At 72.9% G+C, this 44,983-nt stretch carries 41 protein-coding genes and 1 pseudogene; 20 read left to right on the forward strand and 22 right to left on the reverse strand.

Going from position 1 to position 44,983, the window contains the following annotated elements:
* Positions 1 to 105, forward strand: a 105-nt coding sequence (locus ABT034_RS31850; RefSeq protein WP_351220595.1) for an acyl-CoA dehydrogenase family protein, incomplete at its 5' end; no start/stop codon positions are given.
* Between the two features lie 56 nt (positions 106 to 161).
* Here ABT034_RS31850 and ABT034_RS31855 read toward each other — a convergent pair.
* Positions 162 to 629, reverse strand: coding sequence for a VOC family protein (locus ABT034_RS31855; RefSeq protein WP_351220558.1), 468 nt, complete (start codon positions 627 to 629; stop codon positions 162 to 164).
* Between the two features lie 135 nt (positions 630 to 764).
* Between ABT034_RS31855 and ABT034_RS31860 the strand changes: the two genes are divergently transcribed.
* Positions 765 to 2,138, forward strand: coding sequence for a cytochrome P450 (locus ABT034_RS31860; protein WP_351220559.1), 1,374 nt, complete (start codon positions 765 to 767; stop codon positions 2,136 to 2,138).
* 67 nt (positions 2,139 to 2,205) lie between these two features.
* Here the strand turns inward: ABT034_RS31860 and ABT034_RS31865 are convergent, their stop codons facing one another.
* Together ABT034_RS31865 and ABT034_RS31870 are read right to left on the reverse strand one after the other, a co-directional pair.
* Entirely contained in the window at positions 2,206 to 2,982 is a 777-nt protein-coding gene (locus ABT034_RS31865; protein ID WP_351220560.1) for a putative protein N(5)-glutamine methyltransferase, read from the reverse strand.
* The gene (locus tag ABT034_RS31870) at positions 2,975 to 3,457 is read right to left on the reverse strand and encodes a glutathione peroxidase (protein WP_351220561.1); all 483 of its coding nucleotides are present in this window, start codon (positions 3,455 to 3,457) and stop codon (positions 2,975 to 2,977) included. Before ABT034_RS31870 ends, ABT034_RS31865 begins: the two co-directional genes overlap by 8 nt.
* A gap of 275 nt (positions 3,458 to 3,732) precedes the next feature.
* Here ABT034_RS31870 and ABT034_RS31875 point away from each other — a divergent pair, with 275 nt between their 5' ends.
* Positions 3,733 to 4,803 carry an RNA ligase (ATP) gene (locus ABT034_RS31875; protein WP_351220562.1) on the forward strand — a complete coding sequence of 357 codons (1,071 nt, stop codon included), beginning with the start codon at positions 3,733 to 3,735 and terminating at the stop codon, positions 4,801 to 4,803.
* Positions 4,804 to 4,813: 10 nt separating this feature from the next.
* Here the strand turns inward: ABT034_RS31875 and ABT034_RS31880 are convergent, their stop codons facing one another.
* Positions 4,814 to 5,677: an acyl-CoA thioesterase gene (locus tag ABT034_RS31880; RefSeq protein ID WP_351220563.1), complete on the reverse strand. Its 864-nt coding sequence runs from the start codon at positions 5,675 to 5,677 to the stop codon at positions 4,814 to 4,816.
* Positions 5,678 to 5,700: 23 nt separating this feature from the next.
* Positions 5,701 to 8,214, reverse strand: coding sequence for a DEAD/DEAH box helicase (locus tag ABT034_RS31885; RefSeq protein ID WP_351220564.1), 2,514 nt, complete (start codon positions 8,212 to 8,214; stop codon positions 5,701 to 5,703).
* 131 nt (positions 8,215 to 8,345) lie between these two features.
* On the opposite strand from ABT034_RS31885, the gene ABT034_RS31890 reads away from it, so the two are divergent.
* Positions 8,346 to 9,137 (forward strand): metal-dependent hydrolase, encoded by a 792-nt coding sequence (locus ABT034_RS31890; RefSeq protein ID WP_351220565.1) that lies wholly within the window; start codon positions 8,346 to 8,348, stop codon positions 9,135 to 9,137.
* Between the two features lie 48 nt (positions 9,138 to 9,185).
* Here the strand turns inward: ABT034_RS31890 and ABT034_RS31895 are convergent, their stop codons facing one another.
* Entirely contained in the window at positions 9,186 to 9,929 is a 744-nt protein-coding gene (locus ABT034_RS31895) for a TetR/AcrR family transcriptional regulator (protein WP_351220566.1), read from the reverse strand.
* A gap of 112 nt (positions 9,930 to 10,041) precedes the next feature.
* Here ABT034_RS31895 and ABT034_RS31900 point away from each other — a divergent pair, with 112 nt between their 5' ends.
* Positions 10,042 to 10,749 carry an NAD(P)-dependent oxidoreductase gene (locus ABT034_RS31900; protein WP_351220567.1) on the forward strand — a complete coding sequence of 236 codons (708 nt, stop codon included), beginning with the start codon at positions 10,042 to 10,044 and terminating at the stop codon, positions 10,747 to 10,749.
* Positions 10,750 to 10,819: 70 nt separating this feature from the next.
* On the opposite strand, the gene ABT034_RS31905 is transcribed toward ABT034_RS31900, so the two are convergent.
* Positions 10,820 to 12,601, reverse strand: coding sequence for an ABC transporter ATP-binding protein (locus tag ABT034_RS31905; protein WP_351220568.1), 1,782 nt, complete (start codon positions 12,599 to 12,601; stop codon positions 10,820 to 10,822).
* Positions 12,598 to 14,415 (reverse strand): ABC transporter ATP-binding protein, encoded by a 1,818-nt coding sequence (locus ABT034_RS31910; RefSeq protein ID WP_351220569.1) that lies wholly within the window; start codon positions 14,413 to 14,415, stop codon positions 12,598 to 12,600. The genes ABT034_RS31905 and ABT034_RS31910 overlap by 4 nt, the downstream gene beginning before the upstream one ends.
* A 242-nt stretch (positions 14,416 to 14,657) precedes the next feature.
* Between ABT034_RS31910 and ABT034_RS31915 the strand changes: the two genes are divergently transcribed.
* Entirely contained in the window at positions 14,658 to 16,265 is a 1,608-nt protein-coding gene (locus ABT034_RS31915) for a peptide-N4-asparagine amidase (protein WP_351220570.1), read from the forward strand.
* A 46-nt stretch (positions 16,266 to 16,311) separates the two neighbouring features.
* Here the strand turns inward: ABT034_RS31915 and ABT034_RS31920 are convergent, their stop codons facing one another.
* The 3 genes from ABT034_RS31920 to ABT034_RS31930 form a co-directional block, all read right to left on the reverse strand.
* Entirely contained in the window at positions 16,312 to 17,706 is a 1,395-nt protein-coding gene (locus ABT034_RS31920; protein ID WP_351220571.1) for a Gfo/Idh/MocA family protein, read from the reverse strand.
* A gap of 120 nt (positions 17,707 to 17,826) precedes the next feature.
* Entirely contained in the window at positions 17,827 to 20,751 is a 2,925-nt protein-coding gene (locus ABT034_RS31925) for an FAD-binding and (Fe-S)-binding domain-containing protein (protein WP_351220572.1), read from the reverse strand.
* Between the two features lie 33 nt (positions 20,752 to 20,784).
* Positions 20,785 to 21,279: a MarR family winged helix-turn-helix transcriptional regulator gene (locus ABT034_RS31930; RefSeq protein ID WP_502973100.1), complete on the reverse strand. Its 495-nt coding sequence runs from the start codon at positions 21,277 to 21,279 to the stop codon at positions 20,785 to 20,787.
* A 109-nt stretch (positions 21,280 to 21,388) separates the two neighbouring features.
* Between ABT034_RS31930 and ABT034_RS31935 the strand changes: the two genes are divergently transcribed.
* Together ABT034_RS31935 and mltG are read left to right on the forward strand one after the other, a co-directional pair.
* On the forward strand, positions 21,389 to 23,266 hold the full coding sequence (locus ABT034_RS31935; RefSeq protein WP_351220573.1) for an ABC transporter ATP-binding protein: 1,878 nt from the start codon (positions 21,389 to 21,391) through the stop codon (positions 23,264 to 23,266).
* Between the two features lie 306 nt (positions 23,267 to 23,572).
* A complete protein-coding gene (mltG, locus tag ABT034_RS31940; protein ID WP_351220574.1) occupies positions 23,573 to 24,430 on the forward strand; it encodes an endolytic transglycosylase MltG in 858 nt (285 codons plus the stop codon).
* A gap of 15 nt (positions 24,431 to 24,445) precedes the next feature.
* Here the strand turns inward: mltG and ABT034_RS31945 are convergent, their stop codons facing one another.
* Positions 24,446 to 25,594 carry an NAD(P)-binding domain-containing protein gene (locus ABT034_RS31945; RefSeq protein WP_351220597.1) on the reverse strand — a complete coding sequence of 383 codons (1,149 nt, stop codon included), beginning with the start codon at positions 25,592 to 25,594 and terminating at the stop codon, positions 24,446 to 24,448.
* A 215-nt stretch (positions 25,595 to 25,809) separates the two neighbouring features.
* On the opposite strand from ABT034_RS31945, the gene ABT034_RS31950 reads away from it, so the two are divergent.
* From ABT034_RS31950 to ABT034_RS31965, 4 genes are read left to right on the forward strand one after another with little or no spacing between them, the layout of a single operon-like run.
* Positions 25,810 to 26,670, forward strand: a complete 861-nt coding sequence (locus ABT034_RS31950) for an ABC transporter ATP-binding protein (protein WP_351220575.1) — start codon at positions 25,810 to 25,812, stop codon at positions 26,668 to 26,670.
* Positions 26,667 to 27,644 carry an ABC transporter substrate-binding protein gene (locus tag ABT034_RS31955; protein ID WP_351220576.1) on the forward strand — a complete coding sequence of 326 codons (978 nt, stop codon included), beginning with the start codon at positions 26,667 to 26,669 and terminating at the stop codon, positions 27,642 to 27,644. The genes ABT034_RS31950 and ABT034_RS31955 overlap by 4 nt, the downstream gene beginning before the upstream one ends.
* A gap of 4 nt (positions 27,645 to 27,648) precedes the next feature.
* Entirely contained in the window at positions 27,649 to 29,724 is a 2,076-nt protein-coding gene (locus tag ABT034_RS31960) for an iron ABC transporter permease (RefSeq protein WP_351220577.1), read from the forward strand.
* Between the two features lie 31 nt (positions 29,725 to 29,755).
* The gene (locus ABT034_RS31965) at positions 29,756 to 31,903 is read left to right on the forward strand and encodes a prolyl oligopeptidase family serine peptidase (RefSeq protein ID WP_351220598.1); all 2,148 of its coding nucleotides are present in this window, start codon (positions 29,756 to 29,758) and stop codon (positions 31,901 to 31,903) included.
* Here the strand turns inward: ABT034_RS31965 and ABT034_RS31970 are convergent.
* Complete coding sequence (locus ABT034_RS31970) at positions 31,851 to 32,834, reverse strand: LuxR family transcriptional regulator (protein WP_351220578.1); 984 nt, start codon at positions 32,832 to 32,834, stop codon at positions 31,851 to 31,853. The genes ABT034_RS31965 and ABT034_RS31970 overlap by 53 nt on opposite strands.
* 157 nt (positions 32,835 to 32,991) lie before the next feature.
* Here ABT034_RS31970 and ABT034_RS31975 point away from each other — a divergent pair, with 157 nt between their 5' ends.
* Positions 32,992 to 34,407, forward strand: coding sequence for an aminopeptidase P family protein (locus ABT034_RS31975; protein WP_351220579.1), 1,416 nt, complete (start codon positions 32,992 to 32,994; stop codon positions 34,405 to 34,407).
* Between the two features lie 49 nt (positions 34,408 to 34,456).
* Here ABT034_RS31975 and ABT034_RS31980 read toward each other — a convergent pair whose 3' ends face one another.
* Together ABT034_RS31980 and ABT034_RS31985 are read right to left on the reverse strand one after the other, a co-directional pair.
* Positions 34,457 to 35,341, reverse strand: a complete 885-nt coding sequence (locus ABT034_RS31980; RefSeq protein ID WP_351220580.1) for a PaaX family transcriptional regulator C-terminal domain-containing protein — start codon at positions 35,339 to 35,341, stop codon at positions 34,457 to 34,459.
* Positions 35,338 to 35,979 carry a GNAT family N-acetyltransferase gene (locus ABT034_RS31985; RefSeq protein ID WP_351220581.1) on the reverse strand — a complete coding sequence of 214 codons (642 nt, stop codon included), beginning with the start codon at positions 35,977 to 35,979 and terminating at the stop codon, positions 35,338 to 35,340. The genes ABT034_RS31980 and ABT034_RS31985 overlap by 4 nt, the downstream gene beginning before the upstream one ends.
* Positions 35,980 to 36,099: 120 nt before the next feature.
* Between ABT034_RS31985 and ABT034_RS31990 the strand changes: the two genes are divergently transcribed.
* The 3 genes from ABT034_RS31990 to ABT034_RS32000 all read left to right on the forward strand — a co-directional run bounded on the left by ABT034_RS31990 (position 36,100) and on the right by ABT034_RS32000 (position 38,540).
* Entirely contained in the window at positions 36,100 to 37,338 is a 1,239-nt protein-coding gene (locus ABT034_RS31990) for a DUF418 domain-containing protein (protein ID WP_351220582.1), read from the forward strand.
* 94 nt (positions 37,339 to 37,432) lie between these two features.
* The gene (locus tag ABT034_RS31995) at positions 37,433 to 37,858 is read left to right on the forward strand and encodes a nuclear transport factor 2 family protein (protein WP_351220583.1); all 426 of its coding nucleotides are present in this window, start codon (positions 37,433 to 37,435) and stop codon (positions 37,856 to 37,858) included.
* A 190-nt stretch (positions 37,859 to 38,048) separates the two neighbouring features.
* The gene (locus tag ABT034_RS32000) at positions 38,049 to 38,540 is read left to right on the forward strand and encodes an STAS domain-containing protein (RefSeq protein WP_351220584.1); all 492 of its coding nucleotides are present in this window, start codon (positions 38,049 to 38,051) and stop codon (positions 38,538 to 38,540) included.
* On the opposite strand, the pseudogene ABT034_RS32005 reads toward ABT034_RS32000, so the two are convergent.
* A pseudogene (locus ABT034_RS32005) lies at positions 38,480 to 38,701 on the reverse strand (response regulator transcription factor); the annotation flags it as partial. The gene ABT034_RS32000 and the pseudogene ABT034_RS32005 sit on opposite strands and share 61 nt — an antisense overlap.
* Before the next feature lie 208 nt (positions 38,702 to 38,909).
* On the opposite strand from ABT034_RS32005, the gene ABT034_RS32010 reads away from it, so the two are divergent.
* On the forward strand, positions 38,910 to 39,293 hold the full coding sequence (locus ABT034_RS32010; RefSeq protein ID WP_351220585.1) for a VOC family protein: 384 nt from the start codon (positions 38,910 to 38,912) through the stop codon (positions 39,291 to 39,293).
* A gap of 43 nt (positions 39,294 to 39,336) precedes the next feature.
* Here ABT034_RS32010 and ABT034_RS32015 read toward each other — a convergent pair whose 3' ends face one another.
* On the reverse strand, positions 39,337 to 39,810 hold the full coding sequence (locus tag ABT034_RS32015; protein WP_351220586.1) for an anthrone oxygenase family protein: 474 nt from the start codon (positions 39,808 to 39,810) through the stop codon (positions 39,337 to 39,339).
* Positions 39,807 to 40,256 carry a nuclear transport factor 2 family protein gene (locus ABT034_RS32020; protein WP_351220587.1) on the reverse strand — a complete coding sequence of 150 codons (450 nt, stop codon included), beginning with the start codon at positions 40,254 to 40,256 and terminating at the stop codon, positions 39,807 to 39,809. Before ABT034_RS32020 ends, ABT034_RS32015 begins: the two co-directional genes overlap by 4 nt.
* 89 nt (positions 40,257 to 40,345) lie before the next feature.
* On the opposite strand from ABT034_RS32020, the gene ABT034_RS32025 reads away from it, so the two are divergent.
* Positions 40,346 to 40,996 carry a TetR/AcrR family transcriptional regulator gene (locus ABT034_RS32025; RefSeq protein WP_351220588.1) on the forward strand — a complete coding sequence of 217 codons (651 nt, stop codon included), beginning with the start codon at positions 40,346 to 40,348 and terminating at the stop codon, positions 40,994 to 40,996.
* A gap of 31 nt (positions 40,997 to 41,027) precedes the next feature.
* Here ABT034_RS32025 and ABT034_RS32030 read toward each other — a convergent pair whose 3' ends face one another.
* The gene (locus ABT034_RS32030) at positions 41,028 to 41,396 is read right to left on the reverse strand and encodes a winged helix-turn-helix transcriptional regulator (protein ID WP_351220589.1); all 369 of its coding nucleotides are present in this window, start codon (positions 41,394 to 41,396) and stop codon (positions 41,028 to 41,030) included.
* A 118-nt stretch (positions 41,397 to 41,514) separates the two neighbouring features.
* On the opposite strand from ABT034_RS32030, the gene ABT034_RS32035 reads away from it, so the two are divergent.
* Positions 41,515 to 42,180, forward strand: a complete 666-nt coding sequence (locus ABT034_RS32035) for an NADPH-dependent F420 reductase (RefSeq protein WP_351220590.1) — start codon at positions 41,515 to 41,517, stop codon at positions 42,178 to 42,180.
* Between the two features lie 118 nt (positions 42,181 to 42,298).
* On the opposite strand, the gene ABT034_RS32040 is transcribed toward ABT034_RS32035, so the two are convergent.
* On the reverse strand, positions 42,299 to 42,685 hold the full coding sequence (locus ABT034_RS32040; RefSeq protein WP_351220591.1) for a hypothetical protein: 387 nt from the start codon (positions 42,683 to 42,685) through the stop codon (positions 42,299 to 42,301).
* Positions 42,682 to 43,266 carry a TetR/AcrR family transcriptional regulator gene (locus tag ABT034_RS32045; RefSeq protein WP_351220592.1) on the reverse strand — a complete coding sequence of 195 codons (585 nt, stop codon included), beginning with the start codon at positions 43,264 to 43,266 and terminating at the stop codon, positions 42,682 to 42,684. Before ABT034_RS32045 ends, ABT034_RS32040 begins: the two co-directional genes overlap by 4 nt.
* Before the next feature lie 106 nt (positions 43,267 to 43,372).
* On the opposite strand from ABT034_RS32045, the gene ABT034_RS32050 reads away from it, so the two are divergent.
* Positions 43,373 to 43,975, forward strand: a complete 603-nt coding sequence (locus ABT034_RS32050) for an isochorismatase family protein (RefSeq protein ID WP_351220593.1) — start codon at positions 43,373 to 43,375, stop codon at positions 43,973 to 43,975.
* Positions 43,976 to 44,006: 31 nt separating this feature from the next.
* Here ABT034_RS32050 and ABT034_RS32055 read toward each other — a convergent pair whose 3' ends face one another.
* Positions 44,007 to 44,783 carry an NADPH-dependent F420 reductase gene (locus tag ABT034_RS32055; protein WP_351220594.1) on the reverse strand — a complete coding sequence of 259 codons (777 nt, stop codon included), beginning with the start codon at positions 44,781 to 44,783 and terminating at the stop codon, positions 44,007 to 44,009.
* Between the last annotated feature and the right edge of the window lie 200 nt (positions 44,784 to 44,983).

The following is a 44,983-nucleotide window of genomic DNA, read 5'->3' on the forward strand; positions in this document are numbered from 1 at the left end:
AGTCTTCTGTCAGCAGTTGCATACCGCGACGCCGCGATCTACACCATCTTCGAGGGCACCAGCGAGATCCAGCGCATGGTGATCAGCCGCGCGCTTGCGAAGTAGGAGGAGCGGGCAGGTCCCGGGCCGGTGCGCGCCCCGGGGCCTGCCCGCAGCCGCGCTCACACCAGACAGAACTCGTTGCCCTCCGGGTCCTGGAGGACCACCGCGTAGTAGTCCATGCCGTTCGGCTCGTCCATGGCATACAGGATCGTCGCGCCGAGCGCCGTCAGCCGGGACACCTCGCCGTCCACCCGCTCCCGGCGCAGAGCGAGCGGGACGTCGCGGCCGCCGCCGACCTTGAGGTCCAGATGGACCCGGTTCTTGACGGTCTTGGGCTCCGGGACCTGCTGGAACCAGACCCGGGGCCCGACGCCCTTGGGATCCACGATGGACTCCGGCAGCTCGCCGGCGTCCTCGCCCAACTCCTCCTCGGGGACGCCGATCGCCGCCCAGTACGCACGCCAGGTGGCGTGCCCGGCCGGCGGCGGATCCGGGACGTACCGCAGGGCCTCCAGCCAGAAGGGCACCAGCCGCTGGGGGTCGGCGCAGTCGATCGTCAGTTGCAGGGTCAACTCGGGTCGCTCCATGGGACGAGCCTCCCAGACGCCACTGACAACCGACCGGATCCGGACGGGTGTTCGCCACCTGCCCACCGCTACTACCCGCGGGTCACTTCCTGGGGGACAATCGCCCCGCAGGTGACGATCGAGGGGGAACCGCCCATGGCCACCACCACCGGTACCGCAGCGCCCGAACTCGCGGGACTGCCACTGCTCGGCTCCATGCTCGACCTCAAGAAGGACTCCCTGGGCACCTTCCTGCGCGCCCGGCACGAGCACGGCGACGTCGTACGGATCGCCGCGGGACCGCCCGGACTGCGCGCCGTCGTCTACGGCGTCTTCTCCGCCGAGGGCGCCCAGCAGGTCCTCGCCGGGGAATCGGCCAACTTCCGCAAGGACAACCGGTTCTACCAGGAGCTGCGCGAGTCCTTCGGCAACGGACTCCTCACGAGCCAGGACGAGGACTACCTGCGTCAGCGCCGGCTCGTCCAGCCCCTCTTCACCCGCCGCCGTGTCGACTCCTACGCCTCGGCCGTCGCCGCCGAGGTCACCACCCTCGTCGGCGAGTGGCAGGACGGCGGCGACGGAACCGTCGACGTCCTCCAGGAGATGACCCGCCTCGCCATGCGTGCCGTGGCCCGCATCCTCTTCGGTACGGACGTCGACACCGCCGTCGAGATCGTCGAGCGCAGCTTCCCCGAACTGGGCGCCTACGTGCTGCGCCGCGGCTTCTCCCCGGTCAACATCCCCCGCGACTGGCCCACCCCGGGCAACCGCAAGGCCGCCGCCGTCCACCGGGCGCTGTACGAGGTGTGCGACCGCATCATCGCCGAACGCCGCGGCTCCGGCGCGGCTCCCGGCGACGGGCAGGACCTGCTCAGCCTCCTCGTCGAGGCCGAGAGCGCCGAGGACGGCAGCTTCGACGCGACCGAGCTGCGCGAGCAGGTCCTCGTGTTCCTGCTCGCCGGCCACGAGACGACCGCCAGCTCCCTCGGCTTCGCCCTCCACCTCCTCGCCCTCCACCCGGAGGCGCAGAAGCGCGCCCACGAGGAGGTCGACCGGGTCCTCGACGGCCGTGTACCCGGCGCCGCCGACCTCGACGCGCTGCCGTACGTCACCCAGGTCCTCAAGGAGGCCATGCGGCTCTTCCCGGCCGCCGCGGTCATCGGCCGCCGCGCCGTCGCCGCCACCGAGATCGGCGGCGTCACCATCCCCGCGGGCGCGGACGTCATCGTCGCCCCCTGGGTCACCCACCGGCACCCGGAGTACTGGGAAGACGCGGAGCGCTTCGACCCGGACCGCTTCACGCCCGAGGCGGAGGCGGCCCGCCCCCGGTACGCGTGGTTCCCCTTCGGCGGCGGTCCGCGCGCGTGCATCGGCCAGCACTTCTCGATGCTGGAGTCGGTGATCGCCCTCGCGATGATCCTCCAGCGGTACGGCTTCGAGGCCGTCGACACCGAGGTGCCCGTCCTCCCCGCGATCACCCTCCAGGCGATGGGCCCGGCCCGCTGCCGCCTCACACCCAGGACGGCCTGAGGCGGCGGGGTGGCGACCTAGGGCCTGTCTGACAATTCCCGCCGGGTCCGGCCCGCCCGGACAGGCCCTAGCGGCGGGTCGCGACGACGACCGTCGCCCACCACTCCTCGGAGGTGATCACCTCGGGGGCCAGCAGGCCGCCCGAGACCTCCGCGACGGCGGCCACCGCCCCCTCGGCCTGCCGTTCGCTCGTCTCCACAAGAAGGCGGCCGCCGGGCGCCAGCCACTCCGGCGCCTCGGCGGCGACCCGGCGCAGCACGTCGAGACCGTCCGGGCCGCCGTCGAGCGTGACGAGCGGCTCGTGGTCCCGCGCCTCCGGGGGCAGCAGCCCGATCTCCTCGGTCGGTACGTACGGCACGTTGGCGACCAGGATCTCGACCCGGCCCCGCAGCTCCGCCGGCAGCGGCGCGAACAGATCACCCGCGTACACCCGGCCGCCGCGCGGCTCGACGTTCCGCCGGGCGCAGCACACCGCCGCCGGCTCGATGTCCGCCGCGTGCACCTCCGCGCCCGGCACCCGGTCGAGCAGCACCGCGCCCGCGGCGCCCGAGCCGCAGCACAGGTCGACGCAGACGGCTCCCGGCCGCGCCAGCCCCACCGCGTGTCCGACGAGGAACTCCGTACGCCGCCGGGGCACGAAGACCCCGCCGTCGACCTCGATCCGCAGCCCGTCGAACTCGGCCCAGCCCACGATGTGTTCCAGTGGCAGACCCGCGGCCCGCCGCTCGACCATCAGGTCGAGCTCGTCGGGTCCTGCCGCCGCCGAGAGCAGCATCTCCGCCTCCTCCTCGGCGAAGACGCACCCCGCGGCCCGCAGCCGTTCGACGACGCGTGTGTCAGACAAGCTGGGCCTCGATCGCGGCCACGACCTCGGGGGCGTCCGGCTCGGTGCGCGGACGGAAACGGGTGACCCGGCCGTCGCGGCCGATCAGGAACTTCTCGAAGTTCCACTGGACGTCACCGGCCTCGCCCTCGGCGTCGGCGACCTTCACCAGCTCCGTGTAGAGCGGGTGGCGGCCGTCGCCGTTGACGTCGGTCTTCGCCAGGAGCGGGAAGGACACGCCGTACGTCGCCGAACAGAAGGTCTGGATCTCCTCGGCGCTGCCCGGCTCCTGGCCCGCGAACTGGTTGCAGGGCACCCCGAGCACGGTGAAGCCGCGCTCCCCGTACTCCTTCTGCAGCCGCTCAAGACCCGCGTACTGCGGGGTCAGCCCGCACTTGGAGGCCACGTTCACCACCAGGACCGCGCGGTCCCGGTAGTCGGCGAGGGAGACCGGGTCACCGGTCAGGGACGTCAGCGGTATGTCGTACAGGCTCATGGACTGCTCCTCATCGGAATAGGGTCCGATCTCAACATGGGAGACGAACCACTGGCAATCGAGATCGATTCCGCGCCGGAGAAAGGGCCCCGGACATCCGCACCCGCCGCCACCAGGTGGAACAGGACACCCTGCCGGGCATCGACCGGGCCCTGTGGGGCCGTCGAGCCGGAACCCGGCGACGCTACCGGTCCGAAAACCACTGGCCCAGCCGTTTCCCCGGACAGCAGGGTGGGCGCCGATGAGACCGAGATCCGAGCACCCGGAGCCCTGAGATGTCCACCCTGCGCGTCACCGCCGAAGTCCTCACCGTCCATCCCCACCCCAACGCCGACGCCCTGGAACTGGCCCAGGTCGGGCTCTATCGGGCCGTCGTCGCCAAGGGCGCCTACCGGACCGGTGAGGTCGCCGTCTACATCCCGGAGCAGGCGGTGCTGCCCGCGGGGCTCGTCGACGAGCTCGGGCTGACCGGGCGGCTCGCCGGGAAGCAGTCGGACCGGGTGAAGGCGGTGCGGCTGCGTGGCGAGCTGTCGCAGGGGATCGTGTGCCGGCCCGGTGCGCTCGCGGGCGTCGACCTGACGCGGGCCGCGAGCGAGGGGACCGACTTCGCGGAGACGCTCGGCATCGTCAAGTGGGCGCCGCCGATCCCGCCGACGATGAGCGGTGACGTCGAGGTCGCGCCCGACCTGCTGCCCTGGGTCGACATCGAGAACCTCCAGCGCTACCCCGGCATGTTCGAGCCGGGCGAGCCCGTCGTCCTGACGGAGAAGCTGCACGGAACGGCCTGCCTGTTGACGTACCACGCCGAGGAGGGGCGCGTGCAGGTCTCCTCGAAGGGCTTCGGGGCGAAGGGGCTCGCCCTCCAGGAGGACCCGCGCAACCTGTACTGGCGCGCTGTCCACGGCCACGGTCTGCCCGCCGTCGCCGAGCGGCTGGCGAAACGTATCGGCGCCCGCCGCGTCGGCTTCTTCGGCGAGGTGTACGGCTCCGGGGTGCAGGACCTCGCGTACGGCGCCGACGCCCGGTCCGAGACCGTCGGGTACGCGCTCTTCGACGTGTCGGCCGAGATCGACGGCCGGGTGCGGTGGCTGGACCCCGCAGACGTCCTGGAGGCCGGCGAGGTCCCGCTCGTACCGCGGCTGTACTCCGGCCCGTACGACCTGGACACCGTCCTCGCGCACGCCACCGGCCGCGAGACCGTCTCCGGGCGGGAGGCGCACCTGCGGGAGGGCGTCGTCATCCGGCCCGCGACCGAGCGGTACAGCTCGGTCACCGGCGGCCGGGCCATCGCGAAGGCGGTCAGCCCGGCCTACCTGACCCGTAAGGGCGGCACCGAGTACGAGTGACCGGGACGGCCTACAGCGCGCGGAACAGGCCCTCCTGCACCACCGACACCAGGAGCCGGCCCTCGCGGTCGTAGATCCTGCCCCGCGCCAGGCCCCGGCCGCCCGTCGCGATCGGGGACTCCTGGTCGTAGAGGAACCACTCGTCCGCGCGGAACGGGCGGTGGAACCACATCGCGTGGTCGAGCGAGGCCATGTCGAAGCCCCGCGGGCCCCAGAGCGGCTCGATCGGGATCCGGACCGCGTCCAGGAGCGTCATGTCCGAGGCGTACGTCAGGGCGCAGGTGTGGACCAGCGGGTCGTCGCCCAGTGGACCGACGGCCCGCATCCACACCGCGGAGCGCGGGTCGGCGTCCTTGACCTCGTCCATGGTCCAGCGCAGCCGGTCCACGTACCGGATGTCGAAGGGCTGCCGGCGGGCCATCCGCTCCAGGGCCTCCGGCAGCGCGCCGAGGTGTTCGCGGATCTCGTCCGCGAGGTTCGGCAGGCTCTCCGGGTCGGTCAGATGCCGCGGCGGCAGCTGGTGCTCGAAGGCGCCCTCCTCCGGCTTGTGGAAGGAGGCCGTCAGGTTGAAGATCGTCCGCCCCTCCTGCACGGCCGTCACCCGGCGGGTCGTGAACGAACGCCCGTCCCGCACCCGCTCCACCTGGTAGACGATCGGCACCCCGGGCCGGCCCGGCCGCAGGAAGTAGGCGTGCAGCGAGTGCACCGGCCGGTCGCCCTCCGTGGTGCGTCCTGCCGCCACCAGGGCCTGCCCGGCGACCTGCCCGCCGAAGACCCGTTGCAGCGACTCCTGCGGGCTGCGCCCGCGGAAGATGTTGACCTCGATCTGCTCCAGGTCGAGCAGGTCCACGAGCCTCTCGGCGGGATTCGTCACGGCTGAGCTCCTTCGGGGGGTGTCTACAGCTGTCCGACGGACGTCACGCGGACCACCGCGCGGCCCTCCTCGTCGGAGGCCGCGAGATCCACCTCCGCGCTGACGCCCCAGTCATGGTCTCCGTTCGGGTCGGCGAAGGTCTGCCGGACGCGCCACAGGCCGTGCGCCGCGTCCTCCTCGATGGCGAGCAGCTTCGGACCGCGCGCGTCCGGACCCGTACCGAGGTCGTCGTACTCGTCCCAGTACGCGTCCATCGCGTCGCCCCACGCGTCCGCGTCCCAGCCGGACTCGGCGTCCAGCTCGCCCAGCGCGGACACGTTGTCGAGAGCGGCCAGCTCCACCCGGCGGAACATCGCGTTCCGCACCAGGACCCGGAAGGCGCGGGCGTTGGCCGTGACCGGCTTGACCTGGTCGGCCTTCTCCTGAGCCTCCTCGGCCGTCTGGACCTCCGGGTTCGCGAGCTGCTCCCACTCGTCGAGCAGCGAGGAGTCCACCTGGCGCACCATCTCGCCCAGCCAGGCGATCAGGTCCTCCAGGTCCTCCGTCTTCAGGTCGTCCGGGATGGTGTGGTCGAGCGCCTTGTACGCGCTCGCCAGGTACCGGAGCACGATGCCCTCGGTCCGCGCCAGCTCGTACCAGGAGGTGAACTCGGTGAAGGTCATGGCCCGTTCGTACATGTCACGGATGACCGACTTCGGCGACACCGGGTGGTCGCCGACCCACGGGTGCGACTTCCGGTAGACGTCGTACGCGTGCCAGAGCAGCTCGCCCAGGGGCTTCGGGTACGAGATCTCCTGGAGCCGCTCCATCCGCTCCTCGTACTCGACGCCGTCCCGCTTCATCTGGCCGACCGCCTCGCCGCGCGCCTTGTTCTGCATGGCGGCGAGGATCTGGCGCGGGTCGTCGAGCGTCGACTCGACGACGGAGACCATGTCCAGGGCGTACGAGGGGGACTCGGGGTCCAGCAGGTCGAAGGCGGCGAGCGCGAACGTCGACAGCGGCTGGTTGAGCGCGAAGTCCTGCTGGAGGTCGACCGTGAGCCGGATCGTGCGGCCTTCGGCGTCCGGGGTGTCCAGCTGCTCCACCACGCCGCCGTCGAGCAGCGAGCGGTAGATCGCGATGGCCCTGCGGATGTGCCGCAACTGCGCCTTGCGCGGCTCGTGGTTGTCCTCCAGGAGCCCCCGCATCGCCTCGAAGGCGTTGCCCGGCCGGGCGATCACCGACAGCAGCATGATGTTGGTGACCTTGAAGCGGGAGGTCAGCGGCTCCGGCTCGGCGTCGATCAGCTTGTCGAACGTCGCGTCGCTCCAGGCGACGAAGCCCTCCGGGGCCTTCTTGCGGACCACCTTGCGGCGCTTCTTCGGGTCGTCGCCGGCCTTCGCGAGCGCCTTCTCGTTCTCGATGACGTGCTCGGGGGCCTGCGCCACCACGTAACCGGCCGTGTCGAAGCCGGCCCGGCCGGCCCGGCCCGCGATCTGGTGGAACTCACGGGCGCGCAGGGTGCGCACCCGGGTGCCGTCGTACTTCGTCAGGGCCGTGAAGAGCACCGTACGGATCGGCACGTTCACGCCGACGCCGAGGGTGTCCGTCCCGCAGATCACCTTCAGGAGGCCCGCCTGGGCGAGCTTCTCGACGAGCCGACGGTACTTCGGCAGCATGCCCGCGTGGTGCACGCCGATGCCGTGGCGGACGTAACGCGAGAGGTTCTGGCCGAACTTGGTGGTGAAGCGGAAGTTGCCGATCAGCTCGGCGATCTTGTCCTTCTCCTCGCGCGTGCACATGTTGATGCTCATCAGCGACTGCGCGCGCTCCACGGCCTGCGCCTGCGTGAAGTGCACGATGTAGACGGGCGCCTGCCTGGTCTCCAGGAGTTCGGTCAGAGTGTCCGTGATGGGCGTCAGCCGGTACTCGTACGAGAGCGGCACCGGCCGGGTCGCGGAGCGGACCACCGAGGTGGGGCGGCCCGTGCGCCGGGTCAGGTCCTTCTCGAACATCGACATGTCGCCGAGCGTCGCCGACATGAGGACGAACTGGGCCTGGGGGAGTTCGAGGAGCGGGATCTGCCAGGCCCAGCCGCGGTCCGCCTCCGCGTAGAAGTGGAACTCGTCCATGACGACCTGGCCGATGTCGGCGTACTTGCCGTCCCGCAGCGCGATCGAGGCGAGGACCTCGGCGGTGCAGCAGATGACCGGCGCGTCCGCGTTCACGGAGGCGTCACCGGTCAGCATGCCGACGTTCTCGGTGCCGAAGATCTTGCACAGGTCGAAGAACTTCTCCGACACCAGCGCCTTGATCGGCGCGGTGTAGAACGTCACCTGGTCGTTCGCGAGCGCGGTGAAGTGAGCCCCCGCCGCGACCAGCGACTTTCCCGAACCGGTGGGGGTGGACAAGATCACGTTCGCCCCGGAGACGACCTCGATCAGCGCCTCTTCCTGGGCCGGGTAGAGCGTGATGCCCCGGTCCTCGGCCCAGGAGGAGAAGGCCTCGAAGAGGGCGTCGGGGTCGGCGGTCGGCGGCAGCTGATCGATAAGGGTCACGCCCCCATCTTGCCTGGATTCCGCTCGGATGAGGGAACCGGCCACCGGCCGCCAAGATCACGGACGATAGGCTCGTCCGTCGACCGGTCGTCAACTGAGCGCCGGCAGGGGAGAAACGGGGCGGGTCAACCATGATGGGACCGGCGCATTCGCTGTCCGGAGCGGCGGCCTGGCTGGGCGTCGGAGCGGCGGCGGCCGCCTTCGACCGGCCGATGCCCTGGCCGGTTCTCGTCGTCGGCGCGCTCATCTGCGCGGGCGCCGCCCTCGCCCCCGACCTCGACCACAAGTCCGCGACCATCTCCCGCGCCTTCGGGCCGGTCTCCAAGGGCCTCTGCGAGATCGTCGACAAGCTGTCGTACGCCGTCTACAAGGCGACCCGCTCCTCCGCCGACCCCCGCAGGTCGGGCGGCCACCGGACGCTCACCCACACCTGGCTCTGGGCGGTCCTGATCGGCGCCGGCGCCTCCGCCGCGGCGGTCACCGGCGGCCGGTGGGCGGTCCTCGCGATCCTCTTCGTCCATCTGGTGCTCGCCGTGGAGGGCCTGCTGTGGCGGGCCGCGCGGATGTCCAGTGACGTCCTGGTCTGGCTGCTGGGCGCGACCAGCGCCTGGATCCTGGCCGGCGTCCTCGACCAGCCGGGCAACGGCTCGGACTGGTTCTTCACCGGCCCCGGCCAGGAGTACCTGTGGCTCGGGCTCCCGATCGTCCTCGGCGCCCTCGTCCACGACATCGGCGACGCCCTGACCGTCTCGGGCTGCCCGATCCTGTGGCCGATCCCGGTCGGCCGCAAGCGCTGGTACCCGATCGGCCCGCCCAAGCCCATGCGCTTCCGGGCCGGCAGCTGGGTGGAGCTCAAGGTCCTGATGCCGGCGTTCATGCTGCTCGGCGGAGCCGGCGGCGCCTCCGCGCTCGGCTTCATCTGAAGCTCCATCTGCAGCGTCATCTGAAGCTTCATCGGACCCGGGCCGCTCTCAACCGCTCCGCGGTACCCCGAGGGTCGTCACGAGCCGGAGGAGTTCTTCCTGGAAGAGCTTGTCCGGGCTGGCCGTCTGGCGGCCGAGATGCCCGTACACCTCCAGGGCCACGAGTCCGTGCAGGTGGCCCCAGAGGCGCAGGGCGAGGGCGACGCCCGCGGGCGGCAGTTCGGGGAAGGCGGGGCGCACCTTGTCGAGGAGCCCGGCGTCGAAGTCGGACCAGGCGAAGGCGCTGTCCCGGTAGAGGGGTTCGGCGTACGGCCAGGCGGCCGCGGCGAGTCCCGCGAGGCCGGTGCACACCCGGCGGGCCGGGTCCGGGGCGGGGCCGCCCTCGGGGGGCCGGTAGCCGGGCACCGGGTCTCCGTACACGAGCCGGAAGCCCTCGGGGTTCGTCAGGGCCCAGGTGCGGAAGGCGCGGGCCCACGCCAGGATCCGGGCGGCCGGGTCCTCGGCGGGGGCGCCGGCCCAGGCCGCTTCCACGGCGTCGGCGAGCGCCCCGTACACATCGTCGATGAGCGTGGTCACCAGGTCGTCGCGGGTGGCGAAGTAGCCGTAGATCGCGTTGGCCGTCATGCCCATCTCGCGGGCGATGGCCCGCAGGGTGATGGCATCGGGGCCTCCCGAGGCCATCAGGCGCAGGGCCGTGCCCTTGATCTCGGCCGTGGTCTCGGCCCGGAGCCGCTCACGGCGTCCGCGCCCGGCCGGAGCCGTCCCCGTCCCTGTCTCCGAAGTCCCGGTCATGCGGGCACCTTACCGCCTTCTTGGTAGGCGTATGGAAACTGCACGCCGTGAACTTCACGGCGTATAGTTTTCTCACGGCGTCACGCCAGAGATGTGATCACAGGGGAGAGTCATGCGTATCGGAGTCATCGGAGCCACCGGCACCATCGGCAGCCGCGTCGTCGCGGAGGCCCTGGAACGAGGCCACCACATCAACGCCTTCAGCCGCGACGCCACGGAGGCGGCGGCCGGCGAGACCCGCGAGAACATCACCTGGACGAGCCTCGACGTCCTCGACCCCGAGGGCATCGCCGCCGTCCTGCCCGGACTCGACGTCCTCATCAGCGCCTTCCAGCCCGGGAACGCCTCCAAGGACCTCTCCGACACCGTGCGGCGCTCCATCGCCGACGCCGGCGTCTACGCCACCGCCGCCCGGGCCCTGCTCACGGCGCTGGAGAGCCACCCCAGGACCCGGCTGATCGTGATCGGCGGCGCGGGCAGCCTGGAGGTCGAGCCCGGTGTGGTGCTCGCCGACGCGGAGGAACGCCTCCACGAGACCCTCGACGCCGTCGGTCTGCCCCGCGCCTACGCGGCGGCGGTACGCGGCCACCGGGACGCCCTGAACGTGCTGCGCACCTCGAACCGGCGGTGGACCTACTTCAGCCCCGCCGAGGACATCGCCCCCGGCGAGCGCACCGGCCGCTTCCGCATCGGCGAGGACCAGCCCGTCCGCGACGCCGAGGGACGCAGCCGGGTCTCGGCGGAGGACGCGGCCGTGGCCCTCGTCGACGAGGCGGAACTGCCCCGCTTCGTCCAGCGCCGCTTCACGATCGGGTACTGACCGCCGCGGGGCCGGGCCGTCGTATCGACGGCCCGGCCCCGCGGCGGCTCGGTACGGTTCGCCTCGGCGGTCAGCCGTGCCAGGACCGCCACAGCGCTGCGTACGCCCCGTCCGCCTCGACGAGTTCCGTGTGGCTGCCCAGCTCGCTGATCCGCCCCGACTCGACCACCGCGATCAGGTCGGCGTCGTGCGCGGTGTGCAGCCGGTGGGCGATCGCCACCACCGTGCGCCCGTCCAGGACCCGGCCGAGCGAGCGCTCCAGGTGCCGGGCCGCGCGCGGGTCGAGCAGCGAGGTCGCCTCGTCGAGGACCAGGGTGTGCGGGTCCGCGAGCACCAGCCGGGCAAGGGCGATCTGCTGGGCCTGCGCCGGGGTGAGCGACCGGCCGCCCGACCCGACCTCGGTGTCCAGGCCCTCGTCGAGACCCCGGGCCCAGACCTCCGCGTCCACCGCCGTGAGCGCGGCCCACAGGTCCGTGTCGGACGCCCCGGTCCTCGCCAGGAGCAGGTTGTCCCGGAGGGTGCCCACGAAGACGTGGTGCTCCTGGTTGACCAGGGCCACGTGCTCACGGACCCGCTCGGCGGGCATCCGCGCCAGCTCGGCCGCGCCGAGGGTGACCGAACCGGTCCGGGGGGCGTAGACGCCCGCGAGCAGTCGGCCGAGGGTGGACTTGCCCGCACCGGACGGGCCCACGAGCGCGAGCCGGGTGCCGGGAGCCACCTTCAGGGTCACCTCGTGCAGCACGTCGACGCCTTCGCGGTAGCCGAACCTGACCTCGTCCGCACGGACAGCCCGGCCCTCCGGCGATACCTCCGCGTCGCCCGCGTCCGGCTCGATGTCCCGGACGCCGACGAGCCGCGCCAGCGACACCTGGGCGACCTGGAGCTCGTCGTACCAGCGGAGCACGATCCCGATCGGGTCCACCAGCATCTGCGCGAGCAACGCGCCCGTCGTCAGCTGCCCCACGTCGATCCAGCCCTGGAGCACGAACACCCCGCCGAACAGCAGCACGGAACAGAGCACCGTCATATGGGTGACGTTGACGACGGGGAAGAGCACCGAGCGCAGGAAGAGCGTGTACCGCTCCCACGCCACCCACTCGGTGATGCGCCGGTCCGACAGGGCGATCCGGCGGGCTCCCAGGCGGTGCGCCTCGACCGTACGGCCCGCGTCGACCGTCTCCGCGAGGGCGGCGGCCACCGCCGCGTACCCCGCGGACTCCGAGCGGTACGCCGAGGGCGCCCGCTTGAAGTACCAGCGGCAGCCCACGACCAGCAGCGGCGCCGCGAGGAGCGCGACGAGCGCGAGCGGCGGCGACGTCACCGCGAGGCCGCCGAGCAGCAGCCCCACCCACACGACACCGATGGCCAGCTGCGGCACGGCCTCGCGCATCGCGTTGGACAGCCGGTCGACGTCCGTGGTGATCCGGGAGAGGAGATCACCGGTACCGGCCCGCTCAAGGACGCCGGGCGGCAGGCCGACCGCGCGGACGAGGAAGTCCTCCCGCAGATCGGCCAGCATCTCCTCGCCGAGCATCGCCCCGCGCAGCCGGACGAGCCGCACGAAGAACGTCTGCACGAGCAGGGCGACCGCGAACAGCGCGACCGTACGCTCCAGATGCAGCTCGCGCGCCCCCGAGGCCAGTTCGTCCACCACCGAACCGAGCAGGTAGGGGCCGGTCATCGAGGCGATCACGGCGACCGTGTTCACCCCGATGAGCACGGCGAACGCCCGGCGGTGGCGGTGCAGCAGCTCACGGACGTAGGCGCGGACGGTCGCGGTGGCGGCGACCGGCAGCGTCGTCGCCGTCGTCGGGGCCGCCGGGTCGTACGCGGGCGGCGCCAGGCCGATCATGCCGATTCCCCTTCCAGTGCTTCGATCTCGCCGAGGCGGGGGCCCGCCGTGTCGAGTTCCTCGTCGGTCTCGCGGGTGACGACCGCGCGGTAGCGGGGCTCCCGAGCGAGCAGCTCGCGATGGGTGCCGACGGCGACGGCCTGGCCCTCGTCGACCAGGACGACCCGGTCGGCGCGGTCCAGGAGCAGCGGTGAGGAGGCGAGGACCACGGTGGTCCGTGCCTCGCGCAGCTCGCTGATGCCGGCCGCGACCCGGGCCTCGGTGTGCGCGTCGACCGCCGAGGTGGGCTCGTCGAGGACGAGCACCTCCGGGTCGGCCATCAGGGACCGGGCGAGCGCGAGCCGCTGCCGCTGGCCGCCGGAGAGCGACCGGCCCCGCTCGGTGATGCGGGTGCGCATCGGATCGCCGTCGCTGTCCACGGAGGCCTGCGCCAGCGCGTCGAGGACGTCCTCGCACCGGGCGGCGGCGAGCGCCTGCGCCGGAAGCACCTCGCCGGAGCGGGGCACGTCGAGCAGTTCGTGGAGGGTGCCCGAGAGCAGGACGGGATCCTTGTCCTGGACGAGGACGGCCGTACGGGCGGCCCCGAGCGGCAGTTCGTCGAGCGGGACCCCGCCGAGCAGGACCGAGGTGTGGTCGGCGCCCGGCTCCGCCGGGTGGCCGCCGAGCCGGTCCGCGAGCCGCCCGGCCACGTCCGGGTCGCCGCAGACGACCGCGGTGAAGCGGCCGGCGGGCGCGAGCAGCCCGGTCAGCGGGTCGTACAGGTCGCCGTGCGCCTTCCGGTCCTCGCCCCCGGCACCGGTGGCGTCGGTGGTGGTGGACGTACGGGCCAGGGCGAGCACCCGGGCGGCCCGCTTCGCGGACGGCCGGGAGAAGGAGAAGGCCATGGCGATCTCCTCGAAGTTCCGCAACGGGTAGAGGGTCAGGGCCACGGTGCTGTAGACCGTGACCAGCTCGCCGACCGTGATCCGCCCGTCGAGCGCGAGCCGCGCCCCGTACGCCACCACGACGATGAGCAGGATGCCGGGCAGCACGACCTGGGTCGCGGAGATCAGCGCCCACATGCGCGCGCTGCGCACGGCCGCCCTGCGGACCTCCTGGGAGGCGGCGCGGTAGCGGCCGAGGAACAGCTCCTCGCCGCCGATGCCGCGCAGGACGCGGAGTCCGGCGACGGTGTCGGAGGCCAGCTCGGTGGCCTTGCCCGCCTTCTCGCGCTGGACGTCCGCCCGGCGGGTCGCGCGGGGGAGGAGCGGCAGCACGGACAGGGCGAGGAAGGGGATGCCGACGGCGACGACGACGCCGAGGGACGGCTCGTAGACGAAGAGGCCGACGCAGATGAGTACGAGCACGACGGCGCCCGCGACGAACCGGGAGAGGGCCTCGACGAACCAGCCGATCTTCTCGACGTCGCCGGTGGAGACGGCGACGACCTCGCCCGCGGCGACCCGCCGGGTCAGGAGCGAGCCCAGCTCGGCGGTCTTGCGGGAGAGCAGCTGCTGGACCCGGGCGGACGCCGTGATCCAGTTGGTGACGGCCGTACGGTGCAGCATCACGTCACCGATGGCGATCGCGGCGCCCATGACCACGAGCAGCACTCCGGCGACCGCGAGCCGCCCCCCGTCGCGGTCCACGACGGCCTGCACGGCGATGCCGGTGCCGAGCGGCAGTCCGGCGATGCCCAGGTGGTGCAGGAGTCCCCAGAGCATGGACTTCACCTGCCCGCCGAGCTGCTGACGGCCCAGCCAGATCAGGAACCGGGTGCCCGAGCGGACATCGGGGACCCCTGGGTCGGCGTAGGGAAGATCTCGAATCTGCATGGCGTCCCAGGGTCTCCGGGTCTTGTCTCGTCTGGGGGGATACGCACGCCGGGGGTGTGCGACGGCGGTGTTCGACGGCGTGCGTGACGGTCGTGGTGCGTGACGGCGGGGTGGAAACCGTGCAAGGTTCGCTTTTTCCCCGCCCGGCGGCAATCGATTTTCCCCACGACGGAACAGATCGCGCCATGTCCGCTCATCGCCCTCTGGACCGCAGGACGCCGACCACGCTTCACTTCCGCCCCATGAGATCACTCAAGATCATGAGCATGCTCAGCGGTCTGGCCCTCGCCGCGAGCGCGCTCCTCACCGCCCACCCGGCCGCCGCCGACGGTCCGAACGGCCCGACGCCCCCGGCCGAGTTCACCAGCGACTGGCACGACCCGGTCACCGCCGCCCCGCCCGTCGACACCCCCGGCACCCGCAGCTGCGAGGTGACCCTCGCCGTCGCCCAGTTCCGCGACTTCACCCCCTACCAGGGGAGTTACGCCCCGCCGAAGGAGTGCGGCACCCGTTGGAACAAGGTCGTCCTCCGCCTCGAAGGCAGCGTGAAGGGCCGTCAGTACGACCGCCTCGGCCACCTCACCGTCGGCGGCGTGGAGATCTTCCGCACCTCCACGCCCCAGCCCTCGCCCGACGGCATCACCTGGTCCGTCGAGAAGGACGTCACCCGCTACCGCGACACCCTCAGCCGCCCGCAGCCGGTCGAGATGCTCATCGGCAATGTCGTGAACGAGACGTACACCGGCGTCCTCGACGTCCGCGTCACCCTCACCTTCCACACCGCCCAGGGCCGCGTGAAGCCCGCAGCCGGTACGCCCGACCGGGTGATCCCGCTCACCGGCGCCACCCTCACCACCCCGCGCAACACCGAACGCGTCCTCGCCGAGGTGTACGCCACCGGCTCCGGCGGCGGCTGCGAGGAGTACTGGTACCTCTCCGTGCCCGACGCCGCCCCCTACTCCTGCCGCGCCGCCGAAGGCCCGCACCGGGAGGTCCGCGTCTCCGTCGACGGCCGCCTCGCGGGCATCGCCGCGCCCTTCCCCACGGTCTGGACCGGCGGCTGGTCCAACCCCTTCCTCTGGTACGTCACCCCCGGGCCGCGCGCCTTCGACGTCCAGCCGATCGTCTACGACCTCACGCCCTTCGCCGCCCTCCTCAACGACGGCCGTGCCCACCGCGTCGACGTCGCCGTCGCCGGGGTCCCCGCCGGGCAGGTCGGCTGGTCCACCCCCACCAACGTGCTGCTCTGGCAGGACGAGGGCAGCCGGGTCGTCACCGGCGGCCTCGACCGCCACGAGGAGAGCGTCCCGCGCAACTCCTCCCGCTACACGGCGGGTTCGCCGCACCGCCTGGACACGGACGCGGACCACCGGCTGACCGTCGCCGGGCATCTGAACACCTCGCACGGCCGGGTCCGCACCACCGTCGACCGGACCGTCGCCCACACCTCCGTCCACCGCTGGGGCGAGGACGAGAACCCGGACGCGTTCACCGCGCGCTGGACCGACCGGGAGTCCGTCACCTCCGGCCGGACGGTCACCCGCACCGACCGGACGTACACCATGGACGGGGAGACGACGATCGGCGCGGGCGACCGGCTGCGGACGGTCCTCACCCTCGGGGACCGCGCCGCCGCGAGCGTCGTGCGCGACGGACGGCGCCTCTCCTGGTCGTGGCTCGACGACACGTACACCGGGGACGCCACGTACACCACCGGTGTCCCGCGCGACCAGCGGCACGCGGTCGGCACCACGAACGAGCGGTACCGGCTGTACGGCTCCGACGGCTGCCACGACCGGAGCGTGACGACCGTCCAGGGCACCGTCACGCAGGACCTGCGGCGCTGCTGAACACGGCGGTGCCCGGACCCGTACGCGGGACCGGGCACCGTACCCCTCAGGCGGGTTTCGCCGAGTCCAGACCCGCGCGGGCCTTGGCCCACTCGCCGCGCGTGAAGTCGGGGATCTCCTGCGGGGCGCCCTTGGCCTTGATCGAGGCGTCGCTCAGCGGCAGCGGCGCCGTCCAGGTGGCGGCGTCGTACACGTCGAAGTCCGGCGTGAGCCCGAGCCGCATGCACTGCATCAGCCGGAACACCATCAGGTAGTCCATGCCGCCGTGGGCGCCCGGCGGGTTCGCGTGGTCCTTCCAGAGCCAGTGGTCGAACTCGGCCGCGTACGCCGAGAAGTCGCCCCACTCGTCGTCCTTGTGGTCCGGCTCGATGTACACCCGCGCGGGGAAGTCCTCGAAGACGCCCCGCGTACCGCCCAGACTGTTGATCCGGCTGTACGGGTGCGGGGTGGACACGTCGTGTTCGAGGCGGATCACCCGCCCCTTCGCCGTCTGGACCAGGCTGACCGTCCGGTCGCTTCCGGTGTACGACTCCTTCCAGCTCGGGTCGCCGGCCGGCACGTTCTCCTCGCGGTACTCGGCGAGGCTCAGCGCCGGCGTGCCGAAGCTGCTGATGCTCACTGCCCGGTCGCCCCGGTTGACGTCCATGTAGGTGGCGACGGGACCGAAGCCGTGGGTGGGGTAGAGGTCGCCCCTCATCCGCGTGTGCCACAGCCGGCGCCACGGGCCCTCGTAGTACGTCGGGGAGAACAGCAGCGCGCGTAGGTCGTGGTTGTACGCCCCCGCGCCGTGCAGGAGCCGGCCGAACTTGCCGGCGTGCGCCATCCGCAGCACCCGCAGCTCGTTCCGGCCGTAGCAGCAGTTCTCCAGCTGCATGCAGTGGCGGCGGGTCTGCTCCGACAGGTCGACCAGCTCCCACAGCTCGTCGAGCCGCATCGCGACCGGGCACTCCACGCCCGCGTGCTTGCCGTTCAGCATCGCCGCACGCGCGATCGCGAAATGGCTCTCCCAGGGGGTGGCCACGTACACGAGGTCGACGTCCGAGCGGGCGCAGAGCTTCTCGTAGTCGCTCTCGCCGTTCGTGTACAGGGCGGGTGCCGGGTGTCCGGCCGACCTGACCTTGGCGGCCGCCCGCTCCGCCTTGTCGCGTACGGGGTCGCAGACGGCGGTCACGCGGACCCCGGGGAGCGACAGGAAGTGGCCGATCATCGCGGCGCTCCGGTTGCCGTACCCGACGATGCCGACCCGGACCGTGGAGCGCTTCTCGAAGGGGACGCCGGCCATGGTGGCCCCACGGCGCTTCGGCGCGGCCACGACCCCTGAGGCCTCCGCGGCCCGGGCGGACGGGCCGCCGAAGGCGCCGGCGCCGAGCCCCGCGCCGGCCGCCGCGGCGGTCCCGAGGACCTGGCGGCGGCTCGGGCCCCCCGGCGTCTGCTCGTTCATGGAACCTCCCGGACCGAGTGCACGGCCGTCCCGTCGGATGGTCGGACTGTACGGTGCCGGACCTCGCGCCGAGCGGTACGGATCACCCACCGTCACCCGAACAGACGAAGGGAGGGGCCGTCAGGGGCGCGTCGCACGCTCCAGGGCGAGGAGCACCGACCCGTAGGTGCGGCCCGTCGCCCGGTCCATCCCGATCTCGCACATCCGGTTGGCCGAGAGATACGCGTCGAAGGACCGCGCCGTCACCTCGGCCGCCTCACGGGCGGTCGCCGAGGCCGTCAGCTCCGGACGCAGCATCCCCCGGTCGCCCGCGAAGGCGCAGCAGCCCGCGTCGGCGGGGACGACGACCTCCTCCGCGCAGGCCTGCGCGAGCACCGTCAGCTTCTCCTCGTCGCCCAGGTGCCGCATGGAGCACGTCGGGTGCACCACGGCGGAGGCGACACGGCGGCGGACGTCGAGCCGGGGGAGCAGCTCGTCCGCCGCCCACACCAGCGAGTCCACCACCGTCATCTCCGCGTGCAGCGCCCGGTTGTCCTCCGTCAGGTACGGCACCACCTCGTGCGCGAGGCCGAGCGTGCACGAGGAGGCGTCCACCACCAGCGGCAGCGTTCCGCCCGCCGTCCACCCCCAGGCCGCCTCGACGATCCGGTTCGCCATCACCTCGTTGCCCCGCCGGTACCCCTTGGAGTGCCAGATGGTCGCGCAGCACGTACCGGCCACGTCGTCCGGGATCCACACCGGCTTCCCCGCCCGGGCCGACACCGCGACCACCGCCTCGGGGAGCGAGGGCCCCCGGTCGCCGTCGGGACCGCCGAAGATCCGGTTCACACAGGCCGGGTAGTAGACGGCGACCGCCGCCGGGCGGTGGGTGCGGGGCAGCCGCCGCGCCGCCGCGCCCGGGATCTGCGGCAGCCACTCGGGTACGAGGTCGCTGCTGACCGCCCGGCGGGCGAACCCCGTCACCGACTCCAGGACCCGGTCCCCGATCCGGTCCGCCGCCGCGACCGCGAGCCGCGCGGAGGCCTCCACGGCCCGGAAGTTCCTCGCCGCGAGGGCGGCGATCCGCTCCTCGCGCGGCGAGTGCCGCTCGTGCCGGAACTCCTTCATCAGGGCGCCCGTGTCGATCCCCACCGGGCAGGCCAGCTTGCAGGTCGAGTCACCGGCGCAGGTGTCGACGGCGTCGTACCCGTACGCGTCGAGGAGCCGGGCCTCGACGGGCGAGCCGGCACCCTGCCGCATCATCTCGCGGCGCAGCACGATCCGCTGGCGCGGAGTGGTCGTCAGGTCCTTGCTGGGGCAGGTCGGTTCGCAGAAGCCGCACTCGATGCAGGGGTCGGCGATCCGCTCGATGGACGGAATCGTCTTCAGACCGCGCAGATGGGCGTGCGGGTCGCGGTCCAAAACGATCCGCGGCGCCAGGACCCCGTCGGGGTCGACGGCCTCCTTGATCCGCCACATCAGGTCGGTCGCCTTCGTCCCCCACTCCAGTTCGAGGAAGGGCGCGATGTTGCGGCCGGTGGCGTGCTCCGCCTTCAGGGAGCCGTCGAAGCGTTCCACGGTCAGCTTGCAGAACTCGTCCATGAAGCGCGCGTACCGCTCGACGTCGGTGGGGTCGGCCGCGTCGAAGGCGAGGAGGAAGTGGAGGTTGCCGTGCGCGGCGTGACCGGCCACGGCCGCCTCGAAACCGTGCCGGGACTGGAGCTCGCGCAGCGCCGCGCAGGCCTCCGCGAGCCGGGCCGGCGGCACGGCGAAGTCCTCGGTGATCAGGGTCGTACCGGACGGGCGGGCGCCGCCGACCGCCGCCACGAAGGCCTTGCGGGCCTTCCAGTACCCGGCGATCCGCCGCGGGTCGCGGGTGAACGCGTTCTCCACGGAGGCCACCGGGGCCACCAGGTGCAGCCCGGCGAGGATCTCGTCCGCCGCCCGTTCGTACGCCTCCCGCGCCGCCGCGTCCGGCGCCCGGAACTCCACCAGGAGCGCCGCCGTCTCCCTCGGCAGCTCCGCCCAGTCCGCGGGCACGCCCGCCACGCTCACCGATGCCCGCAGCGTGTTGCCGTCCATCAGCTCGACGGCCAGCGCCCCGGCCTCGGTGAAGAGGGGAACGGCGGCCGCCGCCGCCGGCAGCGAGGGGAAGAAGAGCAGCGCCGTGGACACCTCGCGGTCCAGCGGCAGCGTGTCGAAGACGACCTCCGAGATGAAACCGAAGGTGCCCTCGGAGCCGACCATGAGGCCGCGCAGGATCCGCACCGGGGTGTCGCCGTCGAGGAAGGCGTCGAGCCGGTAGCCGTTGGTGTTCTTGATGGCGTACTTGGCGCGGATCCGGGCGGTCAGCTCGGCGTCCGCCTCGATCTCCGCCTTGATCGCCGTCAGTTCCGCGCACAGCCTCGGCTCGGCACGCGCCAGTTCCTCGTCGGCGGCCGGGTCGGCCGTGTCGACGACGGTCCCGCTCGGCAGGACGAAGGTGAGCGAGGAGACGGTCCGGTACGAGTTGCGGGCCGTCCCGGCCGTCATGCCCGAGGCGTTGTTGGCGACGACCCCGCCGATCGTGCAGGCGACGGCACTCGCCGGGTCGGGGCCCAGGACCCGCCCGTACGGGGCGAGCGCGGCATTGGCCCGTACGACGGTGGTGCCGGGGCGGATCCGGGCGCGCGCGCCGCCGTCCAGGACCTCGACGCCCACCCAGTGGCGGCGCACGTCGACCAGGATGTCCTCCCCCTGCGCCTGCCCGTTGAGGCTGGTGCCGGCGGCCCTGAAGACCACGGAGCGGCCCTTGCCGTGCGCGTACGACAGGATCGTGGAGATGTCGTCGATGTCCTCGGCGACCACGACGACCTGCGGCACGAAGCGGTAGGGGCTGGCGTCCGATGCGTACCTGACCAGGTCGGAGATCCCCGACAGGACCTTCTCCGCGCCGAGGAGTTCGGTGAGCTCCTCGCGCATCCGCCGCGGCGTGCCCCGGGCCTGGAGCTCCGGGACGCGGTCCGGGGCCGGACTCCGCTTCGTACCGGGGCGAAGGGCCTGCGGGTTCGGCTCGAACAGCGGCATCTCAACGGCTCCCCTTCGGCGCGCCCCCGGGGGTCAGCAGCCGCCCTCCGGGCCGGGGTCGACCAGGGCGGACAGCAGACCTCCGAGTACCTCGCGCTGTGCGGCGGTCAATGGAGCAAGGATGTCCTCTGCGGCCGCCCGACGCGCGCTTCGCAGTTCCCGCAGCGTGGCGCGGCCCGCGTCGGTGAGCTCGATCCGCACCACCCGCCGGTTGCTCGGGTCGGGCACCCTGCGCACCCGGTCGACGGCCTCCAGGCCGTCGACGAGACTGGTCACGGCGCGCGGGACGACCTCGAGCCGGGCCGCGAGGTCGGCCATCCGGGGCGGCTCCCCGAAGTGCGCGACCGTCCGCAGCAGCCTGGACTGGGCGGGGGTGATGCCGACCGGCTCCAGGTGGCGCTTCTGGATGCGGTGCAGCCGCCGGGTGAGGCGCAGGAGCTGCTCGGCGAGGAGCCCGTCGGCGTCGGTCCTGGTCAGCGGGGCGGATGTCGGCCGGTCGGAGGTGTCCAGCGGGTCGGAGGCGGTCATGTGGGAACAATATCAGGATGTAGTTCATTGTGAGTATAGGTAACAATGAGCTAAGGTCTTCGTCGGCCCCGCACCCGCGGCGGCCGACCCGAACCCCTCGAAGGAGCCCATGCGCCCCCACGACCAGTCCGACTGGACGCCCCCGCCCCGCGACTCCGCACGACCGAAGGAGCCCGCGCAGCTGCGGCGCATCCTGGGACTCTTCCGCCCCTACCGCGCCCGCCTGGTCGTCGTCGGCCTCCTGGTCGGCGCCGCCTCGCTCGTCACGGTCGCCTCACCGTTCCTGCTCAAGGAGATCCTGGACACCGCGATCCCCCAGGGCCGCACCGGGCTGCTCAGCCTGCTCGCCCTCGGCATGATCGCCACCGCCGTCCTGACCAGCGTCTTCGGCGTGCTCCAGACCCTGATCTCCACCACCGTCGGCCAGCGGGTCATGCACGACCTGCGCACCGGGGTCTACGAGCAGCTCCAGCGGATGCCGCTCGCCTTCTTCACCCGCACCCGCACGGGTGAGGTCCAGTCCCGCATCGCCAACGACATCGGCGGCATGCAGGCGACCGTGACCTCGACGGCCACCTCCCTCGTCTCCAACCTCACTGCCGTCATCGCGACCGTCGCCGCCATGCTCGCCCTCGACTGGCGCCTCACGCTCGTGTCGCTGCTCCTGCTGCCCGTCTTCGTCTGGATCAGCCGCCGCGTCGGCCGTGAGCGCAAGCGGATCACCACCCAGCGCCAGAAGCAGATGGCCGCCATGGCCGCGACCGTCACCGAGTCCCTCTCCGTCAGCGGCATCCTGCTCGGCCGGACCATGGGCCGCGCCGACTCGCTGACGAAGTCCTTCGCCGCGGAGTCCGAGCGCCTGGTCGACCTCGAAGTGCGCTCCTCCATGGCCGGACGCTGGCGGATGTCCACCATCGGCATCGTCATGGCCGCCATGCCCGCCCTGATCTACTGGGCCGCCGGCATCGCGGTGAGTTCGGGCGGCACCCAGATCTCGCTCGGCACGCTCGTCGCCTTCGTCTCGCTCCAGCAGGGCCTCTTCCGGCCCGCCGTCAGCCTGCTCTCCACCGGCGTGCAGATGCAGACGTCCCTCGCGCTCTTCCAGCGCATCTTCGAGTACCTCGACCTGCCCGTCGACATCACCGAACCCGCCGAGCCGGTCCGGCTCGCCGAGGTCCGCGGCGAGGTCGCCTTCGAGCACGTCACGTTCCGCTACGACTCCGAGGGCGAGGGCCGCCCCACCCTCGACTCCCTCGACCTGGCCGTCCCCGCCGGCGGCAGCCTGGCCGTCGTCGGCCCCACCGGCTCCGGCAAGTCGACCCTCAGCTACCTCGTGCCGCGGCTCTACGACGTCACCGGCGGCAGGGTCACCCTCGACGGGGTCGACGTGCGCGACCTGGACTTCGACACCCTGGCCCGCGCGGTCGGCGTCGTCTCCCAGGAGACGTACCTCTTCCACGCCTCCGTGGCCGACAACCTCCGCTTCGCCAAGCCGGACGCCACCGACGAGGAGATCGAGGCCGCCGCCCGCGCCGCCCAGATCCACGAGCACATCGCCTCGCTCCCCGAGGGGTACGACACCCTGGTCGGCGAGCGCGGCTACCGCTTCTCGGGCGGCGAGAAGCAGCGCCTTGCCATCGCCCGCACCATCCTGCGCGACCCGCCCGTGCTGATCCTCGACGAGGCGACCAGCGCGCTCGACACCCGTACGGAGCACGCGGTGCAGCAGGCCATCGACGCCCTCTCCGCGGGCCGCACGACGATCACCATCGCCCACCGGCTCTCCACCGTCCGGGACGCCGACCAGATCGTCGTCCTGGACGCGGGGCGGATCACGGAGCGCGGCACGCACGACGAACTGCTCGCGCGGGACGGCAGGTACGCGGCCCTGGTCCGCAGGGACGCGCGCGGCGCCTTGGCCGCCACGGGCGTCGCAGACGGAGCCGAACAAACGAACGTGGGAGCGGTTGTTCCCCAGAACGTGTGATCGTTCCGGGAATCGTTGCCCCACTCCCGTACGGCGTCGGAAGATTGCGGTGCGCGATCGACGGGCTGCAGACCGTGACCGCGCGGTCCCGCTGAACGCAGCAGTCCCACTGCTGTACCTGTACGAGGAGAAGCACCACCATGAACGTCATCACCGATCTGCTCGCCGGCGTCTTCCACTTCCTGGGATGGCTCGTCTGACGATCGCAGTGCCCGGCGCCGTCGGCTCCCCGTCCCAGGGGGCCGGCGGCGCCGCCGCGTGCGCGGGTTCCCCGGATTCCGGTACGGACCGGGTTAGCGTGCGGCCATGACGTACCGGCCGCCGTCACCGTACGCACCCCCGCGTCGCCGCTCCCGACTGACCAGGCGCGGCAAGGCAGCGCTCCTCGTCGGAGCGGCTCTCGCCGTGGCCGCCGCGGTCACCGTCCCGCTGCTCCTGACCCGTGACGAACCCGCCGTCGAGCAGCCCAGGGCGCTGCTCGTCCCCGAGGGGTGGCGGGCCGGCCAGGTCTACACGGCCGTCGACCGGGCGCTCGGCCTGCCCGAGGGGACCGCGCGGAAGACGGCGACCGCGCCCGGGACCGCCCTTCCGCTGCCCCCGGCCGCCGGCGGCAACCCCGAGGGCTATCTCTTCCCCGCCACCTATCCGGTGCTCGACGCCACCACCCCGGAGGGCCTGCTGCGCTTCATGGTGGACACCGCGGGCAAGCGTTTCGGAGCCGCGCGGATCGTCGAGGGGGCCAAGGCGCGGCGACTGAGCGTGTACGAGACGGTCGTCGCGGCCAGCATCGTGCAGGCCGAGGCGGACAACCCGGAGGACATGGCGAAGGTCGCCCGGGTCGTCCACAACCGGCTCGCCCGGGGCATGGCGCTCCAGATGGACTCGACGCTCAACTACGCGCTGGGCCGCAGCACTCTGGACACGACGCACGAGGACACGCGGACCGCGAGCCCGTACAACACCTACGAGCGGAAGGGCCTGCCGCCGACACCCATCGGCAACCCGGGGGACATGGCCCTGGACGCGGTGATCCGACCGGCGGACGGCGACTGGCTCTACTTCGTCACGGTGGCACCCGGAGACACCCGCTTCACGGCCGACTACGCGGCCCACCAGGCCAACGTGGCCGAGTTCAACGCGATCCGGGGCGCCGCGAAGGGGTGAACCCGCCCGCCTGGTTCACCCGGCCGAAGCGGTGGTTGCGGTGACGGCCGCCGGGGCGGTGGTCGCGGTGACGGCTGCCGGGGCGGTGGCTGCGGTGACGGTCGCCGGGTCGGTGGCGGGTGCGCCGCGGAGGAGGCGGCGGATGTCGGTGACGGCCGCGCGGCCTGCCCGGTTGGCGCCGATCGTCGAGGCCGAGGGTCCGTAGCCGACGAGGTGGACGCGCTCGTCCCGTACCGCACGCGTGCCCTCGACCCGGATGCCGCCGCCCGGTTCGCGCAGCCGCAGCGGGGTCAGATGGTCGATCGCCGCCCGGAAGCCCGTCGCCCAGAGGATCACGTCCACGTCGACGCTCCGGCCGTCGTCCCAGGCCACGCCGGTCGGGGTGATCCGGTCGAACATCGGGAGACGGTCCAGTATCCCGCGCGCGCGTGCCGAGCGGATCGCGTCGTTGAGCGGGAGCCCGGTGACCGAGACGACGCTCTGCGGGGGCAGCCCGCGCCGCACCCGCTCCTCGACGAGCGCGACGGCCGCCCGGCCCTCCGCCTCCCCGAAGGGGCCCTCGCGGAAGACGGGTTCGCGCCGGGTCACCCAGAACGTCTCGGCGGCGACGTCCGCGATCTCCATGAGGTGCTGCGTGCCGGAGGCGCCGCCGCCGACGACGAGGACCCGCTTGCCGGCGAACTCGGCCGGGCCCGGGTATCGGGCGGTGTGCGTCTGGAGCCCCCGGAAGGTCTCCTGGCCGGGGTAGCGCGGCCAGAACGGACGGTCCCAGGTGCCGGTGGCGTTGATCAGGGCGCGGGTGGCGTACGAGCCCTCGGAGGTCTCGACGAGGAGCCGTCCGCCGTCCCCCTCGCGGACGGCCGTCACGTCGACGGGGCGGTGGATCCGCAGGTCGAAGGTGCGCTCGTACGTGTCGAAGTAGGCGCCGATCACCTCCGAGGAGGGGCGCGCGGGATCGGCGCCGGTCAGCTCCATGCCGGGCAGCGCGCTCATGCCGTGGACCTTGCCGTACGTGAGGGAGGGCCAGCGGAACTGCCAGGCGCCGCCCGGCCGCGGGGCGTGGTCGAGGACGACGAAGTCCCGGTCCGGTTCGAGTCCGGCGCGGCGCAGATGGAAGGCGGCCGAGAGGCCCGCCTGTCCGGCCCCGATGACGACGACGTCCACCGGCGCGGGCTGCCGCCGCGCGACCGCCCCGACGGCTGCCTCTTCGACCACGAAATCGTTCACGGTTCTACCAACAGGGGCGGGGGTGCGGTTCTTCCCCGAGGTCCCGCCCTGACTGCGCGAGGTGCGTCGTGAGCTTGGCCGGATTCCGCCTTGCGGGCGGCCTTGCGGACTCCCCTTCCGGGGATCGGTAAGGTTAGGCTAACCTCTGCGACGTGCAAGCAGCTGAACAGACCGCCGCGACCCCGCGTCCCCACGGTCATGAACTCTCGGCCACGGGTGTCACCGTGGCGTACGAAGGCATCGACGTCGTCCACGACGCCGCCATGACGCTGCGCCCCGGCGAAGTGACCGTCCTCGTCGGGCCGAACGGCAGCGGCAAGTCGACGCTGCTCCGCACGATCGCACGGCTCCAGCAGCCGCGGACCGCCACGCTCGTCCTCGACGGAGCCACCGACTGCCTCGCGATGAGCCCCCGTCAGTTCTCGCGCCACGTCGCCCTGCTCACCCAGGGACGCCCCACACCCAGCGGGCTGACCGTACGGGACCTGGTCGAATTCGGCCGCTACCCCTACCGCGGACGCTGGGGCAAGGCCGACCCGGACGGCCGGGCCGCGGTGGACCGCGCCCTCGCCATGACCGGCGTCGCCGAACTCGCCGGACGCGGAGCCGAACACCTCTCCGGCGGCCAACTCCAGCGCGTCTGGCTGGCCGGCTGCCTCGCCCAGGAGACGGGCGTCCTGCTGCTCGACGAACCGACCACCTACCTCGACCTCCGCTACCAGGTCGAACTCCTCGACCTCATGCGCGACCTGGCGGACGACCACGGCATCGCCGTCGGCGCCGTCCTCCACGACCTCGACCAGGCCGCCGCCGTCGCCGACCGGATCGTCCTGCTCGACGCGGGACGGGTCGTCGCCGACGGCAGCCCCGTGGACGTCCTGACGCCGGAGCGCCTGACCGGCACGTACGGCATCCGCATCGAGGTCGACACCGATCCCCTCACCGGCCGGCTCCGCACCCGTGCGCTGGGCCGCCACCACTCGCGAAGCGAAAGGCTCAGCACCACCTCATGAGACGCCTCCTCCTCACCGCGGCGGCCGCCACCACCGCGGCCCTCACCCTGACCGCCTGCGGCACCACCGAGCCCGCCGCCGACGACGCGAAGAAGACCACCGAACGCATCACCCTCACCGACTCCACGGGCGCGAAGGTGGAGCTCGACGGCCCCGCCAAGAAGGTCGTCGGCACCGAGTGGAACGTCGTCGAGCACCTGATCACGCTGGGCGTCGACCCGGTGGGCGTCGCCGACGTCAAGGGCTACAAGACCTGGGACACCGCCGTCCCGCTCAAGAACGAGCCCAAGGACATCGGCACCCGCGGCGAGCCGAGCGTGGAGACCGTCGCCGCCCTGAAGCCCGACCTCATCGTCGCCACCACGGACCTGCCGCCGGCCGCCGTGAAGCAGCTGCGCAAGGTCGCCCCGGTCCTGACCCTGAAGGCCGCCGACGCCGCCGACCCGATCGGCCGGATGAACGCGGACCTCGACGCCATCGCCGAGGCCACCGGCACCACGCAGAAGGCCGACGAGCTCAAGAAGCAGTTCCAGGCGAAGCTCGACGAGGGCAAGAAGAAGCTCGCCGACGCCGGCCTCGCCGGGAGCAAGTACGCCTTCGCCGACGGCTACGTCATGTCCAACCAGGTCTCGATCCGCCCCTACACCAGCGGTTCGCTGATCGGCGCCGTCAGCGAGAAGCTCGGTCTGAAGAACGCCTGGACCGTCAAGGGCGACCCGGCCTACGGCCTCGCCGCCACCGACGTCGAAGGCCTCACCAAGCTCGGTGACGTGCAGTTCGCCTACGTCGGCAACGACGGCGACGCCGCCAGCACGCCGTTCACCGGTGTCCTGGCCAAGGACAAGGTGTGGACGTCCCTGCCGTTCGTCAAGAAGGGCAACGTGCACCGGCTGCCCGACGGCATCTGGATGTTCGGCGGCCCCCGGTCGATGGGCACGTACGTCGACTCCGTCGTCGCCGCCCTGACGAAGTAACACCATGGCCGTCACCGCGACCACCCCCGCCACCCGTCCGCCGGCGGCCCCGTCCCGCACGGGCACGGCCCCGGTGACGGCCGCCCTGGTCCTCCTCGTCACCGCGCTCGCGCTCGTGGACATCACCCAGGGCACGGCCGCCGTCGGCGCCCCCGAGGTGTGGAAGGCGTTCACCGGCCAGGCCGACCCGGCCGACGCCTCCGTCGTCGTCGCCTCCCGTCTGCCGAGGATGACCGCCGGCCTGCTGGTCGGCGCCGTCCTCGGCATCGCGGGCGCCGCCCTCCAGGCCGTCAGCCGCAACGTCCTCGCCTCGCCCGACACCCTCGCCGTCAACGCCGGCTCCTACTTCGCGCTCGGCCTCACCGCCGCCTTCGGCCTCTCGCTCCCGCTGTTCGCCTCCTCGGCCTTCGCGTTCGCCGGCGGTCTCGCGGCGGCGGCCGTCGTCCTCGCCCTCTCGGGCCTCGGCGCCGGAACGGTCCGGCTCGTCCTCGCCGGCAGCGCCCTCACCCTCGGCCTCACCGCCGTCACCGAGGGCCTGCTCCTGCTCTTCCCCCGGCAGACCGAAGGGCTGTACGAGTGGAACCAGGGCAGCATCTCCCAGAACGGCTTCGACGGCGTCCTGCAGATGGCCCCGATCGCCCTCGTCGGCCTCGTCGGACTGCTGCTCATCGCCCGCCGGGTCGACGCCCTCGCCCTCGGTGACGACGCCGCCCGCGGGCTCGGCGTCCCCGTCCGCGCCACCCGGGTCACGGCCGTCGTCCTCGCCGCCCTGCTCTCCACGGCCGCCGTCACCCTCGCCGGACCCGTCGGCTACGTCGGCCTGTGCGCCCCCGCGCTCGTCCGGCCCCTCGCCCGCAGGTTCCGCGGCTTCACCCGCTCCCGGGGCTTCCTGCCCGCCGCCGGCCTCACCGGCGCCGCCCTCGTCCTCGGCTCCGACGTCCTGCTGCGCGCCGCCGTACCGGCGGACGTGGCGGTCGCCGTCCCCACCGGCGTCGTCACCAGCCTCGTCGGTGCCGTCTTCCTGATCGTCATGGCCACCCGCGTCCGCGACACGGCCGGAGCCACCGCCACCGAGCGGCTCCGCATCAGGTCCCGGGCCCGGTTCCTCACCGTCACGGCGACCCTGGTGGCCGCCCTGGTCGGCATCGTCATCGCGGGCGTGCTCCTCGGCGACAGCAAGCTGCTCCTCGGCGACGTCGTCAACTGGGCCCAGGGGCAGGCCGGCCGGACCGTCACCTTCGTCCTCGACACCCGGGTGCCCCGCGTCCTCGCCGCCCTCCTCGCGGGCGCCGCGCTCGCCCTGGCCGGCACCCTCGTCCAGGCCGTCACCCGCAACCCGCTCGCCGAACCCGGCATCCTGGGCGTCTCCGGCGGCGCCGCGCTCGGGTCCGTACTCCTCGTGACGACCGTGCCCCTGGCCAGTTCGTGGGGCGTCGCGGCCGCCGCGTTCGCGGGCGCCGCCGCCAGCTCCGTGCTCGTCTTCGGACTGGCCGCGCGGGGCGGGTTCCAGCAGAACAGGCTCGTCCTCGTCGGCTTCGGCGTCGCCATCGGCGCCGCCGCCCTGATCAGCCTCCTGATCATCCTCACCGACCCGTTCAACGCGACGAAGGCCCTCACCTGGCTCTCGGGCTCCACCTACGGGCGCTCCCTGCCCGACGTGGTGCCCCTCGCCGCGGTCCTCGCCGTCGGCGTGGCCGTCGCGGCCGCCCGGCGCACCGAACTCGACCTGGTGTCGCTCGACGAGGACACCCCGCGGCTGCTCGGCCTGCGCCTCGGACGCGGCCGCCTCGGCTTCCTCGCCCTCGCCGTCCTGATCACCGCCACCGCCGTCGCCGCCGCCGGCACGATCGGCTTCGTGGGACTCGTCGCCCCGCACGCGGCCCGCGCCCTCGTCGGCCGCCGGCACGCCCGCGTGGTGCCCGTCGCGGTGCTCCTCGGCGCGGTCCTCGTCTGCACCGCCGACCTGGTGGGGCGGACCGTGATCGCACCGGCCCAGCTCGGGGCGGGCCTGATGACCGCCGCCATCGGCACCCCGTACTTCCTCTATCTGCTGGTACGCAGCAGGGGTGGACGTGGCTGACCGCGCACACGGGTCCGTCCCGGCCTGCACAATACGAGGCGTGACCGATGACGATCCGTACCTGTGGCTGGAAGACATCTCGGGCGAGCCCGCCCTCGCGTGGGTGGCCGAGCGGAACGCCGAGACGGCGCTCACGGTGGCCGGGGACGCCGGGTTCGGCGCACTGAAGGCGCGCCTGCGGGAGGTGCTCGACGCCTCCGACCGGATCCCCTACACCGTGCGGCGCGGGGCGTACCTCTACAACTTCTGGCGGGACGCCGAGCACGTGCGCGGGGTCTGGCGGCGCACGACCCTGGAGCGGTACCGGCAGGAGGCGCCCGAGTGGGAGATCCTGCTCGACGTGGACGCGCTGGCCGCCGCCGAGGGCGAGAAGTGGGTGTGGGACGGGGCAACGGTCCGGCGGCCGGAGTACGACCGGGCTCTCGTACGGCTCTCGCGGGACGGCGGCGACGCCGTCGTGGTACGTGAATTCGACCTCGGGACCCGTCAGTTCGTCGACGACGGCTTCCGGCTGCCGGAGGCCAAGACGCGCATCGGCTGGGTCGACGCCGACACCGTCCTCGTCGGTACGGACCTCGGGCCCGGCTCCCTGACCGACTCCGGCTACCCCCGCACCGTCCGCCGATGGCGGCGCGGCACCCCGGTGGAGGCCGCCGAACTCGTCTTCGAGGCCGAGCAGGGGGACGTCGCGGCCTGGGGCTACCGGGACACCGCACCCGGGTTCGAGCGGGAGTTCGCCGGGCGTTCCCTCGACTTCTTCCGCAGCGAGACGTATCTCCTGCGGCCCGACGGCACGCGCGCCCGGATCGACGTGCCCGACGACGCCGTCGCCTACGCCCACCGGCGCCATCTGATCGTCACCCTGAAGTCCGCGTGGCTCGGCCGGCCGACCGGCTCGCTCCTCGCGTTCGACTTCGACGCCTTCCTGGCGGGCGACCGCACGCCCGAGGTGCTCTTCACCCCCGACCGGCGGACCGCGCTCGCCGGGCACAGCTGGACCCGCAACCACCTGATCCTGGAGACGATGCGGGACGTCAGCACCCGCATCGAGGTCCTCACCCCCGGCGCCGACGGGGGCTGGACGCGCGAGCCGCTCGTCGGGGTCCCCGAGCTGTCCGCCGTCAGCGTCGTCGACACCGACCCCGACGTGTCCGACGAGTACGTCCTCGACGTGTCCGGGTTCCTCCAGCCCTCCACCCTCCACCTGGGCCGGATCGGGGCCGGCTCGGAGGTGCTCAAGCAGGCCCCGCACCGCTTCGACTCCGCCGGGCTCACGGTCGCCCAGCACTTCGCGACCTCCCGCGACGGCACGCGCGTGCCGTACTTCGTCATCGGCCCCGACCGCACCACCACCGGCCCCGGCCCCACCCTGCTCTACGGCTACGGCGGCTTCGAGGTCTCCCTCACGCCGTACTACGGCGCGGTGACGGGCCGGGCGTGGCTGGAGCGCGGCGGCACCTACGTGATCGCGAACATCCGGGGCGGCGGCGAGTACGGCCCCGACTGGCACCAGGCCGCACTCGGCGCCGAACGGCCCCGGGCCTTCGAGGACTTCGCCGCCGTCGCCGAGGACCTCGTCGCGCGGGGCATCACCACCCCGGCCATGCTGGGCGCCATGGGCGGCAGCAACGGCGGGCTCCTCATGGGCGCGATGCTCACCCGCCGGCCCGAGCTGTTCGGCGCGATCGTCGCCCAGGTGCCGCTCCTCGACATGACCCGCTTCCACAAGCTCCTCGCGGGCGCGTCCTGGATCGCCGAGTACGGCGACCCGGACGACGAGGCCGACCGCCCCCACCTGCGCGATATCTCCCCGTACCACCGGCTCGCCGCCGACCGCGCCTACCCGCCGGTCCTCCTGATGACCTCGACCCGGGACGACCGCGTCCACCCCGGCCACGCCCGCAAGACCGCGGCGCGGCTGAGGGAACTCGGCCACCGGGTCCTGTTCCACGAGAACACCGGCGGCGGCCACGCGGGCGCCGGCGACAACGAACAGGCCGCCCACAACAGCGCACTCGTCCACACCTACCTGTGGCAGCAGCTCTCCGGCACGGGGCAGCGGGCCACGGAGGCCCCGGCCGCCGCGGAGGTCCCGGCCCCGGCGGCCCCCGTCGAGGCGGCGACCGTCACAGCCACCCCGCGCGCTGCGCCTGCAACGCCATCTGGAACCGGCTCGTAGCGCCGAGCCGCGCCATCAGGACCTGCACCCGGCGGAAGAGGGTGCGGCGGCTGACCCCGATCTCCCGGGCGATGACGTCGTCGGCCGCCCCGGCCGCGAGCAGCCGGAGCAGCCGCCGGTCCGCCGGCTGCAGACCGGCGGGCCGCGGCGAACGGCCGTGGAACGGCAGCGCGTTCTGCCACGCCTGCTCGAACAGCGCCACGAGCGCCGAGAGGAGCCCGCACGGCTGCACGACCAGCATCGTGTTGTACACGTCCGTCTCCCTGATCGACAGGGAGACCAGCGCGTACGCGTCGTCGATGATCACGAGCTTCACCGGCACCGACGGCAGGACCCTCGCCTGCTCGCCCGCCTCGATACAGCGCTCGATGGAGTTCTCCAGCTGCCCCGGATGCTCAAGGGACTCCCGCGAGTACACGACCCGCTGGGTCACACCGCGGGCGAGGGTGGCGAGGGCGTCGTCGGTGGCGCCTTCGAGGGGGAAGTACGGCGGCGAGTCGAACTGCCGGATCTCCTCCCGGGCACTGGCCCAGGCCTGCCGCATCCGGAGACCGATCGCGTCCCCGGTGACGACCTCCACGAGCCGGTCGTCGTACGCGGCGAGCCGCTGCCGCCGGAACGACTCGAACGCGCCGCCGACGGTGATGCGGGACTCGTCGATCTCGGCCGCCCGGTGCCGGCCGAGGATCTCCAGACCGGCGGCCGGCGGCACCGGCGCCACCACGTCCGCGCCGTCCTCGGCCGCGCTCGCCAGACCCGAGTCGATCAGTTCGCCGTACGCCGCCGAGAACGCCGCGCCCCCCAGACCGGCCGCCGACCTGATCGCGCCCAGCGGCGCGGGGCCCCGTTCGAGGAGCTCCAGATAGACCCGTACGGCCTCCTCACCGATCCCCAGAACCCGTAGGGCCTCGCTGAGCTTGTGGTTCGCCATGCCCGCATTATCGCCCCGCCACCCCAGGGCGGTGTCCGATCCGTGCCAGTGGCCGATCCGGGCACCCGGGGCAGGCCGGGCGGAGTACCTTCCGGGAACCGCCGGACCGCCGGCGGACGAGCAACTCACCGAAATCACCGGGAAGAAGGAGCAGGACGTGGCGAAGGGTCGCAAGAACGGCCTCTACGGAGACGGCGTCTCCGAGGAACTCTCCGCGCTGATGAGGACGGGGTGGGCGGACACCGAGCGGCACGGCCTCGAACCCGACGAGCAGGCCCCGTACGCGGCCCGCCGCCGCGCCGCGCTCTCCGCGCGCTTCCCCGGCGAGCGTCTCGTGGTCCCCTCCGGCAACCTCAAGACCCGCTCCAACGACGACACCTACCCGTTCCGCCCGTACTCCGGCTACGTCCACATGACCGGGGACCAGGCACGCGACGGCGCCCTCGTCCTCGAACCCCGCGCCGACGGCGGCCACGACGCTTACTGCTACCAGCTGCCCCGCGACAGCCGGAACGACGACGAGTTCTGGACCGGCAACACGGCGGAGCTGTGGATGGGCAGGCGCCGGTCCCTCGCGGAGGCGGAGCGCGTCCTCGGACTGCCCTGCCGGGACGTCCGTACCGCCGCAGAGGACCTCGCCGCGGGCTCCGGCGTGCCGACCCGGATCGTCCGCGGCCACGACCCGGCCCTCGAAGCCGCCGTCACCACCGACGCGGAGCGCGACGACGAACTGGAGGAGGTGCTCAGCGGACTCCGGCTCGTCAAGGACGCCTGGGAGCTCGGCGAGATGCGCAAGGCGGTCGACTCCACCGTGCGCGGCTTCACCGACTGCGTCGGCGAACTGTCCCGGGCGATCGCCTCCTCCGAGCGGTGGATCGAGGGCACCTTCTTCCGCCGGGCCCGCCTGGAGGGCAACGCCGTCGGCTACGGCACCATCTGCGCCGCCGGGGACCACGCCACGATCATGCACTGGACGGACAACGACGGCCCGGTCAGGCCCGGTGAACTCCTCCTGCTCGACGCCGGCGTGGAGACCCACTCCCTCTACACCGCCGACGTCACCCGCACCCTCCCCGTCAGCGGCACCTTCACCCCCGTCCAGCGCCAGGTGTACGACGCGGTGTACGAGGCCCAGGAGGCCGGCATGGCCGCGGTCAAGCCGGGCGCCCCGTTCCGCGACTTCCACGAGGCGTCCCAACGCCATCTGACGGCACGGCTCGTCGAGTGGGGCTTCGTCGAGGGCCCCGTCGACCGCGCGTACGAGCTCGGCCTCCAGCGCCGCTTCACCATGGCCGGCACCGGGCACATGCTCGGCCTCGACGTCCACGACTGCGCCCACTCGCGCACCGAGGAGCACGTCGACGGCGTCCTCGAAGCGGGCATGGTGCTCACCGTCGAGCCGGGGCTCTACTTCCAGCCCGACGACCTGACCGTGCCCGAGGAGTGGCGCGGCATCGGCGTCCGGATCGAGGACGACCTCGTCGTCACCGACGACGGCCACGAGAACCTGTCGGCGGGCCTGCCCCGCTCCTCGGCCGAGGTCGAGGCCTGGATGGCGCGCTACGCGGGCTGATCCCGGAGCGCCGACGGAGCCCGGGGGACCTCGCGCGCGGCCTCACGTCTCACGCGCCCTGCGCGTCGGCGCCGAGGTCCCCGTACAGGGCGAAGAGGCGGGGGAGCGGCGGCCCGGACTCCGGTGCGGGGCGCCGCCCGAGCGCGGCCCAGGCGGTGGCGGTGAGTTCGCGCGCGCGTGCGCCCGGCCAGGGCCGGGGGAGCAGCTCGGGGGGCAGCAGGGGGTCGGGCCGCATGGCGTACGTGAAAGCGGCGGCGAGCTGGACGGCGAGCGTCAGCCGCTCGGCGTCCGCCAGGGGTTCCGGGCGGGCGAGCCGGTCCAGACAGGAGCCGGCGAGGGCCGCCAGCTCCTCGTGCCGGCCGGCGATCTCGTCCAGGGGCCAGAGCGCGGCGGCGAGCTCCCCAGGCGCGGCGGGCTCCCCGACCCGCAGGTCGGTGCTGGTGAGGTAGGTGATCTGGGCGGCGACGCCCAGGTGGTGGGCGTGGGCCTCGACGAGCGGTTCGATCGGGTTCGCGGCCACGTACAGACCGCCCTGGACGGGAGCGGCGCCGAGCCCGACGAGGGTGTCGCGGAGCGCGTCGCGGGCGGCCCGCGCGGACTCCGGGACGGCGAAGGCGAAGAGGTGCCAGACGCCGTCCCAGGGGGCGAGCCCGTGGTCCTGGCGGTAGGCGTAGCGGACGTGGGCGGCGTCGGGGGCGAGGGAGCCGCTGGGATCGGCGACCGCGCGGAGCACCGCCTTCCGGCCCCTGCCCTCATGGGTGAAGCGGCCTTCGGCCACGAGCCGCTTGACGCAGAGCCGGACCTGCTGGTCGGTCATCCCGAGCAGCCCGGCGACGGCGTAGAGCTCCCCGGCGTCGACGGTGCCGTCCTCGCGCACGAGGGCGTGCACGACGGTACGGGTGGGGATCGGGTTCCAGGGGGTCGCGGGCTTCACCGGGCCTGCCCACGGGGACCGGAGCCGTGCCCGGAGCCGGAGTCGGCCGTGGTGACGGGCCTGTGCATCGTCGTGACGGCGCCGAAGCCCATCAGGCCGCGCAGATACGGGGTGTTCTCGGTGCGCACGGCGGTGAAGCCGTGCCGCTCGTACAGCGCGCGGGCCCGCGGGTTGACGTCGATGACGTCGAGCCGGATGCGCTGGCAGCCGGCCTCGGCCGCGACGACCGCGATCTCGCTCAGGAGCCGGGCGCCGATGCCCGCACCCCGGTGCTCGGGGGCGACGGCGATGCCGTCCATCACGAGCTCGCGGGCCGCAGGGCGCCGCTCCAGGAGGGTGAGGAGCGCCAGGCGTGGCAGCCCGCGCAGCACCCCGTACGCCGCGAGGACGTCTCCCGCCCCGCCGCCGGTGAGCCCGCGCCCGTCGAGCTGGTAGCCCGCCACCCCCGCCACCTCGCCGTCGACGAGGGCGGTGACGCCCCGGTCGTGGTGGAGGTGGGCCGCGAGGAAGGCCCGGGCCTTGTCGGGCGGGTTCAGGGCGGCGCCGAGCTTCCGCCCGAACGCCTCCCAGTACAGCGCGGCGACCCGCGCCTCGCTCCCTTCGGGTACGCCCCTGCGCACCACCGGCCGCGTGTCCATCGGAGCTCCTTCTCGTGGTCGGCCCCTGCCGCCTGGCCGGGATTGACGCTTGCGCTATCAATGGTAGTACGTTCATTCTCAAAACGAGCGTTCTGTCCGCGATAGTTTTGGGGGAAGGCCATGAAGCAGTTGCAACGTCCGACCAAGGGGCGGGCCACCGAGCCGCGGGCGAGACCGGAACGGCTTGCGCACGTCGACGCCCTGCGCGGGTTCGCCCTCCTGGGCATCCTCGTCGTCAACATCGGCTACATGGCGTCGACTTACCACGGCTCGGGGCTTGAGGACCCCCGCTTCGCCTCGCCTCTCGACGACGCCGTCCGCTGGGCGGTCGCGGTGTTCTTCGAGGCCAAGTTCTTCCTGCTGTTCTCGTTCCTCTTCGGCTACAGCTTCACCCTCCAGCTCGACTCCGCCGAGCGGAGCGGCGCCCGCTTCGTCCCGCGCTTCCTACGGCGCCTGGCGGGCCTGCTCGTCCTCGGTGCCCTGCACGCGACCCTGCTGTTCACCGGCGACATCCTCACCGCGTACGCCGTCCTCGGCCTGATCCTGCTCGCCGCCCGCCGGATCCGTCCCCGCACCGCCGTCCGTACGGCCTTGGTCCTCTTCGTCGTGACCGCCGCCGCGTACGTGCTCCTCGCGGCGGGCGTGCATCTCACGGGCGGCGGGGCGGGGGTGGCTCCGGGGGTGGCGGCCGAGGCCGAGCGGGTCGCGGCGGAGCTGCGCGGCGACCCCGGCTCCGTGATCCGGGCGAACCTGGAGCAGCTGCCCGACATGGCGTTCCTGCTCGCCTTCTTCCAGGCCCCGGCCGCCCTCGCCGCCTTCTTCCTGGGCCTCGCCGCCGGGCGGGTCCGGGCGCTCGCGGATCTCGCCCGACACCGGACGGTACTGGTCCGCCTGCAGTGGGCGGGCTTCACGGTCGGGCTCCTCGGCGCTGTCGTGTACGCCCACGCGAGCCTGGAGCATCCGGGCGGCGCGTACCAGATCCTCGCCATGGGGATCGACGTCGTCACCGCGCCGCTGCTCGCCGCCGCGTACGCCGCCACCGTGCTCCGGCTCGCCCAGGGGCGGCTCGGGAAGCGGACGGTGGCCGTACTCGGCCCCGTGGGCAGCATGACCCTGACCGGCTACCTCAGCCAGTCCCTCGTCTGCGCCCTGCTGTTCACCGGGTACGGGGCGGGTCTCGTGGGCCGGGTGTCACCGCCGGTGGTCCTGGCCGTCGCCCTCGCGCTGTTCGCCGCGCAGGTGGTGAGCGGCCGGTGGTGGCTCCGGCGGCACCGCTACGGGCCGGTCGAATGGCTGCTGCGGGCGTGGACCACGCTGAGCCGACCGCCGCTCCGTCGGGCGGCGACGCCCGAGGGCTGAGCGGCGGCGGGCCCGGCCGGCCACTGGACGGGACGCGGGCGATGCGGTTAGCTGCCTCTGCACCTATTCAATAAGTTGTATATGGAGGCGTCTGATGCATCCGTTCCGCAAGGCCGTGGAGGCCCAGGACCACGCCGCCGTCGAGGCGATGCTGGCCGAGGACGTCGTCTTCACCAGCCCGGTCGCCTTCCGCCCGTACCCCGGAAAGGCCATCACCGCCGCGATCCTGCGCGGAGTCATGCGCGTCTTCACCGACTTCCGGTACGTCCGCGAGATCGCGAGCGCGGACGGCCGGGACCACGCCCTCGTCTTCGTCGCGAAGGTCGGCGACAAGGAGATCAACGGCTGCGACTTCCTCCACTTCGACGAGGAGGGCAGGATCGACGACTTCACCGTCATGGTCCGGCCCCTCTCGGCCGCGCAGGCGCTCTCCGCCGCCATGGGCGCCCAGTTCGACCGGATCACGGCCGAGGCCCTCGCGGCGCCCGGGGGAGCGGACCGGTCGCGCACAGCGGACTAGCGGACGAACGGAAAAGTGGGGCGTACGGGCGCGCCATTCGTCCTCCTGTGTGGCTCTCGGCCGTACGGGCGAGATCTGGCGGCCCGCACATTCACCGATTCAGGTGACAGCGGCCGAGGCGAAACGTCCCTCCCCGGCGAGAGGCGGCCACGCTCGAAGCGACACATGGAGCCACCCTGTGGAGCGTCCGATGCAGCTGATCCCCCGCCATGACCCGTACCTCGTCGTCCACTCGACCGGCGATCTCACCGTCGCCGCCCTCCGGGGCGAGCTCGACCTCGTCCTCGTACGGCACCTGCGGCCCGAGCTCGACGCCCTCGTCCGGGAGTCCGACGCCCTGACCCTCGACATCCGGCGCCTCACCTTCTGCGACGCCACCGGGCTCGGCCTCCTCGCCCACTGCGCCGGGCGCACACGACAGCGCGGTGCGCGCTGGAGACTCGTCTGCGACCAGCCCCTGATCCTCCGGCTCATCCGCCTCACCGCGCTCGACGACCTCCTGCGCCCGGAGGCACCGCTACCGGACGACCCGCCCGAGGCCTGGCCGGACGAGCCGTCGGACGCACCGCCGGATGCCCTGCCGGGCGGGCTGCCGGACGGCCCGTCGTTCGGCCTGGTCGCTCAGCCGGAGCCGGCCGGTCTCCGACTGTCCGGGCCCGGCGCGACCAGACCCGTCTCATAGGCGGCGATCACGGCCTGGCCCCGGTCGCGCAGCCGGAGCTTCGACAGGATGCGGGCGACATGCGTCTTCACCGTCGCCTCGCTCAACCGGAACCGCGCGGCCGGCTCGGCGTTGCCGAGGCCGCGCGCCAGGGCTCCGAGGACCTCCAGCTCGCGCGGCGTGGGGGCGCGCCGGCCGACTTCGACGTGTGCGGCACGCCCCTGCTCGTTCTCCTCGCGACCGCCCGCGTGGTGATCGCGACGGCCGGCGCCCTGCTGCCGGCGGGCTGGGCGGCCCGCACCGCCACGGCACGGGCCCTCCGGGCGGAGCAGGCGCCGCCGACTCCGGAGCTCCCGGACTCCACGCGGAGCCCCTCGTACACTCACGGGCATGGCATGCCGCATCAGCGAACTGGTCATCGACTGCGCCGACCCCGAACGGCTCGCCGCGTTCTGGAGCGAGGTCCTCGGTTACGTCGAACTCGGCCGGGAGGACGACGGAAGCATCGAGATCGGGCCGCCCGACGCCGGTTTCGGCGGTCCGCAGCCGACGCTCATCCTCAGCCCCAGCGATGACCCGCGGACCGGGAAACTCCCCCTGCACATCGACGTGAACCCCACCGATCGAGACCAGGAAGCCGAGTTGGAGCGGCTGCTGGCTCTGGGCGCCAGGCCCGCCGACGTCGGCCAGGACGGCACCGAGGACTGGCACGTCCTGGCCGACCCGGAGGGCAACGAGTTCTGCCTCCTGCGCAAGCGGCTCCAGCCGCTCTGACGCGCGTTTTCCGCCTCCCGCGCCCTCGGCGCCTCCCGCGCCGTCAGGCCGGGTCGTTGCGGCGGAGCGCGAGCACGATCAGCAGCGCGAACGCGGCGAACGCGGCGGCTGTGCGGGCGTAGTTGAACGCCTCCCAGCGCGCCAGGATCTCGGCGTGGTCGGCGGGGGCGGAGGTGACCGCCCACTCCTTGATGCGGCCGTTGATCGGGACGTTGCCGAGGCGGGTGATCAGGAAGGACGCGATGGCGAGCAGCCCGGCCCCGGCGGCCAGCCAGCGGGCGGACCCGCGCGTCATGGCGGCGAGCGCGAGGGCGCTGAGCGCGGAGATGCCCATGGCGCCCTGCATGGTGATGCCGTTCATCTGCATCAACTGGGCGTGGAAGGAAAGCCGCATGTCGAGCGGTACGGCGTTGAAGGTGGGAACGAGGTTGGCCGCTCCGTAGCCGAAGGCGCCGGCGAGGGCCCCCGTGGACAGCAGGGCGAGGCCCTGGACGACTCGGACGCGTGGGGCGATCACTTCTCGGTCTCCGATGCGGTGGTGGTGGCGGTGGCCGTGGCGGCGGGGTCGGGGACGGGGACGGGGACGGGCCGGGTGAGTTGCTCGGCTCGGCGCAGCAGGCCGTCGGGGGTGAATTCGGCGAACATATGGACCCGCGTGGAGACCGGCCCGCCCTTGCGCATGCGCGCGTGGATCGTGAAACGGGCCGCGATCCGGTCGCCGTCCGCGAACGCTTCGTGCACCTCGAACCGGAACGCCCGCAGGTTTCTGCGGACCGGGCGGAGGTGGGCGAGGAGTCGGTCCCAGTCCAGAAGCACGCCGTCAGCCACCTGGACGACATCGCGCGCGTAGTACCGGGACATCAGGTCGGCGGGGTCCTCCGAACCGTGCACCACGGCCTCGGTGAAGGTCGTGAGGAAGTCGGCGACGAACTGGCCGGGGGACGTGGTACGGAGAGGGTTCACCGTGCTCCTGCCGTGCGGGGGGCCTGGGCTGAACTCTTACATGCCCGTAAGATATAGGGAGCCATGTATTTCTGACAAGGGTGTAAGAGTTGACTGCTGTCGAGCCCACCGACGAAGAGAGCCCCGGAGCGTCGCCCCGGGCGGCTCGGCCCCGCCGCCGCGCCGACGCCGAGCGCAGCCGGGCCGCGGTCCTGGACGCCGCGGTACGCCTGCTGGGCCGGCGGCCCGACGCCGGAATGGCCGCCATCGCCGCCGAGGCGGGGGTGACCCGCCAGACCGTCTACGCGCACTTCGGGACCCGGGACGCGCTGGTCGACGCCGTCGCCGACCGGATCACCGATCAGGCCATGGCCGCGATGGACGAGGCCGAGGAGGAGGGCGGCCCCGCGCTGGACTCGCTGCTGCGGCTCCAGGACATCGGCTGGCGACTGTTCGCACGCAACCCGGTACTCCTCCAGGTCGGGGGCACCCGCGCAGGCGCCTCCGCCGACGAGGCCCGGCACGAACCCGTCGCGGCCAGACTCACCCGACTCGTCGAACAGGGCCAGGCGTCGGGGGAGTTCGACCCCGCACCCCCCGCCGGCTGGCTGGTGGCCGCGGTCACCGCCCTCGGCCACGCGGCGGGAGACGAGGTCGGGGCGGGCCGCATGCCGGTGGAAGAGGCGGCGACCTGGCTCCGCGCCGCCACCCTCGCCCTCCTGGGAGTCGAGCCCCGAGAGGAGGCGAGCCAGACCTCATAAGGCTCTGGATCTCGTAAGGCTCCAGGCCACATCACGCTCCAGGCCCCCTCACGCCCAGGACCTCGTGGCGCTCCTGGGCGGCCATCACCTCGTCACCGTGCTCGTAGGCCCACGCTCCGAACGCGTCGATCGGTGCGAGCAAGGTCCGCCCCAGGGGCGTGAGTACGTACGTGACGCGGGACGCCGCAGCCGTCCGGCGCTCCACGAGACCGTTGTACTCCAGTCGCCGCAGCGTCTCGGTGAGGACCTTGGAGCTGATCCCGCCGATCCGGTCACGGAGTTCGCCGTGGCGGCTGGGCCCGTCCCGAAGCGACCAGAGCACCACCGAGTTCCAGGTGTTCGAGAGCAGGTCGAAGGCGAGGCGGGCGCGGCAGTCGGCCAGGTATCCGTCGGAAGTCACGTACCAGATGGTGCCCGAAGCGCTGCCTAGTGTCGTTCCGGATGCGCCCGCCGCCGTCAACGGGACGGCGGCGGGGGACAACGCACGCGGACGACGGGCGCGGAGAGAGGGCGGAACCATGAGGATCGGCGTACTGGGGACGGGGAACATGGCCCAGGCGCTCGCCACCCACTGGGTGCGGGCGGGGCACGAGGTGCTCGTCGGCGGCCGTGACGAGCGGAGGGCGCGCCTCCTCGCGCACCGGCTCGGTGGCGGTGCGCGGTACGGGGACCTGAGCGAGGCGGCCGGCTTCGGCGAGGTCGCCCTCGGCGCGTTGCCGTACGGCGCAGGGGCGGAGGTCGTGGGGGACGTGCGGGACCGGCTGGACGGGCGGGTCCTGCTCGACTGCTCCAACCCGATCGGCCCCGGCTTCCGGCTGCTGACGGACGGAGGGCCGTCGGCGGCCCTGCGGCTGGCCCGGGCGGCACCCGGCGCGCGGGTCGTCAAGGCCTTCAACCTCTGCCACGAGGACGTCTGGCGGATGACTCCGCCGGTCTTCGACGGGCGGCGTCTCGCCGTCCCGCTCTGCGGCGACGACGCGTCGGCGCTCGCCTGCGCGGAGGAGCTGGTCCGGGACGCGGGCTGCACGCCGGTGGCCGGCGGCGGCCTCGACCGGGCGGGCCTCCTGGAGGCGACCGCCGCGCTCTTCATCGGCCTGTGGGTCGGCGAGGGCGCCGACGCCCAGGCCGTCGCACCGCCCCTGGCGTTCGCCACGGGGCCGGACGGCGAGGGGGCAGGTGCCTAGGGGCAGGCCGTAATGACCGGCTGGCCGAGGGCGAGACAGGGCTCCACGGCAGCTCGAGCAGGCCCCTGACCGGACCAGAAGGTCGCAACCTGCGCGGGCTTCCTGGCCCGCGCGGCGGCTAGGGCATACGCGCACCCGCCATGGTCAGGACCGCGACCGGCAGGAGAAGAATCCACTGCGGCAGCCGGAGCAGTGGCCTCGGCCAGCCGACCGACAGCGTGACGACCAGGAAGGCGGCCGCGTACGCCACGAAGTGCGCGGCCACGAACCACGCCATCAGGCGGGTCGCTGACGTACCGTCCGCCAGCGCGAGGTAGACCAAGGCGGCTGCGGAGAGCACCAGGTCGGCGCTCACCATGTGCCACACGGCATGAAGGACGCGCTTGGGTTCGTCCGCGAGTCCGCAGGACAGCAGCGGGCGCACGACGTCCCGGTGCCCGCCGACGATGTGCGCTGCGGCCACACCGGACGCGGTGATGCCCGCCGCGAGGAGCCAGCCGTTCATCGGATCTCGATTCCTTCGGCTATGACAGCAGCCAGCCGGGCGGCCAGCTGACGGTCGGGTTGTTCCCCGACCAGACCGACGTGGAAGAACACGGCTCCTGCCAGCGTGTCCAGGACCAGATCCACGGGTGTGTCGGCCGCGATCTCCCCGCGTGCCGAGGCACGCTCGAAGACGATCAGCAGCCGCTCCTTCGAGAGGGCCAGGAAGTCGCCGCGGATACGAGCTTTCAGCTCCGGATCGGCGGCGAAGTCGGCGAGCAGCCCGGGGAGCGCCGCTGCGGCGGCAGGTGCGTGGAACTCGTCGACCAGGCCGCGCAGCAGTGCGGTCAGGTCCCCGGTCAGCGTTCCGGTGTCGGGGATCGGGGCATGGTCGGTGGTCGTGAACACGGCCTCGAAGACCAACTCCGGCTTGCCCCGCCACCGTCGGTAGATCGTGTCCTTGCCGACACCGGCACGGGCGGCCACCGCCCCGATCGACGTCGCGGCGTAGCCGACCCCGATCAACAGCTCGGTGGTCGCGCTGACGATCGCCTCGTGCGAACGGGGGTCCCTGGGGCGTCCTCTGGAGGACGGAGAGCTCATAGCGATTTACCATACGGCTCGACCCGTTTGATAAGCAACCGCAGGCGTGCGGGGGGTTGGGCGAAATGCCGTGGCCGTGGGGGAGCTTGGGCGTGATGATGGCCGGATGGACCAGCATGGTGACACCGCCCCGCCGCACGCGCGGCCCGTCGACGCGCTCATCGTCGTGGACGTGCAAACGGCCTTCGTCGTCGGTGACGGGGCCGTGCCCGGGGCCGTCCGGCTCGTCGACCGTACGGCCGACCTCATCGCGCGGGCACGCAGGGACGGGGCGTTCGTCGTCCACCTCCAGAACGACGGGGGGCCCGGCGCGGAGGACGAACCCCACACGCCCGGCTGGGAGCTTCACCACCCGGTACGGCCCGGGCCGGCGGAGGTGGTCGTCCGCAAGCCGTACGACGACGGCTTCCGCGAGACGCCCCTCGGTGGCCTGCTCGCAGACGCGGGGGTGCGGGCGGTCGCCGTCTGCGGCGTGATGTCCGAGATGTGTGTCCAGGCGACGGCCCGTACGGCCCTGGAGCGCGGCTACCGGGTCGTTGTGCCGCACGACGCCCACGCGACCCAGGACGTCCCGGCCGCGCCCGGGGTCAGCGGGGTCGTACCGGCCGCGACGGTCTCCCGGGTGGCGGCGTACGCCCTCGGGAGCGACGCGGAGGTGACCGTGCCGGCCGCCGCCGTCACGTTCACGGCGCCGGCCGGCACGCACTGAGGACGTCGGAGGGGCCCGGCGGCGGCCGGCGTCAGCCCCTGAACGCCTCCGGGCGCTCCGGGGATGCCTCGGCCAGCGCCTTCGTCACCGCGTCCACGCCCTCCCGGAGGCCGTAGACCGGGGTGTTCGGCTGCTGGCGCCAGGACTCGTCGATACCGCCCGCGTCCACCGTGTCGAAGCCCAGCTCGTCGACGAGGAGCCGCACCTTCTTCTTCGCGGTCTCGTCGTCCCCCGCCACGGGCACGGCGATCCGCTCGGGGTCACCCGCCGGGCGCGGGCGCTCCAGGATGTCCTGCGCGTAGGTGCCGTTGAACACCTTCACCACCGGGTGGCCGATCTGCCGCTCCGTCCACCGGCTCTCCGTGAGGCCCCCGTCCTCGATGGCGTCGATGCGGCCGTCGCGCTCCCGGGGGTAGTAGTTGCCGGTGTCGATGACCACGAAGTCCTCGGCCGCGCCGTCGAAGAGCCCGGCAGGCAGGTCCGGGACGTTCTTCAGCGGGACGGTGACGACGACGACCTCCGCGCCCCGCGCGGCCTCCGAGGCGTCGACCGCGGTGGCGCCCGTCTCCTCGGCCAGCGCGGCGAGGGTCTCCGGGCCACGGGAGTTGGCGACGGACACCTCGTGACCGAGGGCGGTGAGACGACGGGTCAGATTGCCGCCGATGTTGCCGGCGCCGATGATGCCGATCTTCATGGTGCTTCCTTCTGTTCCGGCTGTACGCGACCACGGACTGTCCTGGGCCGCCCTCCGACGGATACGTCGGCGGCGGCCACGCCACCTCGTCAACGGATCGCACCCTCGTCCCATTCCTTGAGGGAGGCCACCGTCCCGTCGGGCCGGGCGAAGGGGCGGGGGCGTCGCCGTGGCGGGGAGAGGATGCGGCGAGCAGTAGAGGATCTACGAGTCGCCAGCCCCTAGGGCGTGTCCGGCGGATCATGGCCGGGGTCGCGACGCCTGGCACGGCACCTCGCCGCGTTGCCGAAACGCCCGAATAGCTCCGCTATGAG

Origin of the sequence: Streptomyces sp. NPDC002773 (assembly GCF_040295605.1) — a bacterium.
Taxonomy (GTDB): domain Bacteria; phylum Actinomycetota; class Actinomycetes; order Streptomycetales; family Streptomycetaceae; genus Streptomyces.

Coding starts and splice junctions, on each gene's coding strand:
- ABT034_RS31855 (WP_351220558.1), bottom strand. CDS start 629: ATGGAGCGACCCGAGTTGACCCTGCAACTGACGATCGACTGCGCCGAC.
- ABT034_RS31860 (WP_351220559.1), top strand. CDS start 765: ATGGCCACCACCACCGGTACCGCAGCGCCCGAACTCGCGGGACTGCCA.
- ABT034_RS31870 (WP_351220561.1), bottom strand. CDS start 3,457: ATGAGCCTGTACGACATACCGCTGACGTCCCTGACCGGTGACCCGGTC.
- ABT034_RS31875 (WP_351220562.1), top strand. CDS start 3,733: ATGTCCACCCTGCGCGTCACCGCCGAAGTCCTCACCGTCCATCCCCAC.
- ABT034_RS31890 (WP_351220565.1), top strand. CDS start 8,346: ATGATGGGACCGGCGCATTCGCTGTCCGGAGCGGCGGCCTGGCTGGGC.
- ABT034_RS31895 (WP_351220566.1), bottom strand. CDS start 9,929: ATGACCGGGACTTCGGAGACAGGGACGGGGACGGCTCCGGCCGGGCGC.
- ABT034_RS31900 (WP_351220567.1), top strand. CDS start 10,042: ATGCGTATCGGAGTCATCGGAGCCACCGGCACCATCGGCAGCCGCGTC.
- ABT034_RS31905 (WP_351220568.1), bottom strand. CDS start 12,601: ATGATCGGCCTGGCGCCGCCCGCGTACGACCCGGCGGCCCCGACGACG.
- ABT034_RS31910 (WP_351220569.1), bottom strand. CDS start 14,415: ATGCAGATTCGAGATCTTCCCTACGCCGACCCAGGGGTCCCCGATGTC.
- ABT034_RS31915 (WP_351220570.1), top strand. CDS start 14,658: ATGAGATCACTCAAGATCATGAGCATGCTCAGCGGTCTGGCCCTCGCC.
- ABT034_RS31920 (WP_351220571.1), bottom strand. CDS start 17,706: ATGAACGAGCAGACGCCGGGGGGCCCGAGCCGCCGCCAGGTCCTCGGG.
- ABT034_RS31925 (WP_351220572.1), bottom strand. CDS start 20,751: ATGCCGCTGTTCGAGCCGAACCCGCAGGCCCTTCGCCCCGGTACGAAG.
- ABT034_RS31930 (WP_502973100.1), bottom strand. CDS start 21,279: ATGACCGCCTCCGACCCGCTGGACACCTCCGACCGGCCGACATCCGCC.
- ABT034_RS31935 (WP_351220573.1), top strand. CDS start 21,389: ATGCGCCCCCACGACCAGTCCGACTGGACGCCCCCGCCCCGCGACTCC.
- mltG (WP_351220574.1), top strand. CDS start 23,573: ATGACGTACCGGCCGCCGTCACCGTACGCACCCCCGCGTCGCCGCTCC.
- ABT034_RS31955 (WP_351220576.1), top strand. CDS start 26,667: ATGAGACGCCTCCTCCTCACCGCGGCGGCCGCCACCACCGCGGCCCTC.
- ABT034_RS31960 (WP_351220577.1), top strand. CDS start 27,649: ATGGCCGTCACCGCGACCACCCCCGCCACCCGTCCGCCGGCGGCCCCG.
- ABT034_RS31970 (WP_351220578.1), bottom strand. CDS start 32,834: ATGGCGAACCACAAGCTCAGCGAGGCCCTACGGGTTCTGGGGATCGGT.
- ABT034_RS31985 (WP_351220581.1), bottom strand. CDS start 35,979: ATGGACACGCGGCCGGTGGTGCGCAGGGGCGTACCCGAAGGGAGCGAG.
- ABT034_RS31990 (WP_351220582.1), top strand. CDS start 36,100: ATGAAGCAGTTGCAACGTCCGACCAAGGGGCGGGCCACCGAGCCGCGG.
- ABT034_RS31995 (WP_351220583.1), top strand. CDS start 37,433: ATGCATCCGTTCCGCAAGGCCGTGGAGGCCCAGGACCACGCCGCCGTC.
- ABT034_RS32000 (WP_351220584.1), top strand. CDS start 38,049: ATGCAGCTGATCCCCCGCCATGACCCGTACCTCGTCGTCCACTCGACC.
- ABT034_RS32010 (WP_351220585.1), top strand. CDS start 38,910: ATGGCATGCCGCATCAGCGAACTGGTCATCGACTGCGCCGACCCCGAA.
- ABT034_RS32035 (WP_351220590.1), top strand. CDS start 41,515: ATGAGGATCGGCGTACTGGGGACGGGGAACATGGCCCAGGCGCTCGCC.
- ABT034_RS32040 (WP_351220591.1), bottom strand. CDS start 42,685: ATGAACGGCTGGCTCCTCGCGGCGGGCATCACCGCGTCCGGTGTGGCC.
- ABT034_RS32045 (WP_351220592.1), bottom strand. CDS start 43,266: ATGAGCTCTCCGTCCTCCAGAGGACGCCCCAGGGACCCCCGTTCGCAC.
- ABT034_RS32050 (WP_351220593.1), top strand. CDS start 43,373: ATGGACCAGCATGGTGACACCGCCCCGCCGCACGCGCGGCCCGTCGAC.
- ABT034_RS32055 (WP_351220594.1), bottom strand. CDS start 44,783: ATGGGACGAGGGTGCGATCCGTTGACGAGGTGGCGTGGCCGCCGCCGA.